This is a genomic window from Ulvibacter sp. 2305UL32-6 (assembly GCF_058148545.1).
The window spans coordinates 1,095,077-1,152,747 of sequence record NZ_JBYVKA010000001.1 but is presented as its reverse complement, the minus strand read 5'-3'; the positions used below and the strand labels follow the sequence as shown (position 1 = coordinate 1,152,747).

Annotated in this window: 49 protein-coding genes (2 of these 49 running past the window's edge); 17 read left to right on the top strand and 32 right to left on the bottom strand. The window is 38.8% G+C overall.

Annotation, left to right across the window (positions count from 1 at the left end; genetic code table 11):
* Positions 1-232: the end of a DUF5689 domain-containing protein gene (locus tag ACY2RU_RS05470; RefSeq protein WP_490137399.1), read on the top strand. 1,199 nt of this gene lie to the left of the window's left edge; only the last 232 of its 1,431 coding nucleotides appear in the window; the start codon falls outside the window, past its left edge; its stop codon occupies positions 230-232.
* Between the two features lie 348 nt (positions 233-580).
* On the opposite strand, the gene ACY2RU_RS05465 is transcribed toward ACY2RU_RS05470, so the two are convergent.
* From ACY2RU_RS05465 to ACY2RU_RS05450, 4 genes are all read right to left on the bottom strand, one after another.
* Positions 581-2,473, bottom strand: a complete 1,893-nt coding sequence (locus tag ACY2RU_RS05465) for an OmpA family protein (RefSeq protein ID WP_490137398.1) — start codon at positions 2,471-2,473, stop codon at positions 581-583.
* Positions 2,474-2,497: 24 nt separating this feature from the next.
* Entirely contained in the window at positions 2,498-3,412 is a 915-nt protein-coding gene (locus ACY2RU_RS05460) for a PorP/SprF family type IX secretion system membrane protein (RefSeq protein WP_490137397.1), read from the bottom strand.
* A 109-nt stretch (positions 3,413-3,521) separates the two neighbouring features.
* A complete protein-coding gene (locus tag ACY2RU_RS05455; protein WP_490137396.1) occupies positions 3,522-6,707 on the bottom strand; it encodes a T9SS type B sorting domain-containing protein in 3,186 nt (1,061 codons plus the stop codon).
* A 116-nt stretch (positions 6,708-6,823) separates the two neighbouring features.
* Positions 6,824-7,810 carry an endonuclease/exonuclease/phosphatase family protein gene (locus ACY2RU_RS05450; protein ID WP_490137395.1) on the bottom strand — a complete coding sequence of 329 codons (987 nt, stop codon included), beginning with the start codon at positions 7,808-7,810 and terminating at the stop codon, positions 6,824-6,826.
* Between the two features lie 78 nt (positions 7,811-7,888).
* Between ACY2RU_RS05450 and hflX the strand changes: the two genes are divergently transcribed.
* Both hflX and ACY2RU_RS05440 read left to right on the top strand, forming a co-directional pair.
* Positions 7,889-9,100 (top strand): GTPase HflX, encoded by a 1,212-nt coding sequence (hflX, locus tag ACY2RU_RS05445; protein WP_490137394.1) that lies wholly within the window; start codon positions 7,889-7,891, stop codon positions 9,098-9,100.
* 33 nt (positions 9,101-9,133) lie between these two features.
* Positions 9,134-9,295: a hypothetical protein gene (locus ACY2RU_RS05440; RefSeq protein ID WP_490137393.1), complete on the top strand. Its 162-nt coding sequence runs from the start codon at positions 9,134-9,136 to the stop codon at positions 9,293-9,295.
* A gap of 59 nt (positions 9,296-9,354) precedes the next feature.
* Here ACY2RU_RS05440 and ACY2RU_RS05435 read toward each other — a convergent pair whose 3' ends face one another.
* From ACY2RU_RS05435 to ACY2RU_RS05350, 18 genes are all read right to left on the bottom strand, one after another.
* Entirely contained in the window at positions 9,355-10,251 is an 897-nt protein-coding gene (locus tag ACY2RU_RS05435) for a DUF3078 domain-containing protein (protein WP_490137392.1), read from the bottom strand.
* Positions 10,252-10,363: 112 nt separating this feature from the next.
* Complete coding sequence (locus ACY2RU_RS05430) at positions 10,364-10,870, bottom strand: DUF2480 family protein (protein WP_490137391.1); 507 nt, start codon at positions 10,868-10,870, stop codon at positions 10,364-10,366.
* A gap of 46 nt (positions 10,871-10,916) precedes the next feature.
* Positions 10,917-11,246, bottom strand: a complete 330-nt coding sequence (locus tag ACY2RU_RS05425; RefSeq protein WP_490137390.1) for a DUF59 domain-containing protein — start codon at positions 11,244-11,246, stop codon at positions 10,917-10,919.
* A gap of 10 nt (positions 11,247-11,256) precedes the next feature.
* A complete protein-coding gene (locus ACY2RU_RS05420) occupies positions 11,257-11,679 on the bottom strand; it encodes a SufE family protein (protein ID WP_490137389.1) in 423 nt (140 codons plus the stop codon).
* Between the two features lie 3 nt (positions 11,680-11,682).
* Positions 11,683-12,123: an META domain-containing protein gene (locus ACY2RU_RS05415; protein WP_490137388.1), complete on the bottom strand. Its 441-nt coding sequence runs from the start codon at positions 12,121-12,123 to the stop codon at positions 11,683-11,685.
* A gap of 10 nt (positions 12,124-12,133) precedes the next feature.
* Positions 12,134-13,351: an aminotransferase class V-fold PLP-dependent enzyme gene (locus tag ACY2RU_RS05410; protein WP_490137387.1), complete on the bottom strand. Its 1,218-nt coding sequence runs from the start codon at positions 13,349-13,351 to the stop codon at positions 12,134-12,136.
* 26 nt (positions 13,352-13,377) lie between these two features.
* Positions 13,378-14,691 carry a Fe-S cluster assembly protein SufD gene (sufD, locus tag ACY2RU_RS05405; protein WP_490137386.1) on the bottom strand — a complete coding sequence of 438 codons (1,314 nt, stop codon included), beginning with the start codon at positions 14,689-14,691 and terminating at the stop codon, positions 13,378-13,380.
* Between the two features lie 41 nt (positions 14,692-14,732).
* The gene (gene sufC / locus ACY2RU_RS05400) at positions 14,733-15,485 is read right to left on the bottom strand and encodes a Fe-S cluster assembly ATPase SufC (RefSeq protein ID WP_490137385.1); all 753 of its coding nucleotides are present in this window, start codon (positions 15,483-15,485) and stop codon (positions 14,733-14,735) included.
* Position 15,486: 1 nt separating this feature from the next.
* On the bottom strand, positions 15,487-15,918 hold the full coding sequence (locus ACY2RU_RS05395) for a hypothetical protein (RefSeq protein WP_490137384.1): 432 nt from the start codon (positions 15,916-15,918) through the stop codon (positions 15,487-15,489).
* 29 nt (positions 15,919-15,947) lie between these two features.
* Positions 15,948-17,396 (bottom strand): Fe-S cluster assembly protein SufB, encoded by a 1,449-nt coding sequence (gene sufB, locus ACY2RU_RS05390; RefSeq protein WP_490137383.1) that lies wholly within the window; start codon positions 17,394-17,396, stop codon positions 15,948-15,950.
* Between the two features lie 61 nt (positions 17,397-17,457).
* A complete protein-coding gene (locus ACY2RU_RS05385) occupies positions 17,458-17,787 on the bottom strand; it encodes a HesB/IscA family protein (protein WP_490137382.1) in 330 nt (109 codons plus the stop codon).
* 159 nt (positions 17,788-17,946) lie between these two features.
* Positions 17,947-19,026, bottom strand: coding sequence for a cytochrome-c peroxidase (locus tag ACY2RU_RS05380; protein WP_490137381.1), 1,080 nt, complete (start codon positions 19,024-19,026; stop codon positions 17,947-17,949).
* A 15-nt stretch (positions 19,027-19,041) separates the two neighbouring features.
* On the bottom strand, positions 19,042-19,827 hold the full coding sequence (locus ACY2RU_RS05375; protein ID WP_490137380.1) for an MbnP family protein: 786 nt from the start codon (positions 19,825-19,827) through the stop codon (positions 19,042-19,044).
* 20 nt (positions 19,828-19,847) lie between these two features.
* Positions 19,848-21,263, bottom strand: a complete 1,416-nt coding sequence (locus tag ACY2RU_RS05370) for a hypothetical protein (protein WP_490137379.1) — start codon at positions 21,261-21,263, stop codon at positions 19,848-19,850.
* Positions 21,264-21,274: 11 nt separating this feature from the next.
* Entirely contained in the window at positions 21,275-22,702 is a 1,428-nt protein-coding gene (locus ACY2RU_RS05365; protein WP_490137378.1) for a choice-of-anchor B family protein, read from the bottom strand.
* 129 nt (positions 22,703-22,831) lie between these two features.
* Positions 22,832-24,250, bottom strand: coding sequence for a choice-of-anchor B family protein (locus tag ACY2RU_RS05360; RefSeq protein ID WP_490137377.1), 1,419 nt, complete (start codon positions 24,248-24,250; stop codon positions 22,832-22,834).
* A gap of 217 nt (positions 24,251-24,467) precedes the next feature.
* Complete coding sequence (locus tag ACY2RU_RS05355; protein WP_490137376.1) at positions 24,468-26,372, bottom strand: choice-of-anchor B family protein; 1,905 nt, start codon at positions 26,370-26,372, stop codon at positions 24,468-24,470.
* A 169-nt stretch (positions 26,373-26,541) separates the two neighbouring features.
* Positions 26,542-27,825, bottom strand: a complete 1,284-nt coding sequence (locus ACY2RU_RS05350; protein ID WP_490137375.1) for a choice-of-anchor B family protein — start codon at positions 27,823-27,825, stop codon at positions 26,542-26,544.
* 175 nt (positions 27,826-28,000) lie between these two features.
* Between ACY2RU_RS05350 and thiL the strand changes: the two genes are divergently transcribed.
* Positions 28,001-29,050, top strand: a complete 1,050-nt coding sequence (gene thiL, locus ACY2RU_RS05345; RefSeq protein ID WP_490137374.1) for a thiamine-phosphate kinase — start codon at positions 28,001-28,003, stop codon at positions 29,048-29,050.
* Positions 29,051-29,054: 4 nt separating this feature from the next.
* On the opposite strand, the gene ACY2RU_RS05340 is transcribed toward thiL, so the two are convergent.
* From ACY2RU_RS05340 to ACY2RU_RS05330, 3 genes are all read right to left on the bottom strand, one after another.
* Positions 29,055-29,258, bottom strand: coding sequence for a hypothetical protein (locus tag ACY2RU_RS05340; RefSeq protein WP_490137373.1), 204 nt, complete (start codon positions 29,256-29,258; stop codon positions 29,055-29,057).
* Between the two features lie 4 nt (positions 29,259-29,262).
* On the bottom strand, positions 29,263-29,523 hold the full coding sequence (locus ACY2RU_RS05335) for a DUF1660 family phage protein (RefSeq protein ID WP_490137372.1): 261 nt from the start codon (positions 29,521-29,523) through the stop codon (positions 29,263-29,265).
* A gap of 65 nt (positions 29,524-29,588) precedes the next feature.
* Positions 29,589-30,359, bottom strand: coding sequence for an alpha/beta fold hydrolase (locus ACY2RU_RS05330; RefSeq protein ID WP_490137371.1), 771 nt, complete (start codon positions 30,357-30,359; stop codon positions 29,589-29,591).
* Between the two features lie 71 nt (positions 30,360-30,430).
* On the opposite strand from ACY2RU_RS05330, the gene brnQ reads away from it, so the two are divergent.
* On the top strand, positions 30,431-31,729 hold the full coding sequence (brnQ, locus tag ACY2RU_RS05325) for a branched-chain amino acid transport system II carrier protein (RefSeq protein WP_490137370.1): 1,299 nt from the start codon (positions 30,431-30,433) through the stop codon (positions 31,727-31,729).
* A gap of 101 nt (positions 31,730-31,830) precedes the next feature.
* Here the strand turns inward: brnQ and ACY2RU_RS05320 are convergent, their stop codons facing one another.
* Positions 31,831-33,123, bottom strand: a complete 1,293-nt coding sequence (locus tag ACY2RU_RS05320) for an aminopeptidase P family protein (RefSeq protein WP_490137369.1) — start codon at positions 33,121-33,123, stop codon at positions 31,831-31,833.
* Positions 33,124-33,195: 72 nt separating this feature from the next.
* A complete protein-coding gene (locus ACY2RU_RS05315; protein ID WP_490137368.1) occupies positions 33,196-33,777 on the bottom strand; it encodes a Crp/Fnr family transcriptional regulator in 582 nt (193 codons plus the stop codon).
* A gap of 111 nt (positions 33,778-33,888) precedes the next feature.
* Here ACY2RU_RS05315 and ACY2RU_RS05310 point away from each other — a divergent pair, with 111 nt between their 5' ends.
* Positions 33,889-36,735 (top strand): WD40/YVTN/BNR-like repeat-containing protein, encoded by a 2,847-nt coding sequence (locus ACY2RU_RS05310; RefSeq protein ID WP_490137367.1) that lies wholly within the window; start codon positions 33,889-33,891, stop codon positions 36,733-36,735.
* A gap of 34 nt (positions 36,736-36,769) precedes the next feature.
* Here ACY2RU_RS05310 and ACY2RU_RS05305 read toward each other — a convergent pair whose 3' ends face one another.
* Positions 36,770-37,267, bottom strand: coding sequence for a hypothetical protein (locus ACY2RU_RS05305; RefSeq protein WP_490137366.1), 498 nt, complete (start codon positions 37,265-37,267; stop codon positions 36,770-36,772).
* 303 nt (positions 37,268-37,570) lie between these two features.
* Here ACY2RU_RS05305 and ACY2RU_RS05300 point away from each other — a divergent pair, with 303 nt between their 5' ends.
* From ACY2RU_RS05300 to ACY2RU_RS05290, 3 genes are read left to right on the top strand one after another with little or no spacing between them, the layout of a single operon-like run.
* On the top strand, positions 37,571-38,236 hold the full coding sequence (locus tag ACY2RU_RS05300) for a succinate dehydrogenase cytochrome b subunit (protein ID WP_490137365.1): 666 nt from the start codon (positions 37,571-37,573) through the stop codon (positions 38,234-38,236).
* Positions 38,237-38,246: 10 nt separating this feature from the next.
* On the top strand, positions 38,247-40,262 hold the full coding sequence (locus ACY2RU_RS05295; RefSeq protein WP_490137364.1) for a fumarate reductase/succinate dehydrogenase flavoprotein subunit: 2,016 nt from the start codon (positions 38,247-38,249) through the stop codon (positions 40,260-40,262).
* Between the two features lie 48 nt (positions 40,263-40,310).
* The gene (locus ACY2RU_RS05290) at positions 40,311-41,057 is read left to right on the top strand and encodes a succinate dehydrogenase/fumarate reductase iron-sulfur subunit (protein WP_490137363.1); all 747 of its coding nucleotides are present in this window, start codon (positions 40,311-40,313) and stop codon (positions 41,055-41,057) included.
* Positions 41,058-41,144: 87 nt separating this feature from the next.
* On the opposite strand, the gene ACY2RU_RS05285 is transcribed toward ACY2RU_RS05290, so the two are convergent.
* Positions 41,145-43,391 (bottom strand): response regulator, encoded by a 2,247-nt coding sequence (locus ACY2RU_RS05285; protein WP_490137362.1) that lies wholly within the window; start codon positions 43,389-43,391, stop codon positions 41,145-41,147.
* Positions 43,392-43,515: 124 nt separating this feature from the next.
* Here ACY2RU_RS05285 and ACY2RU_RS05280 point away from each other — a divergent pair, with 124 nt between their 5' ends.
* The 4 genes from ACY2RU_RS05280 (at position 43,516) to ACY2RU_RS05265 (ending at position 48,419) form a co-directional block, all read left to right on the top strand.
* Entirely contained in the window at positions 43,516-44,658 is a 1,143-nt protein-coding gene (locus tag ACY2RU_RS05280; RefSeq protein WP_490137361.1) for a methionine aminotransferase, read from the top strand.
* Positions 44,659-44,806: 148 nt separating this feature from the next.
* On the top strand, positions 44,807-47,029 hold the full coding sequence (gene katG, locus ACY2RU_RS05275) for a catalase/peroxidase HPI (protein ID WP_490137360.1): 2,223 nt from the start codon (positions 44,807-44,809) through the stop codon (positions 47,027-47,029).
* 103 nt (positions 47,030-47,132) lie between these two features.
* The gene (locus ACY2RU_RS05270; RefSeq protein ID WP_490137359.1) at positions 47,133-47,612 is read left to right on the top strand and encodes an ankyrin repeat domain-containing protein; all 480 of its coding nucleotides are present in this window, start codon (positions 47,133-47,135) and stop codon (positions 47,610-47,612) included.
* Between the two features lie 27 nt (positions 47,613-47,639).
* The gene (locus ACY2RU_RS05265; protein WP_490137358.1) at positions 47,640-48,419 is read left to right on the top strand and encodes an amidohydrolase; all 780 of its coding nucleotides are present in this window, start codon (positions 47,640-47,642) and stop codon (positions 48,417-48,419) included.
* On the opposite strand, the gene ACY2RU_RS05260 is transcribed toward ACY2RU_RS05265, so the two are convergent.
* Together ACY2RU_RS05260 and ACY2RU_RS05255 are read right to left on the bottom strand one after the other, a co-directional pair.
* Complete coding sequence (locus ACY2RU_RS05260; protein WP_490137357.1) at positions 48,406-50,088, bottom strand: Ig-like domain-containing domain; 1,683 nt, start codon at positions 50,086-50,088, stop codon at positions 48,406-48,408. The genes ACY2RU_RS05265 and ACY2RU_RS05260 overlap by 14 nt on opposite strands.
* Before the next feature lie 52 nt (positions 50,089-50,140).
* Entirely contained in the window at positions 50,141-50,806 is a 666-nt protein-coding gene (locus ACY2RU_RS05255) for a ComF family protein (protein WP_490137356.1), read from the bottom strand.
* A gap of 88 nt (positions 50,807-50,894) precedes the next feature.
* On the opposite strand from ACY2RU_RS05255, the gene ACY2RU_RS05250 reads away from it, so the two are divergent.
* Both ACY2RU_RS05250 and ACY2RU_RS05245 read left to right on the top strand, forming a co-directional pair.
* A complete protein-coding gene (locus ACY2RU_RS05250; RefSeq protein ID WP_490137355.1) occupies positions 50,895-51,776 on the top strand; it encodes a DUF8428 domain-containing protein in 882 nt (293 codons plus the stop codon).
* Positions 51,777-51,844: 68 nt separating this feature from the next.
* A complete protein-coding gene (locus tag ACY2RU_RS05245; protein WP_490137354.1) occupies positions 51,845-53,380 on the top strand; it encodes a glycine--tRNA ligase in 1,536 nt (511 codons plus the stop codon).
* A 60-nt stretch (positions 53,381-53,440) separates the two neighbouring features.
* Here the strand turns inward: ACY2RU_RS05245 and ACY2RU_RS05240 are convergent, their stop codons facing one another.
* Positions 53,441-53,821: a hypothetical protein gene (locus ACY2RU_RS05240; protein WP_490137353.1), complete on the bottom strand. Its 381-nt coding sequence runs from the start codon at positions 53,819-53,821 to the stop codon at positions 53,441-53,443.
* 264 nt (positions 53,822-54,085) lie between these two features.
* Between ACY2RU_RS05240 and ACY2RU_RS05235 the strand changes: the two genes are divergently transcribed.
* Together ACY2RU_RS05235 and ACY2RU_RS05230 are read left to right on the top strand one after the other, a co-directional pair.
* Positions 54,086-56,722: a GEVED domain-containing protein gene (locus tag ACY2RU_RS05235; protein ID WP_490137352.1), complete on the top strand. Its 2,637-nt coding sequence runs from the start codon at positions 54,086-54,088 to the stop codon at positions 56,720-56,722.
* Positions 56,723-56,990: 268 nt separating this feature from the next.
* Positions 56,991-57,671 carry the 5' portion of a GEVED domain-containing protein gene (locus ACY2RU_RS05230; RefSeq protein WP_490137351.1) on the top strand. The gene runs 2,235 nt beyond the window's last position, so only the first 681 of its 2,916 coding nucleotides appear in the window; it begins with the start codon at positions 56,991-56,993; the stop codon falls past the right edge of the window.

Sequence of the window (57,671 nt, the reverse complement as noted above, 5' to 3'; positions counted from 1 at the left end):
AACAGACTGGGATGGCAATGAGGCTAACATCGCTTCAGCTACATGGAATTTGCTACCTGCGGCTTATATTGTAATGGATGATGATTACTTCGGAGATTGGCTTGATAGTGGTAACGTAGACCTTTCTTGTGTAAACGGAAGTGGTTATATTGCATGGAAATACGCTGGAAGTGGTGATGAAGCAACTGACGGAACATACGAACTAGATGAGATCGTGATCAACGCGAACTAATCATATGTTTTATATATTAAGAAGGGCGGCTGTCAAGAGCCGCCCTTTTTTATTGCAGTTTTTCACAACCTTATGGTAAAATACATTTATTCATTTTTATAAGAAATATAATTTTCCCATTCAGCTGGAGTATAAATATCACTCATTGTAACTTTTAATAATTCTTCAAAAATACGTCCTCCATTGTCGCTATTGGTCATGTATAGGCTTGTGTTTAGTGTTGTTGTGAGAAAGCATGTTCTTCTACTTTTCTTCGGAAGAAGCGCACATTTATTTCCGTAGAAAATAGCATAAAAAAATGCCTGCTACGAAGTAACAGGCATCTTAAAATAAATTAGTTAGTTGAAACTATCGTTTAACGATCGTAAATTCAGATCGTCTATTTTTTTGATGTTGCGCTTCCGTACATGAACCACCACAAGATACAGCGGGTTGTCTTTCGCCATACCCTTTTCCAGTGATACGAGCGCGGTCAATACCTTTTGAAATTACGTATTGAACGGTTGATTGTGCACGTCTTTCAGATAAAGCATCATTATAAGCATCGGTTGCGCGATTATCAGTATGGCTTCCAACAGCGATCTCCATATTCGGATATTTCTGCATGATAGCAACCAATTTATCTAATTCAAAGGCAGCTTGAGGCTTGATGTTATGCTTATCGAAGTCAAAGTAAATAGGGTTTAATACAACCTTGTCATCCACAATGATCTCATCAATTGGTCTAAGCTCAATGGTGCCAGTGATTTTTTCATCATTTGCTGCATCTAGCGTAATTGCATTGCTTTCGTAATTTTTAGCAACAGCTTGTACTTCGTGAGAAATATCACATGCAGCCTTAAAGTTTGCGTCTCCCTTGTTACCGGATGTTTTAGTTCCTAATTTGTTTTCCATTGTATCGTACAAATCAACACGGGCGCCAGGAATAGGTTGTTTTGTGTTTGCGTCAACAACTAGGATATCCATATCAACTTCACAAGGAATTTCAAGTTGCTTGATCTGGTAAATGTCATCACGTCCTTTACCCCCTTTACGATTGGATGATACAAAGCCGGTTTGTGTGCTTGGGTTGAATTTAAAAGCAAAATCGTCTTGGTCACTGTTAATTCCTAGTCCTAAATTTTTAGGCGCTTTAAATGAGCTCCCAGAAGCTTCTGCAGCAAAAACATCTAATAAACCAAGACCCATATGGCCTTCGCTTGAAAAGTATAAAGTTCCGTTGCTATCCATATAAGGAAATGCTTCTTTTCCTTCCGTATTGATGTTGGAACCTAGATTTATAGGTGTTCCTAAACTTCCGTCTTTTGAAACAGAAACCTTATAAATATCACTTCCACCTTGTCCGCCAGGCATATCGCTAGCAAAATAAAGTGTGTTTCCGTCAGGACTTAAGGCAGGATGACCTACTGAATATTCACTGCTGTTAAAAGGAACAGACTGAATACCTTTCCATTGGCCGTCAATATTTTCGGCGTAAAAAAGATTGATCTGGTTGATGCCTTCTTCACTTTTTTCGTATTTTCCTTTATAATAGTCGTTGCTGTCAAAATACATACGTTTTCCGTCGGCCGTCATCGCAATATTTCCTTCGTGATATTTGCTATTAATTTCTCCACCTAAAAGTTCTGGATTCTTAATAGTGCCACCAACATCAGATGCTTTGTAAATATCAAGAAACGGCTGCTCATCCCATTGATAGGTCTTTCGGCTTGTATTTCTTGCGGAAGAAAAGTAAAAGTCTTTTCCAACCATCGTTCCACCAAATTCAGAGTATTTGGTATTGATGTCTTTCATGTTTTTTGCTTCGTAACGTTGTACCTTTTCCATAAGCATCGGTACATAGTTTGGATTTTTCATGAACTCAACGGCTCTAGAATCGTTAGGCTTCATTCCGGCAAACATTTTCATAGTTTCGTTATAATCACTAAACTTTCCGTTTGCTTTCAACACTTGGGCGTAGTTGTAGACGGTTTCTGGCTTTACATTTTTACCCTTTACCACACGTTTGTAAAAAGGCTCTGCTTTTTTAGTGTCATTTAAGAAGTAGTATGAATTTCCAAGTTGTTCGTAAACATAGCGATCTGCTTTCCCCCGCTTTGCAAGCTTTTGGTAGGCTTCAGCTGCATCTACATAAGCTAATTTATTGTAGAATTGATCTGCTTTTTTTGTGTCTTTATTTTGTCCGGTTACCACTATAGAACTAACCGCGATAAGAAACAAGAATGTGTATATTTTTTTCATTTGTAATGAAATTTAGTTAGTTAATTAGAAGTATCGTGGAGAGCGTAATGCACGTTTGTTAAATACTAAATCGAAGGTTAAGATAATTTCGTGCGACGAATCTGCCACCGTTTTAATATCTGAAGTAACACGATCATAAGCATATCCTATACGTAAGAAATCTGTGGCTTGAAAACCTACCAGACCACTAAAGGAATCATCCAATCTGTATGAACCACCAATTTCAAATTTATCATAGAACAGCGCGTTTAAATTCCCGTCATATGATATAGGGGCGTCGAATGCCGACTTAACCATAACCGATGGTTTTAGTTTAAAGTTTTCTGAAACTTGGAACACATAACCTGCGGTTGCAAAAAAGTGATTCGTTTCTGAACCAATTTTCAGGTCGTTTTCATCTAGGTGAACCGAATTCAAAAAGTTAGGTACAGACAATCCCAAATAGAAGTTTTCTGTATATAAAAAAGCTCCCGCTCCTACATTTGGATATGTATTATTGATGTTTTCAGAAAAGAAAGGATCATTAGGATCCTGTAGATCAAGGTCTGTAAGACCCACGTCGTGAAACGTAGCTCCTGCTTTAAGTCCTAAGGCCAAATTTAGGCTTGAACTCATCTGCAAGGTATAAGAGAAGTCTACATAGACATTGGTCTCACTTACTGGTCCGAGTTCATCTTTAATTGCTGAAAGACCAAGTCCTATTTTATCGCTTATCGGCGAATGTCCAGAAAAAGTAATGGTTTCTGGAGCGCCCTGAAAACCTGACCATTGCTTACGATATAAAGCTGTGAGCGATAGCGCATCTTTCGAGCCTGCATATGCAGGGTTCACCACGTTCATATTGTACATATATTGGGTATACTGAGGATCCTGCTGTGCTGTAGCATAATCGGTACACAGTATACTAACTAAGAGTACTAATAGCGATAGTTTTTTCATTATTATTGGTTGTTTGTTAATGCTTTAATTTTTTCAGTCTTTCTTAAGACCTATTTTTCTAATCATGAGATCACACTTTCTTCGGAAGGAATTCTCAAATAAACGTATCTTAATTGGCTTCTTGATTCAAATAAATGTAACCAGTTGCCTGCAGACCGTATAAAGGATCTTCATTTTCGAAATCAATGACATAGAAATATGTCCCAGTAGGTAATGCGTTACCGTCATCAGCCTGACCAGACCATTCGTTCACATAATTTGTTTTTGAAAATACTAATGTTCCCAGTCTGTTAAAGATCTGTACTTTGACGATTCCACTTCGATCTGAAAGGAATTCTAAATCAAGACTGTCATTGAAACCTACTGAGCCATTTGGTGAAAGCCCTTCAGATATAATACATTGTCCGATGTCATAAAGAGTAATGGTAATATCATCGGTTCCTTCACAGTCGCCATCGCGAACAATAACAGCGTAGTCTTGCGAGGTTCCATTGGCTGGATCGAGCATGATTTCTAATGTGCTAGCGGTTTCACCTGAAATAATGTTTCCATTTAGGTACCACTCATAGGTCAAATTATCGCCAGTTTCAACAGTTGCTGTGATTGTTTGTAGTTCATTCGGACAAGTTTTAAAGTCGGCGCCCAATTCAACTACAGGATTTTCTCTGAAATCTAAATCTATACTGTCTGTTACAACACATGGTCCCACTGTGATTTCAAGTGTATATGTGCCGGTTTCATCAACGGTGATCGTAGGTGAAGTGTCTCCGGTGCTCCATAGGTATGTAATGCCTGTTATGTCTCCTGTAATAGTAGGAATAATTTCAAAAGCATCGCCATCACAGAAACTTTGATCAGGACCTAGGTCTAAAGTTGGTTTTTCATTGATCTGAACTTCAACAGTTATTGTTGTTTCGCTACAAGGAGCGATTGCAATTACTACTGTATAGATTCCAGATGCAGTAGGTGTGTAGATGGCGTCTGTTGAAACCACATCACCTGCGGCGTTTTTCCATTCATAGGTTACCAAACTTAGGTCAATTCCTTGATTAGTGGGTGTTGCATCAAACGGAGGAATAACTTCGTCGTCACAAAGTACAATTACTTCGGAAGGCAGATCTGTTGTAAAAACGATCACCTCTCCTAATTCTAGATCGAATTGAACATTGCTATAACATGTTTCTTCCATAACGCGCTCTACTCGAACGTAAATCGTTTCAGGGTTTGCAGTGTTGTCATACGCATTTGGCGTTACAATTGGATTTTGGTCAGACATCGCATCAAAATCAGTTGTATGGAAAGTGATATTATAATCTGCTGGATCGAGTCCGTCAAGAATGGTTGTTATCTGGCTTTCTAAATCGAATGTTTCTACACCGTCATTACTAATATCGCACGCAAACAAGTTTGGAGGCGTAACGATAACTGGAGTGTCATTATTTCGTGTAATAGTGATATCATCAATTACAAAGTCATTTCCGCAGACTCCACCAATATTATCTGTAAAAACCAATTGTACTTCGGTTTCAGTTCCTGTGTTAAAGTTTACAAAGAATTCTAACCATTGTAAATTGGCACCATTTGGGATATCGCCTGTCATTGTTTCAGCAATAAGCGTTCCTGCCATATCTTCAATACGAATGGTAATATTGGAAGGAATTGAGTTTCCACCGCAAATCCCGGTATCGGTATCATAGGCTGTAGCTATAAAAGTACTTAGAGCATAGTCTTCTCCTGCCATTAGTGATATAGTTCTTCGGTAGAATTCACCAGAGGAAAGTGTAGCGGCATTTACGAACATCATCCGACCGTTAACATCACCTGGGGTGTGATCTTCGATTCCTTGATGCCATCCTGAGTTTAAGTTGTCAGAAATATTTGTAACGGTGTATTCACCACCTTCAAGCTGGGAAACGGTGTTACAGGTATAGGTTGTAGTTGCTCCGTTAAGGTCACAAAAACGTCCTTCCTCAGCCCCAAAATCATCTACAAAATCTATTGAATTACAAATAGGGTCAATGTTACAAGGGAGATCGAAAAAGGTAACCATAACACTGTCTGTAAGATCACAGCCGCTCTTACTTACAGTTACACTATAGGTGTCTGAAGTAGTAACAGTAATTGTTTGTGTGGTTTCACCACCTGGACTCCATAAGAAGGTAGCGCCAGTTATATCACCTGTAAATTCAGGAACGATCTCATATGAAGGCACATCACAAAATGCTTTGTCTTCTCCGAGTTCAACAGTAAATTCACCATCAACGGTCACTTCAACGTCGTCTGTAATTACTACAGTATCGCCATTACAATTAGTATAAGTAACCTCTGCGGTATAAATAGTGTCTTCAGTAGGGCAAACCTCTGTAGTAACTGAGTTCGAAATAACGATACCCGACGGATCCAACCATGCAAAATCAACAATACTAGGGCCAGCAGGAATAAAACGCCATGCTTCGTTAGTAGCGGTCCATGGAGAATCTGATGTGTTTCTTCCTGGTGGTACAAAAGCAACAGTACCAGCATTGTTTTGAATACCTAAGGTAGCAACCCCACCTTGCCATGTAGTACAAACAGGTTTGTCTTGAATATAAATGTCAATAACGTTGGTCGTTTCGTAAAGCACCACCATCTGAGTGGCTAATAAGTTATTACACTGTGCTTGAAACATTGGAACTTCAAAATAAGCAACCACAAGAACGCGGTTAGGTGCAGTACCTAAAACTTCATATCCAATTTCTTCTGTTGTTGACTGTACAGGATCGATATCATGTCCTGGTGTAAAAATGTTTGCTTCGCCCAATGTTGGGTTTGAGTTGTTTGGTAAGTCTTCAGAGAATGACCACCCATTACTACCTGAACCAGTATCTGAAGGATCAACCTCAAATCGAATTACTCCATTCGAGCCAACTTGAAATTGAGTGATCACATCACCAAAATAGCAAAAGTCGAAAGGTAGATCCTCAACATCCGACCAAGCGTCATCAATATTAGGGTTTAGTGAGTTTGCGAGTCCGTCAAAAGGAAACGGAGGCATATAAGGAATGGGAGTTATAGTATACGTGTCTGTTTCTCCAATTCCTAAGAAGGTGGCCTGAATGTCTGTACATCCACCGGTTCCACAGGCAATGTTTTGGTCTGGGCCGGCATCCACAAATGGCGTTCCTGGCGCTTGGGAAAATGCCGTAAGTGACGCTGAAAACAGGATAAATGTGACGGTTCCTCTTAAAATAGAGCGTGTTCTTTTTTTAGAAGCAGCTGCAAGATATGATAGTTTGGCTGGTAGCATTTTAATCATGTGTGTTTTGTTAAATGGATGATAAAAATATAGAAAATACCCTAGCAAAAAATGGTTCTAAATTTTTTTAGATTAAATGCAAGAAAATTCCGATTAATAACATGTTAAAGGATGTATTAGCTCGGGTCGATGGAAAAGATTCCATAGATCGGGAAATGATCACTAGTTCCACCTAGGTACTTTCTTCCGGCGTAGGTTCTAAAGGGGGTACCCTTATTTCTTCCCTTGTAAGCGCGCAGCACTTCTGGGTTAAAAATGTGGGCTTCTTGAAAGCGGAATTTGTTTCCGTGGAGTTGCATAAAATCATGGGAAACAAGGAGTTGATCAAACAAATTCCAGGTGCCTTTATAGCTTAAACTGCCTTCTGCGTGTGTCAATAAAAGCTCCATAGGATTGTAAAAATCGGTATGAGCCAAGTGTTGCATACTAGCGCTCTTTGGATCGTCGTTGAAATCTCCCATAATTAAGATACGTGCCAATGGGTCTTCTTGGCGTATCTGGTCTATTACAGATCTGTTTTGTGCAGCGACAAGCAAGCGTTTTGGCTCTGTTTCTTCTACTCCCGCGCGTCGCGAAGGAAAGTGATTAACCAAAACGTGAAATGTTTCTTCCATTAGTGTTGCTGTTACATGTAATATGTCTCTCGTATAATCTTGGCGATTACCTACATTTTCAAGATCAACCCGATGTGCTTGAGATTGCTTGATGGTTATATAATCTTTTCGATACAGAAGGGCGGTGTCAATGCCTCGTTCGTCGGGGGAATCAAAATGAACAATTCCATAGTTTTTCTTTTTAAGAAATTTACTCTCCACTAGTTTATCGAGTACAAACTTATTCTCTACCTCTGCAAGGCCAATTAAGACAGGAGGGTGTTCTATATCGGTAAGTCCAATACTGGAGATCACACGGCCTATTTTTTTTACTTTCTTTTTAAAGCGGTCTTCGTTCCAACGTCTATGAGCCTTTTCAGTAAAATCATCATCCATCGTATGGGGATCATCTTCTATGTCGAACAAATTTTCTACATTGTAGAAAGCCATTGAGAATTTTTTAGTTGCTGAAATAGTTGCATCGGAAGCGGCATGAGAAAGTTCGTCCATTGAGTGTTTGTTAATTGCTTCTAAATTACAAAAAAAGGTATGAAGCGGTTTCGTATCTTTATAGTATAAATAGCATATATGTTAGAAAACACCGAAACTAATTACGAAAAAACCATACTTATAGGGTTGATCACCCAAAACCAGGACGCCGAAAAATCTGAAGAATATTTAGATGAACTTGAGTTCCTTGCATATACGGCCGGTGGCGAAGTGCTAAAGCGCTTTGTTCAAAAAATGGACACCCCCAACCCAAAGACTTTTATCGGTACGGGAAAACTTGAAGATGTAAAGGAGTATGTAGATGCCCATGATATTGGCACCGTTATTTTTGATGATGAACTGACACCGGGTCAACAGAAAAATATTGAAAAGGTTCTGGAATGTAAAATAATTGATCGTACATATCTTATACTCGATATTTTTGCGCAACGGGCAAAAACAAGCTACGCGCGAACTCAGGTAGAGCTGGCACAGTATGAATACTTACTACCAAGACTTACGGGACTTTGGACACACCTTGAAAGACAGCGTGGAGGTATTGGAATGCGTGGTCCAGGGGAAACCGAAATAGAAACAGATAGACGAATTGTTCGGGATCGGATTGCCTTATTAAAAAAGAAAATTTCTAGAATTGATCGCCAGATGGAGGTCCAACGTGGAAATCGCGGAGCTTTGGTACGTGTTGCTTTGGTTGGATATACCAACGTAGGGAAGTCTACGCTTATGAACGCTATTAGTAAGAGCGATGTTTTTGCAGAAAATAAATTGTTTGCAACCTTAGATACAACAGTGCGCAAGGTGGTTATTGGAAATCTTCCGTTTTTATTGAGTGATACCGTTGGTTTTATTCGGAAGTTGCCCACACAGTTGGTAGACTCCTTTAAAAGTACGTTGGATGAAGTTCGGGAAGCCGATCTTCTATTGCATGTAGTTGATATTTCACATCCTTCTTTTGAGGATCATATCAATTCGGTGAATCAGATCTTAGACGAAATTGACAGTGCAGATAAGCCCATGTTTATGGTCTTTAATAAGATCGATGCGTATAAACCTGAAACTATTGATGATGATGATCTGGTTACTGAAAAGACGAAAGCACATTATACGCTTGCGGAATGGAAGAAGACTTGGATGAGCAAAATGAACGGGGATGCAATTTTTATTTCGGCTTTGGAAAAGCAGAATTTTGAACTTTTCCGAAAGATGGTATATGACAAAGTACGTGAAATTCATATAACGCGCTTCCCGTATAACAATTTTCTATATCCTGAAGAGTATGTTGAAAGTTGATTTTTCTTCGGAAGGATCTCTTTATCTAAACTTTTGAAAAGAATTTTCGATACTCTGATGGATCTAGTTAAGGACATTTCCGAAGTAAAAGGTATGCGCTACTCGTCACCATTTAAAATTTCCGAAGATCTATTTAATAAGAAAGCCGCCCCCGATGGGAGCGGCCTGTATCTGAACGTATCGAATACTAACTAACCAAGTTTATGAAAAAATTTCGGTTACGTTCAGGGTATTCACTCAGTAGAGTGAAGTTCTTATAATCCGTATGTTACGCCAATACCAATGGCTTGTCTAATTTGTGTTGCCTGTACCGCGTTATCATCATAGATGGCTTGAAACGCTGCATTGGCAGTTATAAAACTGTTAACCTTTAACATTAGGTTTAACGTATAATCGATATCTACATTTTGTGGATCTTCGAGATAATTTGAATATAAATTCAAAACATTTTCGATTGTCACATTTTCAATAAGCTCTACTTTGTAATAACCATTCACTGCAGCACCAAATTCGAAACGTGTGGTTTCTCCTGGCTCTACACCGAAATAAGCAGCTCCTTCAGGAAGGTCTTTAGTAAAGACATCATCCACAAAGATAAGTCTTGCTGTCGCAGGCGCAATATTGACCTTCAAGTTATCACTTTTTTTCCAAAGCATACCAGGTCCAGCTTGTAAATATCCTGGAGAAAGAAATTTTGTTGTTTCGAAACGCACTTCTTTCCCAGTTACTTCATCATCAGCGAACTCGTACCCTGAAGTAAATTGCGATCTAAAGTTTAAAAAGAACGAGTAGTACCAATTACTTTCATCTTTAACCTGGTGACCTACAATAGAGTTTAATTCTAAACGGTCATTTGTTTTACGAGCAAAGTCCTGATCTTTTAATTTTGTAATACCATAATCTGCCATGATACGGTTATCCCATGTCAATTTACCCATGCGGTAATTCATATCATACGATCCTGTTAAATTGGCTGCAATATTTGAAGTTCCGCCACCGGTCCATTCATCACTAAAAGATGCCTGACTAAAGAGTAAGGAAAGATTTCCTCCCTTGCTCCAACCTTCTTTGGGTGGTTCGGGTGTTTCGTCTTGAGCGAAAAGTAATACTGGTAAAGCAAGCAATACCAATGTTAAGCGTAATTTATTCATGTTTATCAGGTTTTGAAAGCACAAAAGTACTTCAAACTTTCCGAACCTTTTCATAAAGAATTGTTACAGGATGATGGTTTTCGATTAAAAACGACCAAAATCGGCTAAAAGTCTATTTTTTCCGATATAAAGGAACCGCAGAACAGGCTTCTCCATACATTATCTTCTGGGAAATGGGTTGTAACCGACTTGCCAGCATGATATAAGCGTTTTCAGGAATGGCCTTTTCGGCACAGCCTTTAATGATAACCGTTTTGTCTAGGTAGATAGACAGATCTAAATTGTTGAGTATTTCTGAAAAGAGAATAGTTTCTAATAAGTTAGTGTTTCCTACCACCACTTTTTTGGCGAAAGGAGACAAATGAACAGTTAATAAGAGATATGCCCATCCAGGAATAATAGCATCGGTTGAACAATGGAGAGCAACAAAAGAATCTTTGTACTGCGACCAGTTATGTGCTTCAACCGACTTTCGAAAATCGGTTTCTTTTAAAACGATGCCTTCCATCAACCAAGGTGCAATATCAAAAGCCACCCGCTCACCTTTTGGATAGAGATCCTCAAGATCAATAGTGATCAATTTGCTATTCGCTACGCGGTTTATGATTTCTTCTGGCATTTTTCGAACTGTAGTCAATATATTGTAATCCTCGGGCTTATATTATTTATAACATCCCTAACTCTAGTTTCGCTTCTTCGCTCATTAAGTCTTGTGTCCAAGGGGGATCGAAGGTGATCTCCACTTCAGCATCTTTTACCATTTTAAGTGACTTCACCTTGTCTTCTACCTCTACAGGTAATGTTTCGGCTACGGGACAATTGGGTGTTGTAAGTGTCATTAGGATCTTAACCTCCAAGTCTTCATTTACAAATACGTCGTAAATAAGTCCGAGTTCATAAATATCCACAGGAATCTCAGGGTCAAAAATGGTCTTTAGAACTTTAACGATTTTTTCGCCAAGTTCAGCAGTATCAATATCAGTGGGTGTTGTCATGGTGTCTAATCTAATTAAGTTGTGCCTGAAAGGCAACCGCATATAATTTTAATTGTTTGATCATTGAAACCAAACCATTCGCTCGTGTGGGAGACAAATGTTCTTTAAGGCCAATTTCATCAATAAAGCCAGTGTCTGCAGCGAGAATGGCTTCTGGTGTTTGATTCGAAAATGCACGGATCAAAATAGCAATGATCCCTTTGGTAATGATCGCGTCGCTATCTGCCGTAAATGCCACTTGGCCATTTTTCATTTCGGCGTTGAGCCATACTTTCGACTGGCACCCTTTAATGAGTTTATCGTCTGCTTTTTCCGAAGGATCGATTAAAGGAAGTGACTTTCCTAGATCGATCATATATTCGTACTTCTGCATCCAGTCGTCAAACAGTGCAAATTCTTCAATGATCTCTTCTTGTATTTCTGAAATGGTCATATTTTAATTTCCGTCTGTTGAATCTTTTTTAGCTGTAAGAAGAACACTACGATCTGTTTTAGAATACAAGGTTAATACACCTTTATCATATGTATAAGAACCAGTATTCCGAAGTACTTCTAAAAAGTTTTGCTCACGCGAATGAATTGGCTCTTCACAAGCCATTTCGGTTACAGCAATATCATTAAACGATAAAGCGTACAAGTCGTTGTTATATTTTCCGAAGAAAGTATTACAACCCGTATTTCCGCGAATCGATTTATCTAAGGCAGCAAATGAGATGTTGATATTAGTCACACCCGTATCTACTCCTTTGATCGAGTTCACGGTGTACATGCCCGAAAGTTGAACACTTCCTGCGGTATCAATTACTTTTTTGGTTTCGTCACATCCCATAACTAAGAGGCTTAACATAAATACTGTTACTAAGGTCAATTGTTTCATTTGTTTTGTTTTAAGTGAGCATTTGTTGTGCCTTTTTGACGGCAGCGACAAGGCTATCGACTTCGGCCATGGTATTGTAAAAAGCGAACGATGCCCGCACCGTTCCTGGTATTTTAAAATAATCCATAATAGGCTGTGCACAATGATGTCCGGTTCGCACGGCTATACCTAGTTTATCAACAATGGTGCCTATATCGTATGGATGAATATCACCTACGTTAAAAGAAATAACCGAGGTCTTCTCCTTTCCTGTTCCGTAGATCTTGAGACCGTCAATGGTCAACAACTGTTCGGTTGCGTATGTTAAAAGCTTTGTTTCATAGGCTTCAATAGCTTCAAATCCAATTGAGTTAAGATAATCAATTGCTGCGCCAAAAGCAATTCCTCCTGCAATATTAGGCGTTCCTGCTTCAAATTTATGCGGCATTCCGGCGTAGGTAGTTTTTTCAAAAGTAACCTGATCGATCATCTCGCCGCCACCTTGATACGGAGGGAGTTTTTCACCCCAGACTTCATTGATATAAAGCATTCCAATTCCGGTTGGACCACACATTTTATGCGCTGAGGTCACGTAGAAATCGGCTCCCAATGCTTGTAAATCGGGTTTGATATGCGAGCAGGATTGTGCTCCGTCAATTAAGACAGCGGCCTTAACTTTTTTTGCTTCGGAAATGATCTCGGCAATGGGATTGATAGTTCCAAGGGCGTTTGATACATGATTAACAAATACAAGTTTTGTTTTTTCTGAAAGCAATTTTTTGTAAGCAACCATGTCTAGTTCACCATGTTGATTCATAGGAATGACCAACAGCTTGGCTCCTGTGCGCTCGCAAAGCATTTGCCATGGAACTATATTTGAATGGTGTTCTAATGCCGAAACAATGATCTCATCTCCTGGAGTTAGCAAAGAGGTAAAGCCACTTGCAACGAGATTAATTCCGTGTGTGGTTCCCGAAGTAAAAATAACTTCGTGAGATTTTTCAATATTGAAATGCGTTTGGATCGTTTTTCTAGCTGCTTCGTAAGCATCAGTAGCTTCTTGGGACAAGGTATGTACGCCGCGATGAATATTTGCATTATAGTTGCTGTAATAGTCAACGATACAATCAATCACCTGTTGCGGTTTTTGTGATGTAGCTGCATTGTCAAGATATACTAAAGGATATCCATTCACTTGGCGTTTTAAGATGGGAAAATCGGCTCTTATTTTTTGAACGTCCAAAGGCATAATTTATTGAAATGCTAGGCGATTGCCTATAGGTTAAACCCTAAACTAACTCCAAGTTTATTGGCGATCAATTTATTAATGCGGGTTTTGATCTCGGGTACTTTTACACTTTCCAATACGTTGTTTGCAAAAGCATACATCAATAAAGCGCGGGCTTCATTTTTTGCAATTCCGCGTGAGCGCAAGTAAAATAAAGCATCTTCATTTAATTGCCCAATAGTACAACCGTGAGAACATTTTACGTCATCAGCAAAGATCTCTAATTGTGGTTTTGCGTTAATGGTTGCTTTATCGTCGATCAAAATGTTGTTATTCTGTTGGAAAGCATCAATTTTTTGAGCTTCCTTTTCAACCACGATCTTTCCATTGAACACACCTGTTGAGCTATCGGCAAAGATCCCTTTGTAGTCTTGGTGGCTCTCACAGTTTGGTGCGATATGATGCACCAGTGTGTTGTGATCTACGTGCTGCTTATCTTTTAAGATAGTGATTCCTTTTAAGGTTGAATCACAATGTTCGCCGTTCTGGAAGAAGTTTAAGTTATTCCGAATTAGCTTTCCGCCAAAAGCAAAAGTGTGAACGCTGGCATTACTCTCTCGCTCTTGTGCAATATAGGTGTTGTCTATCAGGGATGCTTCAGAAGCATCATTTTGAATTTTATAATAGTCGACCATCGCTCTTTTTTCAGCAAAGATCTCAGTAACACTATTGGTGAATACTGCATTTTGCGACAAGCTTTGATGGCGCTCAATAATTTGTACATGTGCGTTTTCCCCAACAATAATGAGGTTTCTCGGCTGTAAAAATGTAGCAGCTTCGTTTCCGGTGGCAAAATTGATGATCTCAATGGGTTTTTCAACTTCCTTGTGCTTCGGAATACGAATATAAGCGCCTTCTTTCGCAAAAGCGGTATTGAGCGAGGTTAGACTGTCTTGTTTTACGGCTTTGTTAAAATACGCTTCGATAACAGGCTTGTATTTTGGCTTGCTTAAGGCAGAAGACAGTAAACAAACATCTAGGCCGTCATGAGAAGTTTCAGAAAGAAATGAGCTATAAACACCATCAATAAATACAATTTTGTAAGTGTCGATATCGTGTAAGAAGTACTTCTTAACGTTTTTAAATTCTATGTTATTTTCGCGTTTCGGAAAAATGCTATAGTCCTGTTTTAACAAGGAATTTAGCGACGTATATTTCCAGGCTTCATCCTTTTTTGTAGGAAAACCGATAGTTTCAAAGGTCTTTATTGCTTCATTACGAAGGTCATGCAAAGGTGAATCATCTTCAAGATGATCTTCAAAAGCAATATAAGAGGAAAGTAATTTATCTTTTAAGCTCATACTTCAAATTCAAAATTCAAAATTCAGTTTTATATCTTGAATTATTTTACCAATTCTTCCTTGATCCAGTCGTATCCTTTTGCTTCCAGATCGTAAGCGAGTTCTTTGGTACCCGATTTTACAATTTTTCCATCGATCAAAACATGTACAAAATCTGGAACGATATAATCTAACAGACGTTGGTAGTGAGTAATGACTACAACTGCATTGTCTTTGGTTCTTAACTTGTTTACACCATTAGCAACCACCTTTAGGGCATCAATGTCTAAGCCTGAATCGGTTTCATCTAAGATGGCTAGTTTAGGTTCTAGCATAGCGAGTTGGAAGATCTCATTTCGTTTTTTCTCACCCCCTGAAAATCCTTCATTAAGGGAGCGAGATAAGAATTTTCGGTCGATTTCTAAAAGATCTGCTTTTGCTTTGATCTTTTTTAGCATTTCAGCGGCTGGCATATCTGCAAGACCTTTTGCTTTACGGGTTTCATTAATTGCTGTTTTAATAAAATTGGTCACAGAAACGCCTGGGATCTCAACAGGATATTGAAACGACAAGAAAATCCCTTTATGAGCGCGCTCTTCAGGGTCAAGGTCTTCAATATCTTCTCCTTCAAATAAGATCTCTCCTTTTGTGATCTCAAATTCTTCTTTTCCAGCAATTACCGAAGAAAGTGTACTCTTTCCAGAACCGTTAGGCCCCATGATAGCGTGTACTTCACCTGCTTTTACCTCAAGGTTAATTCCTTTTAGAATGTCTTTGTCCGATACACCGGCATGTAAATCAATTATTTTTAGCATGTTATTGTTTTTCTTGAATTTTAACGTCTGCTTCAGAAGGCTCTGATGCTACGTAAACGATTTCTTTAATTGTAATTTTTTCATCCCAGCCTTCGGAGCCTGCTTCTTTTTTAGTAACCACACCTTTCACAGCAACTTTTACCATGTCAAATTCGTCTCTTTTTACTGGCTTTACACGTTCGGCTAATTCCATGGCTAGGGTGTCTAAGACTACTCCGTAGATATAGTCAGATCCTTTTAAAACAGCAGCATCTCCAACGTAAACAAACTCACCGCGAATAATAGGCATCGTGGCTCCTGCAGCGGCCATATTTGGATTAACCATTTTGGCAGGTCCGTATTTTTCAATATCCGTTTTGTCTGATTTTTCTTCGGTATTATTACAAGAAAAAATAATGAGAGAGAGGGTAAGGAGTAAGAAAAGCTTTTTCATTTTAAAAATAATTTATTTAAACATTCTAGTTATCCAACAGAGCCTTCAAGGCTTATTTCTAATAATTTTTGCGCTTCCACGGCAAATTCCATAGGAAGTTTATTCAGCACTTCTTTACTGAAACCATTTACAATAAGTGCGATGGCCTTTTCAGTGTTAATGCCACGTTGATTGCAATAAAAGATCTGGTCTTCACCAATCTTACTCGTTGTAGCTTCATGCTCGATCTGTGCCGTCTTATTTTTTACTTCAATATATGGGAATGTATGTGCCCCACATTTGTTTCCCATCAACAGCGAATCACATTGAGAAAAATTACGAGCGTTATCTGCATTCGGACTTATTTTTACAAGGCCACGGTAACTATTTTGTGATCTTCCTGCTGAAATACCTTTCGAGATAATGGTGCTTCGGGTGTTTTTACCCAAATGAATCATTTTTGTACCGGTATCTGCTTGTTGATAGTTGTTAGTAACTGCGATAGAATAAAATTCACCTACTGCGTTATCACCCTTTAAAATACAGCTAGGGTATTTCCAAGTAACAGCGCTTCCTGTTTCCACTTGCGTCCAGGAGATCTTTGCGTTCTTTTCGCAAATCCCACGTTTGGTCACAAAGTTAAAAACACCGCCTTTACCCTCTTTATTTCCAGGATACCAATTTTGTACGGTTGAATATTTTATTTCAGCATCATCTAAGGCGATAAGTTCAACAACGGCTGCATGCAACTGATTTTCATCTCTGCTTGGTGCTGTACAGCCTTCTAGGTAACTTACATAACTCCCTTCGTCTGCAATGACAAGTGTGCGTTCAAACTGCCCTGTACCTGCTTGATTAATTCTAAAATAGGTTGAAAGCTCCATAGGGCAACGAACGCCTTTTGGGATGTAACAAAAGGAACCATCACTAAAAACTGCGCTGTTTAAGGCAGCATAGAAATTATCTTTTTGTGGTACAACACTTCCAATATATTTTTGAACTAATTCTGAGTGTTCTTTGATCGCTTCGGAAATAGAACAGAAAATAATACCTTTTTCGGCTAAAGTCTTTTTAAACGTAGTTGCTACCGAAACGGAATCCATTACGATATCAACGGCTACCCCAGCTAATTTTTTTTGTTCATCTAACGAAATACCTAGACGCTTAAAAGTATCTAGAAGTTCTGGATCAACTTCGTCAAGGCTATCGTATTTTGGTTTTTTGTTTGGCGCCGAATAGTACGAAATGTTTTGAAAGTTTGGCTTTTCATAGGTTACATTAGCCCATTCAGGCTCTTCCATCTTTTGCCAAGCTCTAAAAGCTTCGATACGCCAATCGGTCATCCAAGACGGTTCTTCTTTCTTTTTAGAAATAGCACGAACAATGTCTTCGTTCAGTCCCACCGGAAAGGTGTCTGAATCTATATCGGTATAGAAACCATATTCGTATTCTTTGGTTTCTAATTCTTTTTTTAAATCGTCTTCAGTATATTTTGACATACTATTTGTTCAAAAATTTTATTATCTATTCGATCGTGAGATTTAGAGGGAGCAATGCGTTTTATAGCGAAAAACTCTCACCACATCCACATGTTCTATTGGCATTCGGATTATTAAATACAAATCCTTTACCATTTAGGCCTCCACTGTATTCTAAGGTGGTTCCTACGAGATATAAAAAACTCTTTTTATCAATGGCAATTTTAACTGCCTGATCTTCGAATAATTTATCGTTGTCACCAAGAGCACTATCGAATTTTAATTCATACGATAGACCTGAGCACCCTCCACTTTTCACTCCTACACGCACATAGTCATTGGCAATGTTAAAGCCTTCTTCAGACATCAACTGCGCAATTTTTATTTTCGCGGTTTCACTTACTTGAATCATAACGTAGATTAATTCTAAATTAGACTGCAAATATACGGTATTTGCTAGTTTAAACCATGCCTCTAAAATAATTTATAGGCATGCCACAATAGTTTTCTGTGATGGTAGTAAGGGTTTCATTTCTTCCGAAGAAAGAAAGAATAAAGAAACAGGAGTTCCTTAGTTTTCGGGTAGAAAATCAGGGTTGTTTATAAAGGAGGGGTCTGAAAGACTCAATAAAAAAGCTTTAAGATCTGCTTTGTCTTGAGCTGAAAGTCCGACGCCGCCATCGGCAACCTTTTTCATTAGTGGATCAATAGTTTCTGAATAGACCAAACCTTCGCTATAGTGGTCTATGACTTCGTCAAGCGTTTCAAATCGGCCATCATGCATGTAAGGAGCCGTATAGGCTAAATTCCGAAGCGATCCAGACTTAAATAGTCCGAAGTCGCGAGGATCACCAGTAAAGCCTCCAAGGCCTCGATCGGTGATGGTTTCATCTAAACCATTATTGTGGAAAGTATTGTCTACCCATAGTGGATTGTTTGGATTTCCATGACAGTGAAAACAGTCACCACGACCTTCATCCATAAAAATAGCAAGGCCGTTTTCTTCGGAAGGAGTTAAGGTTGCTTCTCCCATTAGATATTGGTCGAATTTAGAGTTTGCTGAAATCAAGGTACGAACAAATTGCGCTATCGCTTTTGTTGTGAGTTCTTTAGAAATGGTTTGTGTTCCGAAAGCACGTTCAAATAATTCTGGATAAAGTGCATCCTCTTGTAATTCGGAAACAGCATTAGCCCAAGTATTGTGCATTTCAATAGGGTCGGTTACAGGTTGTAGCGCTTGGTCTTCTAATGAACTTGCGCGACCATCCCAGAAAAATTTTTCATTGTAATTGAAGGCCAAATTAAATAATGGCATCGAATTTCGGGTTCCTGAGATACCATCAATACCTACGCTAAATTGGCGCGGATCTGTAAAAGCATTTTGCGGACTATGGCAGCCTGCACAGGCCAAGGTGTTGTCTGCCGAAAGGATAGGATCATAAAATAATTTTTTCCCCAAGGCTACACCTTCAACGGTTTGCGGATTATCTTCTGGTATTACAGGAGGAAGAATACGGTCTAGAAAGACCTGCGGCACTTCAATAGGTGCTGGTGTAGGCGTATACCCGGTTGCGTTGTCGTCCAAATCATCCGAACATGAAATCATTGAAAAACAAAGCAACACAGATATACTTATTAAGCCTAACTTCATTGTAATTCTTGTTTTTTAGTTTTCAACCGTAACGGCACCCTTAGAAAAAACGGTTTGTCCGTTTGCATTCATCATAATTTGTGCTTCATAATTAGGCATCAATACTTGATAAAGTTCATTTAAGTTCCAAAGGTTGGGGTTTTTAAACCATTCCGATGCATTCATTTTTACCTCAATAGTTGTTCCTTGCTCAATAGTGATCTGTCCAAGATCAACTGGAATGGAAGTATCGGTAGTCACTAATGGATCTGTGCCAGGTTGTGCTGCACGAATGTTGTGGAATTGAAAAGCGGTTATTTCTGAAGCTTCATTGGTATAGAAACCTTCCATACGCATAAAGTGATAACCACCACCTAACATAGCAGGCACGCTCCATGATCCATCTGAACTATTAAGATCTAGATAAATACCATCTGTGTTATCTTCATCGTCAAAACCATAGGTAAGTGAAACATCGTAAGTACCTTCTGGGATTTCAATATTTGGTGTAAATGTAAGTCCGGTGCCATTTCTAACATCAATTAAATTATAATCTCCGGCGTCATAAACAGTTCCGTCTGCTGCTGTAAATGTAATGTCAGAAATTAAATAAACTAGCTTTGATAAGGTAAGTACTTCTCCATGTTCGTTAGTATATACAGTAGATTCGAAATCGGAATTAGTGATCTCTGTGCCATCCCAATTTTGAGTGAATTGAAATGCTACAGAAACATCTTCTGCTTGAGGTGTTCCCGATTCATCGTCGCTTTTACACGACACAATAGCTAACGCCATTGCTACCAAAAAGGTGATTTTTTTCATTATAATAATTAGATTTAGGGTTATTTGAATTTGATAAATAAAAAGTCTTTGATTCCACGATTTAGAGGGATATCACCATTGTTATTGCTTTCGGTATTTCCAACCATATAGATCTTACCGTCACTGGCTTGTAAGGCCTCATTTCCGAAGTCCAAAAGGTTTCCGCCCACGGTATTTTGAGAAACAAGCGCTCCACTTGCATCAATGATCATAGCCCAAACATCATTTTGGCCTTTATTGACGGTAACATCTATATCATTACTTCGCGTAGATCCACCCAACAAAAAGCCGCCGGTGCTCAAAGGAACAACGCTTCGGGCAGAATCAAATTGTGTTCCACCATAACTATGTTGCCAGATAAGATCTCCAGAATCGTTAAATTTTACTACCCAAACATCAGCATTGCCAATGGGGCTTGTTACATCTTTATCTGAACTTCGTGAATCACCAACCATTATGTAATTTCCATCTGGGGTTTTGCTTAGGGCATATCCCAGATCAATTTCAGAGCCACCAAAAGATTTGGTCCAAATTTTTGTTCCATCGGCAGTTAGGCGCACGGCCCACATGTCATAGCTTCCTTTGTCATCGATAATATCGAAATCGTTACTTTCAGACTGACCAACCATAAGGAAACCACCATCATTAGTTTGAAGCGCACCATAGCTTCTGTCGTTGTTGCTTCCACCAAAATAACGTCTCCATTGCTTGTTACCAGTAGCATCCAGTTTAATTCCCCAAAATTCACCTACGCCGTGTTGGCCAGCTCTTGAAGAATCGTCATTTCCGTTATTACCTGTCGCATCATTTCCGTCACCACCACTAGCAGAAACGTCAAAAAAGCCTGTTACAAAATAACCGCCGTCTGATGTTTGGAATGCTTCAAAAGCTTGATCACTTCCGGAGAAGCCAAAATTTTTGTTCCACTGTAAATTTCCTTCAGCATCTAATTTTAAAATCCAGTAGTCGTGAAAACCGTTGTTACCTGAAACATCTCCATCACTACTTCTACTGTGGCCAGCAACGATATAACCACCGTCACTTGTTTTATTGATTTTTGATGCTTTGTCGTCTTCAGTACCACCATAGGTTTTGCTCCAGATCTTTTCGCCAGTTGGCGAAACCTTTAGCAACCAAAAATCGGAGTCGTCACCGGTGCGTCCTGTGAGGTCGCCATCTGTACTACGGGTGCTTCCCAGAATGACAAAGTTTCCATCATTTGTTTGTAAGAATCCGGTAGCATCATCTTCACCACTTCCGCCGTAGGTCTTTACAAAATCGAGTTCTGCAAGGAGTCCGGTAGGTGGGATTATTATCTGGTCGTCATCGGTTGGTACGTCATCTGAGGCTGGGTCATCTTTTCCGCAGGAGAAAACAAGAGCAACGCAAGAAAGTACTAGTAGGTGTTTTACTATTCTTTTGTTAATGTGTAACATAGGGTATTGGGTTAATTTACGATCAATCTTTTAACAGTATTGTCGTTAATCTTTACTAAATAAAGGCCAGCATTTAAACTTTCAATGTTTAGTTTTTCTGAAATGCTATCGGCGAAGTTAAAATCTAACACACGTTGTCCTAGAACGTTATAAAACGCAACACTCCTAATAGGATCGGATGTTGACATGATGGTTACATTGTCTTTTGTTGGGTTTGGATAAAGACCAAAGTCACCTAAGGTAATATCATTAATCCCTAAAATTTCTTCACTTTTAACCAACAGGAAACCTTGACTTTGATCTGAAATAATAATATTTCCGCTAGCAAAGTAAGGATAAACATTCCAGGCGCCATTGTTCGTATTTACGGCATCACTAGGTGGATGCGAGTCAAAATATCCAACTTCAGTCATGGTTTGACCGTCAATATCACTAATATCGAATACGCGCATTCCGGCTCTGTAGCTGGCCATATAATAATAATTGCCATTTACATAACCATTATGGTCTGATGAAGGGTTATTTCCCGAGTGTTCGAAATGTAATTGTGGGTTGTCTAGGTCTGTAAAATCAAATATGATGGTCCGTGTAGGAAATCCAAAACCGATCTCATCAGTTTCATCACCAACAATAAAATACTTTTGATCATTGGTAAACCATCCTTGGTGAGTATAGCCAACGTTTGAATACGAAATAGTTGCAATTTCGTCTGGGTTGTTTTTGTCTGTAATATCTACAATTACTAATTCATCGGTATTACTTCCTATAAGAATTTCTGCTCCTGTCCAATCACTGTCGGGACCGTTATAAGTAACAACTTGCGCATCGTGGGTATAGTTTCCTTGTGAGTATCCGCCTGCTGCAACGGGATTGGTTGGGTCTTGAATATTTACGAAGTGCGGACCACCGCTATACGTTTGTGTTCCTACACCATAAGCATATCCGCTATCTTCATTGATCACTATGTTGTGAGCACTTCCGAAGCCATTATAGTGAGCGTCTTCAGTAAAATCTTCAGGAGGATTTGTTACTGTTCGCAGTCGAGTTAGATCAAAAACCTGCATTCCGTGATTGTTAATTTCACTTACAATAAATGCATGATTTTGGTAAACTTTAATATCTCTCCAAATTTGTCCGCCATCCAACATACCATTATGTGTTTCCAGTTTGCCCATAAGTACAGGGTTGATAGGATCTGAGATATCTACGAAAGCAGTACCGTTGTTCACGCCAATAAGTGCATATTCTATACCAGTATCAGGATCTGTCCAACCCCAAGAATCGTTACAAAAACTTGCGTCTAAGTCGTTGAGGTCTAATTGCGATTGTAAGTCGAATTTATCACATGGGAATCCAGCCGCAGAGCCACTATTACAAGGTGATTGTGCGAAGGTTGTTGCTGTAAACACCAGCATTAATACTGGTAAGAATTTTTTCATTTTTTTCTTTTTTTGGATTAGCAGGGATAAAGTTAACGTTATAATGCTACACTACAACGGGCTCCTTCATAAAATAGTGTTAAGTACGCTGTAAAATCAGTCGAGAACTTGTTGTAATAATTACATTTTTTATTTCTTAATTACCTTTTTAACAAGGGTATTATTGATCTTGACAAAGTAGATTCCGGTTGAAAAACTATTTATATCAATTACTTGAGTTGTTAGGTTGGTATTTTCTTCGGAAAAGAGCACTTTTCCAGCAACATCTACTATTTCAGTTGAGTTGATGATGGTGTTGGTTGAAGAAATTGTTAGCTTATCGGTTGCGGGATTTGGGTAAGCGGAAATTTCCGAAGAAGAAAAATCTTGAACACCTAAGATATCTGTTGATTTTACAACAAAAAATCCTTCGCTGCGGTCGTTTATAGTAACAACTCCACTTGGAAAATACGGATAAACATTCCAAACACCGTTATAACTTGCATTGTTGTCTGCAACATAGGTGTCAAAATAAGCCACTTGATTCATATTGCTATTTGCGATATCACTAATGTCAATTACACGAAGACCGGCCGCATAATTTGCCAGATAGTAATAATTGCCAAGTACATAGCCATTGTGATCAATGGCGGTAGTTTCTCCAAAAAATTCAAAATCTTCAATAGGATTGTCTAGATCGGCAAGATCAAAAACAACAGTACGTGTATTAAAACCTACATCGCCCTCGTCAAATTCATCTCCAAGTAAAAAGAAGCGGTGATCTTCAGTAAACCAGCCTTGGTGGGTGTAGCCCACGTTCTGATATCCAATAGTGGCAATTCCTTGCGGATTTGCTTTGTCTGTTACATCAACGATGGCAACCGCTTGATCATTACCAGTGCTGCTTACTAAAATCTCTCTTCCTTGATATTGCGTGTCTGGGCCATTATAGATTATAACCTGAGCGTCATGACTATAGCCATCGGCACCATAACCACCAGCGGCAACAGGATTTAAAGGGTCTTGAATGTTTACGAAATGAATTCCTCCGTTATATGTATTGGTTCCCACGCCATATGCAAATCCGGTTTCTTCGTTGATCACGATGTTGTGAGCGTTACTAAAACCACTATAATGAGCATCTTCTGAAAATGTTACTGGTGGGTTTGGAACATTTCTCAATTTTTTTAAATCGAAAATCTGAATTCCATGACCACTTGCTTCACTTACAATAAAAGCGTAGTCATTATAGGTTTTAACGTCTCTCCATGTTGTTGAAGAAGTATGTGTGGGCAACTTACCTAAATAAATAGGGTTTATAGGATCTGTGATGTCAACGAATGCTGTTCCGTCCTCAAGTCCAACTAAAGCATATTCGTCTCCGTTGTCAGGATCTACCCATCCCCATGAGTCATTAGCTCCTGAAGTATTAAAAGTAGATAGTGGAATATGAGAGAAAAGGTCAAATCCATCACAAGGATACCCTCCAGCAGTTCCATTTTCACAGGGTGTTTGTGCGAAGGAAACCGAAAAAGATAAGATGGCGAAAAGCGGGAATAGTTTTTTCATGGGGTGTTTTTAAAATGAAATTTCAACAGCATTACAATAGTACGGAAAATAGTGATAAAAAACGCTGCTTTTGCCTATAAATAAGGGATTTATACAAATTTTCGATTAATTTTAAACCCTAGTAAATTACTAGAATATTGTTTAAAATTTAGTAAAAACAAAAAAAGGGATGTCTTGTAAAACATCCCTTTTTTTTATTGATTTAAGTTGGTCTTGTTTACTTTTTCAAAACCTTAAGTACTGCTGCGTCATTTACATTGACGAAGTAAATTCCTTGTGAGAAAGCAGAAAGATCTATGGTCATTTCTTCAAAAGAGATGTTTTCTTGAGAAATAAGCGTTTTTCCTGAAATATCAACTACATCAATACTTGTAATGGGTAGACTTGTAGAAACAAGATTCAGTATGTTATTTGTTGGATTCGGAAATACAGTTAGGCCTCTTTCAAAAGCTAGATCTGCTGTTGATAGTACTTCAACAACTTCAAGTTCAAAAGTACAAGAGGCAGTGTTGCCATAATCGTCTTCTGTGTCTAGAGTAACAGTATATGTTCCTATTGTAAGTTGAGTTCCTACTACAGGATCTTGGTTCACGGTAAAACTTGTGGTACAATTATCAGTTAAAACAGGGTCAAAGGTTTCCATTGTGTAAAAAGAAGAGCCACTGTCATAAGCTTTCATCGAGTTTGCAGGGCAATCCATTTGTGGGCCTAGTTCGTCAAGCACGGTAACCACGGCGGTACAATAATCTTTATTTCCGAAGTCATCATAAACTTCAAGTTCAACATTATTTGTACCTAGATCATCACATGTAAAAGTGTCTTTGCATAAAATAAAATATACAGTCCCACTATCATCCGTTGAGCCATTATCAAGTTCAGAGGCTGAGATGGTGGCTTCTCCGTTCACATCTAGGGATACTGTAAGATCCATACAGTTTGCTACAGGAGGTGTAAGGTCTATTGTTGATGCTTTTACAAGTAAGAAACCTCGGTTAATATCGCTGATGACAATATTTCCACTAGCAAAATATGGATAAACGCTCCATGCACCACTAAAGTTAGCACTGTTACTACCTGGATAAGTGTCAAAATATCCTTCTTGACTTACAGAACCTGCCTCAATATTAGTTAGGTCATATACTCGTAATCCAGCACGATAGTTGGCCATATAGTATTTTGTTCCACGCGTGTAACCATTGTGGTCAATAGCTGCAGTTTCACCTTCATGTTCGAAATGAAATTGTGGATTGTCAAGATCTTCGAAATCGAAGAAAATGGTTCTAGTGTTAAAACCGACACCTTGCTCATCTAATTCATCTCCAAGTATAAAGTAGCGTTGGTCTTCAGTAAACCATCCTTGGTGTGTATATTCTACATTAGAATAGGCGATTGATGAAATATTAACTGGATTTCCTTTGTCTGTAATATCGACAATTACAACTTCATTTTCATTACTACCAATCATGATCTCACGGCCTGTGTAATCTTGATCTGGACCGCAATAAGTTACCATTTGGGCATCGTGGCTATACGCATCCGACGAATATCCGCCTGCTGCAATAGGGTTTAGAGGATCTTGAATATTGACAAAATGCGGTCCGCCGTTAAAAGTTTGCGTCCCAACAGCGTAAGCGTATCCTGTGTCTTCGTTGATTACTACGTTATGCGCACTTCCGAAGCCATCGTAATGAGCGTCTTCCGTAAAGGTTGCGGGTGGGGTTGGTACATTGCGCAGTCTTGTTAGGTCAAAAACCTGCATTCCGTGACCATTAGCCTCGCTCACAACAAAAGCGTGATTGTTATATACTTTTATATCTCTCCAGGTGCTACTTGACGTATGCGTTGGAAGTTTTCCTAGGTATACTGGGTTCGTAGGATTAGTAATGTCAATAAATGCAGTACCGTTGCTAAGACCAATAAGCGCGTATTCATCACCATTGGTAGGGTCAGTCCATCCCCAAGAGTCATTTCCTGCGTTAGCATTTAAAGTGTTGAGGTCGATAGCCGATTGAAGATCGTATCCATCACAAGAATAAGGTCCTGCAAATCCACCAACACATGGGGTTTGAGCTTGCATTGCTGTAAAGCAGGTAAATAAAAGGGGAAGTAATAGTTTTTTCATGGTGAGAATGATTGTATTAAACATAAGTGAGGTGATCCATACAACATGTATGAGCCTACAAAAAAAAGAAAATTATTTAAAGAAAATGCGATTTGACTGTTAAAAGTGTAAGCAAAGCAGGTAAAAACAATGTTTTGTTGAAAGAAATGGATTTTATCTCGAATAATAACTATCCTTTTTTCTTAACAATGAAAAGCCCATCGTTCATGTCACTAATTACAATATGACCACTAGCAAAAAACGGATATACACTCCATGCGCCACGGAAAGCTGCAATATTAATTTGTGCGTTAGTGTCAAAGAAGCCAACTTCGGTTAAGGTGTTGTTTTCAATATTAGCGAGGTCGATTACTCGCATACCGGCAGTGTAATTTGCCAAATAATAAAAGCCATTATTTACGTATCCGTTATGGTCAATCGCTGGTGTGGGTCCATAATAATCAAATTTAAATTCTGGATTATCTAGATCTGTAAGATCTAAAATCATAGTTCTTGAATTAAAGCCATAAGACGATTCGTCTAACTCATCGCCGAACAGGAAAAAACGTTGATCTTCGGTAAACCAGCCTTGATGAGTGTATGCTACTTGGTCATAACTAATACGAGAGAGTTGCTGAGTATTATTTTTATTGGTTATATCAACAATAACCACTTCGTTTTCATTACTTCCAATAAGAATTTCTTTGCCAAGGTGTTCTGAGTCTGGCCCAGTATAGGTTACAACTTGGGCATCGTGGCTATATGAGTCATAACTATAACCTCCCGCTGCAATCGGATTTAAAGGATCTTGAATATTCACAAAATGTGGTCCACCCATGTATGTTGTTGTGCCAACAGCGTATGCATAGCCCGTTTCCTCATTAATAACAAGGTTGTGAGCACTTCCAAAACCAGTATAGACGGCATCAGGGTTAAAACCAACACCTGTATCGGTGATTCCTCTCAATCGAGTAAGGTCAAAAATCTGCATTCCATGACCAGGTGCTTCACTTACAATAAATGCATGATTTTGGTATACTTTAACGTCGCGCCACGGACTAGCACCGGTTTCACTATCTACTTTTCCGACATAATGTATGGCTGTGGGATCGGTAATGTCAACAAAAGCGGTTCCGTTATCTAAGCCCATGATGGCATATTCTCGACCGGTGTCGGGATCGGTCCAGCCCCAACAATCATTTCCGGAATCAGCTCTAAAGGTATCTAGATCAATTCTTAGAACCAGATCATAATCATGACAAGGATAAAAATCATCTATATAGGCATTTTCACAAATACCTTCATACGGTCCATCATCGCGAGACGTATCGTTCGTGTCATCGGAATCTGGAAGGTCATCTGTAGGCGCCTCATCTGTTGGATCATCTGTCTGTTGGAATACAGACTTAGGATCATCGGCAATACATGACCAAAGAAGGGTTGTGCAGAGGATTAATAGAAAGGCTTTTTTCATAATTATTTGAATCCATTAAATATACCAAAATATTTGATGTTACTACATTTCATTTACTAGAATTGCTCTTTCGAACAAAAAATCATCCTTAAATAAAGTATAAATGCAATACTAGTTCATTAGATACATGTATTTTTGCATAGCTATTTTTATTGCAACCCATAAACACAAAACCATGTTTGAAAATAAAGCCGAAGGAGCAACCCCTATAAGCAGTTTAGGAGAATTTGGACTCATAGACCATCTTACAAAGCATGTTAAAATTGGGCAGCCTTCTACTCTTAAAGGGATTGGAGATGATGCAGCGGTAATTGCTTCCGAAGAAAATAAAGCGATAGTGATAACTACCGATATGTTGGTAGAAGGTGTTCACTTTGATCTTAGCTATATGCCTTTAAAACATTTGGGTTATAAAGCAGTTGTGGTGAATTTAAGCGATGTATATGCTATGAATGCCACAGCTACTCAAATTACGGTTTCAATAGCGGTTTCTAACCGTTTTCCAGTAGAAGCTATGGAAGAATTATACGCCGGAATTGTTACGGCTGCAAAGGTCTATGGTGTTGATGTGGTAGGCGGAGATACAACCTCAACTACTACCGGATTGGTCCTTAGTATTACGGCAATCGGGCAGGCGGAAAAAGAAGATATTGTTTACCGAAGCGGAGCAAAAGAGAATGATCTTTTGGTAGTTTCGGGAGATTTGGGTGCAGCCTATCTTGGGTTGCAAGTACTAGAACGTGAAAAGCAAGTGTTTCAGGTAGATCCAAACGCTCAACCCGATTTAGAGCCTTATGCATATCTAGTGGAAAGACAATTGAAGCCTGAGGCGCGCAAAGACATTATTGCCTTATTAGCCGAGTTGAAGGTAAAACCTACTGCTATGATCGATATTAGCGATGGCTTGTCTTCTGAAATTTTACATCTCTGCAAACAGTCTAAAGCTGGTTGTAATGTATATGAAGATAAAATTCCATTAGATCCGCAAGTAATTGCAACTTGCGAAGAATTTGAAATGGATAGTACCACGATCGCACTTAGCGGAGGGGAGGATTATGAGCTTTTATTTACAGTTCCTCAGGAAGATTTTCCGAAAATTAAGGCAAATCCGCATATGAGTATTATTGGCCATATGACCCAAGAACAGGAAGGGGTTCATTTAATCTCTAGAGCAAACACAAAAATTCCTTTGATCGCAAGGGGTTGGAATGCTATAGAAGAGTAAACCGCTATGAAGCAACACGCTGTTGCGCGAAATAATTCTGAAATAATTCGTTATTCTGCTTCCAGAATGCAGTTAATTTGACCATACGGCCATATCCGTCGGTAGTAAATCTTTGCTTGCAATGTGAGCATTCAAATTCTTTGATCTGCACATTTTGCGTTGAGACAGGGACAATAGTATGCCCTTTTCCTTTACATGATTTCTTCATGATACTAGGCTGTTAATCTGCGTTTCGATTTTTTCTGAAAGAATGCGGCAAGGCTTGAATTCTGCATTTTTGTTTTATGTGTAAGAGGCTCAATGGTACCAGTAAATGTGTCTGTTACCTCTTTCCCACAATGTGAACACTTGTATTCATTAATATGGTTGGTTACTTTCCTTGAAACTAAGTAGTTATGACCAAAAGTGTGGCAGATGATTCCAAAAAGCGTATGTGAGGATTTTTGAGGAGTATTCTGGGGAGAATTTTTCATAATGTTGGTTTTGGTTGGGATAAACATAACAAAAAATTCTTAATAAATACGATAAAGTGTAATTTTTATACGATAAAGTGTAAATATTTAACGATTTCATGCCAATTTTCTGCCAAAAGCATATGACCTCCAGTCATTATTTTAAGGTTTGTACGGGTTTTTTCTGAAAGCACTTCGATCGTATCGATAGGTATTAATGGGTCTTCTAAACCCGCAATGAGGTACTTATCTCTATTAAAGGAAGTTAGCACATGTGTTCTGTCTTTTCTATCGCGCATTCCTCGTAAAGCAGCTTGAATCCCTTTCTTCGGAAAAGTAATTGCCTCATTTTTTAACCTTTCTATTTCCGAAGCAGCTTGAAGACGTGTATTTTCTGTAAACAAATTGCCAATGGCCATACGTACGAAGGTTTCTTTATTTTGTTCAACGAGCCGTATTGCTCTATTACGATTTATAATACGCTCGGGAGAGTCTCCTTCCGAAGTACTATTCAGCAAGATTATTTTATGAACGAGAGATTCGTATTTATCGGCAATGGCCAAGGTTACATAGCCTCCCATAGAATGTCCGATAAAGGTCGCGCATTCTATATGATTCGATTCTAACACATGTGAAACCACATCTGCCATGAGTTCCATTGTATGTGTTTCGGCAATACAGCCACTTTGTGCATGTCCGGGTAGATCTAAGGTGATCACCGTATGCGTTTCAGAAAATAAAGGAACGAAAGCCTGCCACATGCTTGAACTTTCTAAAAAACCATGAACAAGTACTAAGGCTGGACCTTTGCCATGAAGCTCGTAATAAATTGGGGTATCATTGTAGTGCAGAATCATTTTTCTATCTTCGACAGCGGTTAAGATACAATAGTACTAATTAATCTTACAGGCTAACACCTCGAATATTCATGAGTTTTAATAAACAGACCTTTATTACGGCATTTGCGCTATTCTCGCTTTTTTTTGGCGCAGGAAATCTTATTTTACCTCCATTCCTAGGGTATAACGCTGGCGAAAGCTGGATCTGGGTAACCCTGGGTTTTGCACTTTCGGCAGTAGTGATTCCGATCATGGCAATTTATGCACATGCGCGTTTACAAGGCACAATTCTTGATTTTGCAAATAAGGTATCTCCCGTTTTTGCGATTGTTTTTGCCGTTCTTATTTACGCTATTGCCATAAGTTTACCTTCCCCACGTACCGCTTCGGTAACCTATGAAATGTCTATTGAACCTTATTTTGAGTTATCGTCGCTTTGGTTGAGTATCATCTATTTTGCCCTTGTGCTGGTATTCGCTTTAAACAGAACGCGGATCATGAGTTTGATAGGAAAGTTTCTAACCCCACTTATCATCATTATATTATTATGTATCATCGCAATAGGTCTCTTTACTGAGGTCGAACCCTTGCGAGCCTCTATTTTCGATAATGCATTTACAAGTGGAATTGTAGAGGGATATCAAACATTTGATGCCATAGGAGGTGTTGTAGTAGGGGCGGTTATTGTGGTTTCCTTGGCTTTACAAGGAACCCTCGATTACGAACAGAAGAAGATCATGATTGCCCGCTCTGGCCTGATGGCAGGATTCGGATTGTTGTTAATTTATGGCGGACTCATAGCCTTAGGAGCTTTCAATAGCGGAAGTCTAACAGTTGAGTCGAGAACAGAATTGCTTACTACACTTAGCACTAATACTTTAGGAAATATTGGCACTACATTTTTGGCTGTTCTTGTCGCTTTAGCCTGCTTCACAACAGCTGTTGGGATCGTTACTGGGACATCAGATTTTGTAAAAAAATTAGCTGGAAATTCTCAGAAGGCATATAACCTCACGGCGATTATAGGTAGTGTCTTAGGGGTGGCTATTGGCCAGTTTAACGTAGGATATATCATTGATGTGGCGCTACCGGTGCTTATGTTTATTTATCCACTTACCATTGTATTGATCTTGTTAAATGTAGTTTCCCAAAAATATGCTTCGCGTTTAGTATTCAAGGGAGTTGTGATAATTACCTTGCTGTTTAGTATTCCAGATTTTTTACAATTCTTTGTTCCCGAAGGTGCGCTGGAAGGTGTAAGAAGCTTTATACCATTAGCAGCTGAAGGCATGGGTTGGGTCTTACCAGCATTGATCGTTTTTATAGCGACTAATTTATTTGCCAAGTCATTTCAAGGAAGGAACGATCGAAAAATCTCATCTGAGTAAACAAGACTTGTCCACTTTTTGAATAAGCTGATTATGTGACCGCTCCTATGGTCACCATGACACTGAGGTTATTTTAACGTAAAGGCCGAACTAACGAATAATTAAGAATTCATCAGATCTTCGATCTCTTCAGCCTCTATAGGAATGTTGCGCATGAGGTTAAAAGGGTCTCCGTTTTCTTGAATAACAATATCGTCTTCCAGACGTATTCCGAAGCCTTCTTCGGGAATATAAATACCTGGCTCCACTGTGAAAACCATATTGGCTTGCATAGGCTCCCAAAGAATTCCGTAGTCATGAGTGTCTAATCCCATATGGTGCGAAGTTCCGTGCATAAAGTATTTTTTATAGGCTGGCCATTCAGGATCTTCATTTTGAACATCGGCTTTATCAAGTAGGCCTAAGCCTAGCAATTCTGAAGTCATTAATTTACCAACTTCTACGTGATATTCTTTCCAAAGGGTTCCAGGAACCAACATTTTGGTCGCGTCGTTTTTAACACGATTTACAGCGTCATACACTTGGCGTTGTCGTTTGGTGAATTTTCCGCTTACAGGAATGGTACGTGACATGTCACTACTATAATTAGCATATTCAGCACCCACATCCATCAAGATAAGATCGCCAGCTTGACATTGTTGGTTGTTTTCAATATAGTGAAGTACATTGGCGTTGTTTCCGCTGGCAACAATAGGTGTATACGCAAATTTCTTAGAACGGTTTCGTAAGAATTCGTGCATATATTCAGCTTCAATATCGAATTCCCAAACACCTGGTTTTACAAAGCCAAGTACGCGACGGAAGCCCTTTTCAGTAATATCACAAGCAGTTTGAATAAGGTCTAATTCAATAGGATCTTTTACCGAACGCAACCGTTGTAAAATTGGATTACTCTTAGCCCAATTATGTGCTGGAAATTTAGCTTTGGTGGTTTTTATAAAACGATCTTCACGTGTTTCAGTTTCTACGTTAGCACGATAATGTTCATTTGTATTAAAGTAAACCGTGTCACACTGCGTCATGATCTCGTAAAAGACCTTGTCGAAATCTTTCAGCCAAATAACCGTTTTGATGCCACTTACCTCAAGGGCACGCTCTTTGGTTAATTTTTCACCTTCCCAAACGGCGATATGCTCGTTGGTTTCCTTTAAAAAGAGGATCTCTTTATGATCTGGGTTAGGAGCGTCTGGAAATAAAACCAAGATGCTTTCCTCTTGATCAACACCACTTAGGTACAAAATATCACGCGCCTGCTCAAAAGGCATGGTGCTATCTGCTCCAATAGGATAGATATCATTACTATTAAAAACAGCAAGACTTTTAGGCTTCATCTTCGCCATAAAGTTTTTACGATTTTTGATGTATAGGGCGCTGTCAATTTGGTGATATTTCATTTGAAAAGTGATTTAAATTAAAGTGACTCAAAAATAACGAATCATTTTTGTCCAATAACCAGCCAAATGGCGCTAAATTATGTTTTTTCGAATTCTACTCATGTGGCGAGAAGATATTCCTAGAAAGGAGGCTAGGTAATGTAAAGGTACTTCTTGCAGCAATGCTGGTTCATTTGCAAGTAGCTTTCGGTAGCGATCCTCTGGTGTTTTAGTAAGTAAATCGATGCGATAGTCATCTATTAAAAATATCTGCTGCTCGATCAAATTATGATAGAAGCTGTAGAACGTGCTATTTTCCTTAAGCAAAAGACTAAATTGTTTTTGATCGATCACCCAAAGGGAGCAATCGCTTAAAGCGCGAATGTTTTTTCGGGAAGGAATCTGATTTTTAAAACTATTCAAAGCCGTGGTCACAGAGTTTTTTAAGCCGAGATATGTTGTTTTTTCTTCTTCGGAAATGGTTAAATAGTGTTGAAGAATCCCTGTTTCAATAAAGCAGAAATATTGACAAACAGCACCTTCTTGCACCAATAATTCGTTTTTTGATAATTTCAAAAGGGTGAATTGTTTGGCGATCTCTACAATATCAAGTCTTGGCGCGTCTTGAGCAAAACGAGCGATATAATCTACCAAAATATCAGGTGTAGTATTCATGGTATAAAGGTACGTAGTCCCTGCGAGAGTAGAAAAAGAATAGGTCCTTGTGAAAGGCTATTGTACGAGCCCAACATTTTCAGTAATTTGTACAATCTTTAAAAGCCAATTATGAAAACAGTCTATCTTTCCTTTTTAACGTTATTTCTCTCCTTCTATACTTTTGCGCAACAACCGGCTACTTCTGCAGCTGATGTAGCGAAAGCACTTCAGCAAAAGGAACAACTCACAAATAATTCTTTAGTAAAGAATATTCCCTTTAAAAACATTGGGCCAACCATTATGAGTGGCCGCGTGGTTGATCTTGCAGTTAACCCTAATAACCCAATTGAATTCTACGTAGGTTACGCCAGCGGAGGTGTGTGGCATACCAAAAACAACGGAACGACCTTTACTCCAATTCTTGATTCGAGTCCGACACAAAACGTGGGGAGTCTCGCAGTAGACTGGAAAAACAACATCATTTGGGTAGGAACAGGCGAAGTGAACGCCTCACGATCAAGCTATGCTGGCATTGGGTTATTGCAATCAACCGATAATGGCAAGAGTTGGAAGGTAATGGGACTTCAAGACTCCCATCATATTAGTAAGATCATTATTAATCCGAATAACTCAAAAGAATTAGTAGTTAGTGCTGTGGGGCATTTGTATTCTCCCAATACCGAGCGCGGAGTTTATAAAACTACCGATGGTGGAATCACTTGGAAGAAGACCTTATTTGTGAGCGATACTTCAGGAATTATTGAAATGGATGCAGATCCAAACAATTTTAATTTGATGTATGCTTCGTCATGGGAAAAGGATCGTAAAGCGTGGAATTTCCGCGGAAGTGGTGCTGGAAGTGCGATCTATAAAAGTACAGATGGCGGAAGTACTTGGACAAATGTTTCGGGTGCTGGCAGCGGTTTTCCAACAGGTGAAGGAGCGGGTCGTATTGGACTCGCCGTTTTTGATGCCAATACAGTGTATGCTGTTCATGATAATCAATTCCGAAGAGAAGATAGCGAAAGTTCAAAAAAAGGTGACGGTTTAAGCAAAGACGAGTTTAAAAGTATGTCGGTTGCCCAATTTTTAGCGCTGGACGATTCAAAACTAAACACCTATTTACGCAACAATGGTTTTCAGGAAAAATACAAAGCAGCTAACGTAAAAAATATGGTGCGTGGTGGTACTGTGCAGCCCGTTGATCTGGCAAAATATCTTGAAGATGCCAATTCTATGTTATTTGATACGCCTGTGATCGGCGCTGAGGTATACAAAAGTACCGATGGCGGTAAAACGTGGAAGAAAACACATGAAGGTTATCTCGATGGAATTTATTACAGTTATGGGTATTACTTCGGAAAAGTACATGTAGATCCTTCTAATAAAGACGGCATCTATATTTACGGCGTTCCTATTTTAAAGTCGAAAGACGGCGGAAAGACCTTTACATCGATCAGTGCAGACAATGTACATGCCGATCACCATGCACTTTGGATCAACCCTAAAATGCCTGGTCATCTTATAAATGGTAATGATGGCGGTGTGAATATTAGTTATGATGATGGTGAAAGCTGGATCAAAAACAATGCGCCTTCTGTAGGTCAGTTTTATGCCATTAATGTGGATAACGAGGAGCCTTATAATGTATACGGCGGACTCCAAGATAACGGTGTTTGGAAAGGTGCTCATACCTATGAAGCCAATCCTGGTTGGATGCAAAATGGTGAGTATCCGTATAAGTTTATTATGGGTGGTGATGGCATGCAGATTCAAATTGACAATCGGAATAGCGATATTGTTTACACCGGATTTCAATTTGGAAATTATTTCAGACTCAATTTAAAAACTGATGAGCAAACCTATATTCAACCAAAACATGAATTGGGTGATGCGCCTTATCGATTCAATTGGCAAACGCCTATTTTGTTAAGTTCTTATAATCAGGATATTTTATATTTAGGTGGAAATAAATTGATGCGTTCTATGAATCAGGGGACAGATTGGCAAGCGATATCAGGGGATCTTACCAATGGTGGAAAACCAGGGAATGTTGCCTACGGAACCTTAACAACCATTTCTGAATCGCCCTTTCAGTTTGGGTTGATCTATACAGGTAGTGATGATGGCTTAGTTTATGTTTCAAGGAGCGGTGGAGAAAATTGGGTCAATATTTCGCAAGGATTGCCAAAAGATCTGTGGGTAAGTAGAGTGATTGCTTCCTCTCATAAAAAAGAGCGTGTTTATGCAACGCTCAATGGGTATCGTTGGGATGATTTCAAGTCGTATATATATAGGAGTGATAACTATGGTGCCACTTGGACCGCCATTACCAATAATTTACCAGCATCGCCAGTAAATGTAATTAAGGAAGATCCTGTGAATGAAGATTTACTGTATTTAGGAACCGATAACGGCGCGTATCTTTCTTTAGATCGGGGGCAAACTTGGGAGCCGTTTTCAGGAGGGTTGCCAAACGTAGCGGTTCATGATATGGTGATTCAAGAAAGGGATAAGGATCTACTGATAGGAACCCATGGTCGTTCTATTTATGTAGCCGATATTTCATTACTTCAGAAGTTGACAAAAAACAGTATGAAGGACTTGATTGTAGCTGAAATACCATCATTGCGTGTGTCAAGACGCTGGGGAAGCAAAGGGTTTAATCAGTATGGCGAATATTTTGAGCCTTCAGTAGCGCTTCAAGTATTTGCGCCCGTGGGCGGAAAAGGCGAAATTTCTATCCTAACAGAAGATGGAAGCACGTTAAAATCTTGGGAAGTGGAAATGTTGAAGGGAGTTAATGTGATAAAGTACGATGCGAGTGTTTCAGAAAAAGGAGTGAAAGCCTTAAAAAAGAAAGACATTAATGTTTCCGAAGCTGCAAATGGCAGTACATACCTTCCGAAGGGAATTTATACGGTGAGTGTAAAATTGGGTGGAAAAGAAACAACCACACCTCTTGAATTGAAATAATAGCCCCATGAAATAATCATAGGGCTAGTTGTATTTAATATTTATAGCATAACTGCTGTGAATGAAGCCAAACACCACAAATTGGAGCTTCGCACTCAGAAGGTCCCATTTTCTGGCAACCGTATTTCGGACATAAAGCATTAGGATCAGCACCATAGTAACAGTATACTGTGAATTCATCGGCTTTGATTTTACTGAAGTCAATATAGGAGTAAGTTTCATTGTCGAAATCCTCCTTTTCTATCTTCAATAATTGCATAGTTTTGGCATTATCTTTAGTGCCGAAAACGATATAATAGTAGCCAACAGAGTCAGAATACTGCGCATCTATACTCGATATTTCATCAAAAAAACGCACAAAGTTTTTTGCTAATTTGGCATTGAGATTATTGTCATCTATGGTCTTCATAAATTCCATTTCATATCGATCTACAGAATGATCTGAAATGTATTCTGGAAACTTATCTTCGGAAGTGAACCCTGATACAATTACAGCAGCAATAAGTACGGACATTAAAATTAATTTTTTCATAATTTTTAAATTTTATGGTTTAACATGATAAAGTAGAAAGTCTTTCAATTGTAACCATTCGAATGAAGCTCTAATTTGATATTAAAAATGACTTCTCACAATACTAATTGTTTATTGGCCAGTGTTCGTTGTATATTAGCCAATGTTTATTTCATAAATGTAATTTTCAAGAGATTTTTACGGTTAAATTCTTTAAGTTTCTAATATAGCTTACTGTGATTGCAATAAAAGAACTCAGATTATTTGGCGAAAGTTTCTTTGAGCCGTATTTTTGTAATACAAAATTTTGAAAACACAACCATAATGGGAATGATATCATCCTCTATTGCCCGTAAAGTAGCTATGGCACTTTCAGGCCTGTTCTTAGTTTTCTTTTTAGGACAACATTTTACAATTAATTTATCAGCCGTCATTGACCCGGAAACCTTTAATAGTTGGTCCCATTTTATGGGAAACAACGGTTTGGTTCAATATGCACTGCAACCCGTTTTGATCTTTGGTGTGGTTTTTCACTTTATCATGGGCTTTATTTTAGAGATAAGGAACCGCAATGCACGTGCTGTAAAGTATGCCTCTTATAAAGGAAGTGCGAATGCGTCATGGGCGTCAAGAAATATGATTATTTCAGGACTCGTGATCTTGGCATTTTTAGGTTTACATTTTTACGATTTTTGGATCCCGGAGATGATTCATAAGTATGTAGAATCACATCCTGAAGATCCAACACGTTATTATGCTGAGACGGTGCATAAATTCGAAAGTCCAGTGCGCGTAGGCTTGTATATCCTAGCATTTATTTTATTGGCTGTTCACTTATGGCACGGCTTCGCTTCGTCATTTCAGAGTGTTGGTTTCAACAATAAATATTCTGTGGCGCTAACCAAATTTGCTAAAGTATATGCGATTTTGATCCCAGTGGGATTTATTTTTATCGCTATCTATTTACATCTAAATCAAATTCCACATTAAAAATAACGCTATGTCTATATTAGATTCAAAAATACCTGAAGGACCCTTAGCAGATAAGTGGACAAATCATAAAAACAAGATCAATCTTGTTAACCCAGCTAACAAACGAAATATTGATATTATCGTTGTGGGTACAGGACTTGCCGGAGGAAGTGCAGCAGCTACGCTCGCTGAGCTCGGTTATAACGTAAAAACATTCTGCTATCAAGATTCACCGCGTCGCGCACACTCTATTGCAGCGCAAGGAGGGATCAATGCCGCCAAAAATTATCAAGGAGATGGTGATAGTAACTACAGATTGTTTTATGACACTATTAAAGGAGGCGATTATCGTTCTCGAGAAGCCAACGTATATCGTTTGGCTGAGGTTTCAGGAAATATCATCGATCAATGTGTAGCACAAGGTGTTCCTTTTGCACGTGAATATGGAGGTCTTTTAGATAACCGTTCTTTTGGAGGTGTGCTAGTTTCCAGAACCTTTTATGCCAAAGGGCAAACAGGACAACAATTACTGTTAGGAGCCTATTCGGCAATGAATCGTCAGATCAATCGCGGAAAGATCCAGCCTTTTAATCGTCATGAAATGCTTGACATTGTAAAGGTAAATGGCAAAGCACGTGGAATTATTGCACGTGATCTTGTAACAGGTGAAATTGAACGTCATTCGGCACATGCTGTAGTAATTGCTACGGGTGGTTACGGAAATGTATTTTACTTGAGTACTAACGCCATGGGAAGTAATGTTACAGCCGCTTGGAAAGTGCACAGACGTGGTGCTTACTTTGCAAACCCATGTTATACACAAATTCACCCAACATGTATTCCTGTGAGTGGAGATCATCAGTCTAAATTGACGTTGATGTCTGAATCACTTCGGAATGATGGACGTATTTGGGTTCCAAAAAACATTGAAGATGTTAAGGCAATTCGAGAAGGCAGAAAGAAACCTACAGAGCTTTCCGAAGAAGAAAGAGATTACTACTTAGAGCGTCGTTATCCGGCCTTCGGAAACTTAGTACCTCGTGATGTTGCATCACGTGCGGCTAAAGAACGTTGTGATGCTGGTTATGGTGTCAACAAAACTGGAGAAGCCGTTTATTTAGATTTTAAATCGGCTATTCATCGCTACGGAAAAGAGCAAGCCTTGATCCATGGAAACCACAATCCAACCGATCAAGAAATTTATGGTCTTGGGAAAGCGGTTATAGAAAATAAATATGGAAACCTCTTTCAGATGTACGAAAAGATCGTGGACGAGAATCCGTATGAAACTCCTATGATGATCTATCCTGCGGTACACTATACGATGGGCGGATTATGGGTAGATTATAATTTACAGACGACCATTGAGGGTTGTTATGCGGCTGGAGAGGCTAATTTCTCTGACCACGGAGCAAACAGGTTAGGTGCTTCAGCATTGATGCAAGGTTTAGCCGACGGTTATTTTGTATTGCCATATACTATTGGAGATTATCTTTCACACGATATCCGTACTGGAAAGATCCCAACAGATACGCCAGAATTTGATCAGGTGGAGAAAGATGTAAAAGATCGTATTCACAAATTGATGAATGCCAGCGGACAACATTCGGTAGATTATTACCACAAGAAGCTTGGAAAGATCATGTGGAATAAATGTGGAATGTCTAGAAACGCACAAGGGTTAACAGAGGCTATTTCAGAGATCGCTGCACTACGCGAGGATTTTTGGAAAAATGTAAAAGTGCCTGGAAGCGAAGATAGTATGAATCCGGAATTAGAGAAGGCAGGCCGTGTGGCCGACTTTCTGGAGTTGGGAGAATTGTTCGCAAAGGACGCTTTAGATAGAAGAGAATCTGCAGGAGGTCACTACCGTGAAGAAAGTGTAGAGCAAAGTGGTGAGCAAAAAGGCGAGGCGCTTCGAGATGATGAGAACTTTAAGTATGTATCGGCTTGGGAATTCAAAGGAGAGCCTAAAGATGCTGTATTGCATAAAGAAGACTTGGTTTTTGAAAATATCGAACTGAAAACGCGTAGTTATAAATAAGATCGATAAGGTGTTAAGCCTTAAGATCGAATAACATAAGACTATATTATGAAACTTACATTAAAAATATGGCGTCAGGCGAATGCAAGCGCAAAAGGAGGCATGGTTACCTATCCAATTGATGGGATAGAAGGTGATATGTCATTTCTCGAAATGCTTGATGTGCTAAATGAAGGTCTTATTAACAAGGGCGAAGAACCTGTAGTTTTTGATCATGATTGTCGCGAGGGTATCTGCGGAAGCTGCTCGTTACAAATCAATGGGGAGCCACATGGTCCAGACCGTTTGGTAACAACTTGTCAACTGCACATGCGAATGTTTAATGATGGAGATACCGTAGTTATCGAACCATTTAGAGCAAAAGCATTTCCAGTGATCAAAGATTTGATGATCGACCGCAGCGCGTTTGATAGAATTCAACAGGCAGGAGGTTATATCTCAGTAAACACCTCGGGTAACACCATTGATGCTAATACCATTCCTATAGAAAAAGAGGATGCAGATGAGTCGTTCTACGCAGCAACCTGTATTGGTTGTGGAGCATGTGTAGCAGCGTGTAAAAATGCCAGTGCTATGCTGTTTACTTCAGCGAAAGTATCACAATACGCTTTGCTACCTCAGGGAGAAATTGAGGCGGCAACACGGGTAATGAACATGGTGGAGCAAATGGATAAAGAAGGCTTCGGAAACTGCACCAATACGGGTGCTTGTGAAGTTGAATGTCCGAAAGGAATTTCTTTAGAAAATATTGCACGTATGAATCGTGAATATCTTTCAGCAACTTTGAAGGGATAAATATTTCAGAGTAATTTCGAAAGAATAAAAAAAAATCCTAGGGTCATTCCTAGGATTTTTTATGCTTTAATACTTGTTCAATATAGATTAAACAGCTCTCAATCGAGTTTCGCTGCGATCCACCGATCTGGTTTCAACAGAAGTGATATTCTTTAGTATTGTTTGTGTAAAGCGCGTTACGTCGTACGGTTTCACAATAATATCGTTCATTCCCGAATCCATTATTTTAAGCCTCATTTCTTCAACTTCGACTGCTGTAAGCGCTACAATTGGAATCGTTTTATTGAAAGTTCTTATCTCTTCAGAAGCTTCCATACCATTCATTATAGGCATGTTGATATCCATTAAAATAAGGTCAAAAAGTTGTTTTCTCGCTAATTCTACTGCTTGCAAACCATTTTCCGCAATGCTACAAACGATCTTATTTTTCTCTAAGATCTTTTTGGTTACAGTTTGATTAATGCGGTTGTCTTCTACGATCAAGATATGTTTGCCGCGCAATAAATTTAGATCTAACAATCCATTCACAACAGTTTTTTGGACCCCCGTTGCAATATCAAAATCAAGAGTAAACGTAAACATAGAACCTTTACCAACTTCACTTTGAAGGTTAATTTCAGAATTAGACAAATTCAGTAATTTCTTTACTATGGGAAGTCCTAATCCAGAACCGCGATATTTACTGTTTGTATTGTGCAATTGAGAGAACTCTTCAAAAATACTGGCTTGCTTTTCCGAAGGAATTCCCATCCCTGTATCACGGATATAAAACTTAACGGAGGTTTTATCACGGGTGTTACGCACAGTTTCTGCAATAACATACACATTGCCATTCTCTGTAAATTTACAAGCATTGCCGATTAAATTCATAAGAATTTGAGATAAGCGAACGGTATTACCATGAATATTTTGTGGTACAGATTCTGAAATATGCACATGGATTTCATTTTTATTCTGAAGACGCATATATTCAAAGGAAGACGTGATCTTCCTGATGAGTTCTTCCAAATTAAAATCGGTATGTTCGTCTTCTAAATTTTTAGAATCGATCTTGTTTAGCTGAAGCACATCGTTAATAAGAGCTAACAAATAATCGGCTGAGAATTTTAACGATTTAAGGTCAGACTCATGTTCCTTTAGAGTGTTGTCTTCGAGTAAAATGGTGCTTAAACCAATAACTCCGTATAAAGGAGTTCTCAATTCATGACTTACAGTAGAAAAGAACTTACTTTTAGTTTTAGAGAGAAGTTCTGCTTCGCGCTTGGCGTTGAGGTATTCTTTATTTCTTTCCTTTAGTTTATCAACGAGCACCTTTCTTTTACTAAGTACGAGGAGTAGCACAAAAAGAAGAATTAGAAAACAGGCTGCAATGATAATTAAAAAGCGATTTAGCTTACTTTTGCTCTCGACCAATTCAGACTTAAAGTTATTCTCGCGTTCTGCCAGTAATACATCTTTGCGATATTCGGCAACCTGAAATTTAGCTGCAAGTGCTGAAATTTCGGCAGAGTTCATGTCATCTCTGTTTTTGTCTTTTAAAGCCTCATAAATAGTAAGTGCTTCGAAAGCGTCATTGAGTTTGTTTTGTTTTTTTAATGATTTGTAATAATAGCCATAAGCATTTTCTAGTTCTATTGTATATCCTTTACTTTCGGCTTCATATATAGATTTTTTAAAATAGTTATTGGCCAATTGATAATTCTCCTTTCTAGAATAATACTCACCCGCTAGATAGTCAAGGGCAATCCCGAAGGCGGTAATTTTGTTTACAGGCTGTAATCTTCGTGCTTTTATAACGGTAGCGTATACTTGGCGTAATTTGCCGTCGTCAAATGCCATTAAAATATCATTATGATACGCCTTGCTCAAACCAATGGTATCATTTATTTTTTTATACAGATCAATAGATTTATTGCTATATTGAAAAGCCTTGTTGTAATTTTTTTGTGCGGTGGCGTAATATTTGGCGAGATCATTATAGCTTAAAGCAAGTGCTGCGGTATTTTTAGATAATTTTGCAAATTTTTTAGACTTTTCGAAGCTTTCACGAGCAAGTAGCGTGTCGTTATTAGACAAGTATTCATTAGCCAATAAATGATAACCTTGATGAATGGCCAGCGGATTTTCGGCTTCAAAGGCATCGTTGAGAATGTCTCGTTTCTCATCAATAGCAATTTGATGTTCAGAGGGTTTAGGTGTCAAATTTCCTAAAGAATCTATATCGGTCTGAATAGTATATTCGAATGCTCTATCATCTTCTGCAACAGCAGAACTTTGTGAAGAAACATTTAAGACACAACAAAAAATCAAAAAGAAGTGTAGGTAAAGCTTCATTGGTTAGTTTGATTTGAGAGGAGGTAATATACTAATAATCTTCTAATTAGGTTGTTTCGTCAGTATATTCATACATTTAATCGACGTTTTAAACACATCATGTAAGGAAATTTTACAAAAAGTTATGAACATACAATCTAAGTTGCCAAATACCGCTAACAGTATTTTTTCGATTATGAGTGCCATGGCTGTTGAAAATCAAGCCATTAATTTGTCTCAAGGGTTTCCTAATTTTCCAAGTGACCCTTTACTAATAGATTATGTTCAAAAAGCGATGCGAGATGGATACAATCAGTACGCTCCTATGGCTGGCGATCATGTTTTACGAGAAATCTTATCTCAAAAAGTGAACAGATTATACGGCAAGAAATACAATCCAGATAGTGAAATAACAATCACTGCAGGAGCAACTCAAGCAATATTTACGGCATTAGCCGCCATGATTCATCCAGGAGATGAAGTTATTGTTTTTACACCTGCTTATGATTGTTATGAACCTGCTATTCGGCTTTTTGGAGGAAAAGTGGTTAAAGTGCAATTATCGGCTCCTTATTATGCACCACCTTGGGAAGAAGTTTCCGACTGCATTTCAGAAAAAACGAGAATGATCATTATCAATTCTCCTCATAATCCTAGTGGGATGGTGTTTTCTGAAGATGATATGTTACAGCTTCAAACTTTAGTCGAAAAACACGACCTTCTGGTACTTAGCGATGAAGTTTATGAGCATATGGTATTTGATGGAGAGCTACATCAGAGTGCTGCTTGCTTCGGAGGTTTGGCGGAGCGAACTTTTATCACAGCATCCTTCGGAAAGACGTTCCATAATACAGGCTGGAAGATGGGTTATTGCTTAGCGCCCGAACCTTTGATGCGTGAATTTCAGAAAGTACACCAGTATAATGTGTTTTGTGTAAATCATCCTATTCAAAAGGCATTGGCGTGGTATATGGAAGACCCAAGTCATTATATGAGCCTTCCTGAATTTTATCAGCAAAAACGAGATTTCTTTCTATCACAACTTCAAGGATCCAGATTCAAAATTCATCCATCTCAGGGAACCTATTTCCAATTGTTGGATTTTTCTGAAATTTCTTCGGAAGGAGACGTTGCTTTTACCGAACGCCTCACCAAACAACATCAAGTAGCGACGATTCCCATTTCAGTGTTTAATGCTGATCGAATAGATTTTAAGCAAATTCGAGTGTGTTTCGCAAAAACCGAAGAAACACTTGGTGCTGCAGCTAATATTTTAAGGCAACTTTGACATACTTTAAAAGTTTTTATCGATCGAAAAACTTATTAACTATAAGTTTTATCAATTAATTAATCATATCTTATGATGACCTTAGCCCTGAGGGATTCATAATATTTGGGTACTTTTAGTCAATCATTAAATTAAAACAATTCAAATTATGGACACTGAGAACAAAGATCACGGCGAAGCCTGGGATATTAACGATAGCGACGCAAGTAAATGCCCCTATTTTGGTGGGATACCACATCAAACCGCGGGAGGTGGAACAAGAAATCAGGACTGGTGGCCTAACAAATTAAAACTAAATATATTACGTCAGCATACTAGCAAGTCAAATCCGATGGAACAGGATTTTGATTATGCTAAAGCCTTTAAGGATCTCGATTACGATGCATTAAAAGCAGATCTAGTAAAATTAATGACCGACTCTCAAGATTGGTGGCCTGCAGATTATGGTCACTATGGCGGTTTTTTTATACGAATGGCATGGCATAGTGCAGGAACTTACCGCGTCACCGATGGCCGAGGCGGTGGAAATACCGGAAATCAGCGTTTTGCACCATTAAATAGTTGGCCCGACAATGGCAATCTTGACAAGGCGCGACTTTTATTGTGGCCCATCAAACAGAAATATGGTAAAAAGATCTCTTGGGCAGATTTGTTGATCTTAGCTGGAAACTGTGCCCTTGAATCTATGGGCTTTAAAACTTTTGGATTTGCAGCTGGAAGAGAAGATATATGGGAGCCAGAACAAGATATTTATTGGGGGTCAGAAACCGAATGGATGGGAAATGATGCACGTTATAAAAATAAAGGAGAATTAGAAAAACCTTTAGGTGCTGCACATATGGGCCTTATTTACGTAAATCCGGAAGGACCTAACGGAGAACCTGACGTACTTGGTTCGGGTCGCGATATTAGAGAAACTTTTGGGCGTATGGCAATGAATGACGAAGAAACAGTTGCTTTAGTTGCTGGGGGTCATACCTTCGGAAAAGCCCACGGAGCTGGTGATGGAGATTTGGTAGGTGTGGAGCCTGAAGGAGGAAAAATTGAAGCACAAGGTTTAGGCTGGTTAAGCACATACAAATCTGGTAAAGGAGATGATACTATTACAAGCGGAATAGAAGGAGCATGGACACCAATCCCCTACCAATGGGATCATGACTATTTTGATGTATTATTAAACTACGATTGGGAATTGACCAAAAGTCCGGCAGGAGCACATCAATGGAAACCAACAGCGGCTTCTCATGCACGAATGGCTCCAATGGCACACGACGCGTCCAAAAAACAGGACCTTATGATGACCACTGCCGATATGGCCTTAAAAATGGATCCTATCTATGCGAAGATCTCAAAGCATTTCCATGAAAATCCAAAAGAATTCGAAGATGCTTTTGCTCGTGCGTGGTACAAACTAACACATAGAGATATGGGACCAGTTTCTCGGTATATGGGTCCAGAAGTTCCACAGGAAGAATTGCTTTGGCAAGATCCAATTCCAGAAAGCAACAGTCAGTTAGACGATGCGGCAGTTACCGAATTAAAGAACAGAATTCTTGCCTCAGGCTTATCTGTTTCACAGTTAGTTACAACGGCTTGGGCTTCAGCGTCGACCTATAGAGGGTCTGATATGCGTGGAGGTGCCAATGGAGCTCGAATTCGCTTAGCCCCAATGAAAGACTGGGAAGTTAATAATCCGAAAGAACTATCGAAAGTTCTTAACGTTCTTGAAGATATTCAAAAGGGATATCAGGGAAGTGTTTCTATGGCAGATCTTATAGTTTTAGGGGGTGCTGCAGCTATTGAAAAGGCAGCCAAAAATGCAGGACATATAATAACAGTTCCTTTTACAGCTGGAAGGGGCGATGCTACTCAAGAGCAAACAGATGTTGATTCTTTTGCACATCTTGAACCGCTTGCCGATGGGTTTAGAAATTATGTAACAAAAGGGCAAGAGATCGCTCCAGAAGAATTGTTGATCGATAAAGCGCAGTTGCTTACACTTACGGTTCCAGAAATGACTGTATTGGTAGGTGGTATGCGCGCATTGAACGCAAACTATGATCAGTCAAGTCACGGGGTCTTTACGGATGCTTCGGAAACATTATCAAACGATTTCTTCGTAAATCTGCTTGATATACGAACTACTTGGAAGGCCGTTTCAGCAGATGAAACCGTTTTTGAAGGTCGTGATCGCGCCACTGATACATTTAAATGGGTTGGGACTCGCGCCGATCTTATTTTTGGTTCAAATTCAGAACTAAGAGCTGTTGCTGAGGTTTATGCTTGTTCAGATTCCAAAGAAAAATTTATTAAAGATTTTGTTGCTGCTTGGACTAAAGTGATGAATCTAGATCGTTTTGATCTGAAATAGTTTTTTGTAGTTAATTATTATCTTAACGAGGATATTTAGAAGGTTCTGGTTGTGTTAAAAACCGCTTCCATACTTTTTAAATATCCTCATTATAAACAAGCCTATGAGTACTGTGTTGTTTGATGCCATTAGGAATGAGGATGTTGCTTTGGTAGCTCATCTATTGAGTGAAAATCCAACTTGGGTACAAGAAAAAGATGCCCGTGGATCAACACCTTTACTCTTAGCAACCTATTACGGACTGGAAGATATTTCAGAAATTATTTTAAACTACAAGCAAGACCTTGATGCGCAAGATGCTTCGGGAAATACCGCTTTGATGGGGGTTTGTTTTAAAGGGTTTGAGGAAATAGCCAGCAGCCTTATTTCACATGGAGCAGCAGTAAATATTACAAACTCTAACGGTGCTACTGCCCTTATTTTTGCCACTACGTTTAATAGGAAATCACTCGTGGCTTTATTGCTTAAAAATGGTGCAGATGCCAATTTGCGGGATGATCGTGGAAATAGAGCACTTGAACACGCAAAAATGCAGGGTCTAAAAGATCTTATTTTGCTATTGGAAGGAGTCTCTTCCAAATAGTACTTTTGTTTTTAGAAGTCAAAAATTATGGAAACCCTTGCAATAACGCTTATACAATCAGAACTTTATTGGGAAAATGCTGAAGCAAATAGAGCCCAATTCTCACAAAAAATACAAAACATTGTCGAGCCAACCGATCTAATAGTGTTGCCTGAAATGTTTACTACGGGTTTTTCAATGAATGCTGATGCGCTTGCTGAAGTACACGAAGGGGAGACCTTGGCATGGATGCAAGAACATGCGGCACTAAAAAATGCTGCCATTACTGGTAGCGTGATCACCAAAGAGAACGGTAAAAATTACAACAGGCTATACTTTGTCTTTCCAGATGGTTCATTTCATTATTACGATAAAAAACATACGTTCACGCTAGCAGGAGAACACAAGATCTATTCCGCAGGAACAGAAAAACTCATTGTTTCATACAAAGGCTGGAGTATCTGCCCACTAATATGTTACGATCTACGCTTTCCGGTTTGGGCACGAAATATTGAAGATTACGACATCCTTATTTATTGTGCCAATTGGCCCGATAAGCGCGTAACGGCTTGGGATGCACTTTTAAAAGCACGAGCCATAGAGAATATGTGCTATTGTATTGGTCTTAATCGAGTTGGCTTAGACGGAAATGGTCATGCCTATTCAGGACATTCGGCAGTTTATGATGCTCTTGGGGAAGAGCAGGAGCATTCAAATAAAATAACAGAGGAATTTGTTCAAACGATCGTATTGGAAAAAGAACATCTCAAGATAAACAGAAAACACTTGCGATTTTTGCAAGATAGAGATCCTTTTACTTTAGAATAAAAGTCTCTTTTAAGCTCCAATTAGGGCGGACTTCGATCTTAGAAGGATAATAGATAATCTTTTCTGGTTGTCTTCGATCGAGAAAACTACCGGTATCCCAAATGCCGTTTTCATTTGTATCTTCAATCACCCGTATATAATAAAAGGCCGGATCAATATTAAAAAATTCGACACGGCCAGGCTCTTTTAAGTAGGTAGTTTCTATTGGCTTAAACTTAGAATCTACCAATTCTACGATCAAAGGATAGGAAGATACATTTTGTAGTGTAAGTGAGATCTGACCATAATCTGAGGCCAGTTTTGTTTTTAGATTATACAATAAGGTGTCGTTGGTTTTTCCTAAAAATGATTGAATTGCTTCAGGAAGAACATCTATTTGGTAACGTTGTTCTTCGGAAGTTGGAAAGGAAATAGAGATAGTATTGTTCTTTTTATTGAGAGAAGCCTTAAATTCTACGGCCAACGAGTCTTTGTCTGTTATTTTGATCTTTTCAGAATTTAGACTTTCCAATGGAATATTTGCAACGAGTTGAAAAGTGTCTGTAGGTTTTACAAAGCCTACCTTTCGAGCTCCAATAACAAGTGAATCGGAATACAACTCACGCATGCGAACCGTCACGGTATCGATAGGCGTTCCACTTAAAGTTGGCGGTAACCAGGCTTCGGTTCTAAAAACCAATGAGTCAACTTCCAAAGCAGGTTTAAACCAATAATAAATGGTGTCTTTTTCTAAATCTTTATAAATACGACTTTTAAAATCATTTGGCACTTCCGAGCGAAGTGTTAGTTGCAAGCTGTCGATCTTACCTGTATAGCCAATAGCGATGCGATTTTTGCTTTCTTGCTTTGGCTTTGCCAAAACATACGCTGCGTTTTCTTTAAACAAGCTAAGGTTGAAAGTGCTGTCGGTTGGAAGTGTCACAAAGCTACTCTCGAATGCAATTTTATCGGTAGACGGCTGAAAGGTATAATCACTATTTTTCTCCTGCAGTGCCATCAATAAATAGGTGCCTTCTTTGACGTTAGAAAGTTCAAAGGTTCTAGTGCTATCACGTGTTGTGGTAATATAAGTGGGTTTTTCCGAAAAGATCAAGGAATCCTTAAAAGCATCATTTACCTCATACAACATAATGGTAGCGGGTTCAGCCGATTTCAGAAGTTTGATATCGCGTACCGTACCGCTTAGCTTAAGACTGTCAATATAGCTTCCTGTAGAAAACACATACTTGAAATATTCATATGGGTTGTTTTCATTATTATCAACAATGCTTTGACCGAAGTTAATTGAATAGGTTGTGTTTTCTTTTAAAGTATCAAGAATTTTTATCTTCAGCGTTTTTGAAGTACTGAGAGGGGTGATGACCGGCGTATATTTTAAAGGAGGCGAAATGATCAAATTCTTCTGGATGTCGTTAAGCTTAATATATTCATCGAAGGTGATACGGATCTCTTTTGCTGAAAAGCGCGTTGTATAATTTTCGGGAACACTCTTTAGAATGACAGGGGGAATAGTGTCTTTAGCCCCGCCAGTAGGCCGTCCTTTTTTTGCGCAATCTGCAAACGAAAGCATAAATAAAAGCGCTATAGGAATATAGAGCAGCCGGTGTTTTATTTGATGAAAAGTTATTCTAGCCATAGTAACGGAAACAAAAGTAGGAAGATTTTTCAAGTAAGGGCTTTTAATTGTTCTAAAGAACGCTGAAACGTTTTTTCTAAAAGAACTACTGCGTGATTGCTATGGTAGCCAAACTGATCTTAGCATTGGTTCCGTTGATAAGTTGAAGCGCACAATTCTCTAGGGTTGCTCCTGTTGTTACAATATCGTCAACCAATAAGATGTGCTTGTCGTTGATGAGGTCTGAATGCTGTACGGTAAAAATTTGCGGTGCGCCAAAACGTGTAAAACGTTGTTTAAAGACTTGCGAACTGGTTTTAGAGATCTTTAATAAGATATTATCCATATAAGGTCTGTTGAGTGCCGCGGCAATTTCTTTTCCAAAACCTGCCACCTGATTATAACCCCGTTTTTTCAGTTTTTGTTTATGCAAAGGAACTGGGATCACAAGATCAATGGTTTGGTATTGTTCTATTTCGGCTAATTCGGCGCCTAACCATTTTCCGAAGAAAACACCAATTTGTTCTTGTCCGCGATATTTTAAATTGTGCATTAGCTCTTGAGTAATGCCTCTTTTTTGAAATTGTAATAGGGCTGTAGCGTTTTCTAGCGGGAATCTTCCGAAGAAAACTTGCTTCATTGCTTGATGGTTGTTTCTATGATGACAAGCTAAGGGAAGGTCGTGAATACACTGGGTGCAGATCACTTTTTCATTTGTAGCTAAGATCTTTTTACAGCCATTACAATGCTTTGGAAATAACAGATTTAACATATTTTATAACTTTTTACCATTTCATAAACGTTTTTGCAATGTAACTGTGTTTACTTTAGCACCTTAGTAACCATCTAATTTATATTTTATGACCACAGAGAATAACAGCACTAAATTTAAGGTTTTAATTGGTGTATTATCTGTTTTACTTATTGCACTGGCCGTTTATACGGTTAAGTTATTTAATGACAGTAAGGATACTGAAACGAATTTGACAGCCGAAAAGGTTAAAATTGAAGGAGAATTGGAAGACCTCATCGCGAACTATGATGAGATCATTCAAGATAACGAACTAAAAGATCAAGATCTTTTGGCGGCACGTGAACGGATCAATGTTTTATTGGATTCTGTTAAAAAATCTGAAGCCAACGTTGGACTTATTGAGCGATATAAAGCTGAAATAGGGCGTCTTAAACGTGAGCGAACCATGCTCTTTAAGAAAGCCGACAGTCTTATTGTGGAAAATCAGCGACTTGCATTGGAGCGCGATAGTACCAACGTGGTGCTTGAATCTACTCGTCAAACGGTCGATTCTGTTAGTTTGAGTAACGTTATGATGTCTGAAACAATCAAAAAAGCTTCAGTAATTAACGCGATCGACCTGCGTGGAGAGGCTGTAATTGTTAGAAACAGCGGTAAGATAGTTGACACAAAACGATCTAGCAGAGCCGATAAGATACGAGCTTGTTTTACATTAGCACCTAATGCTATTGCTCAAAAGGGTGATCGAATATTGTACGTTCAGGTAATTAATCCAAAGAATACGATTCTTGGTGAAAAAGGTATTTTGGAAGTGGACAATGCAGTAGTGAACTACAGTGCATCTTCAAGAGTGTTTTACGAAAATGAAGAGCTGGATGTGTGTGTTCTTGTAAACGCTTTGGAAGCCGATCTTATTGAAGGAAGGTATACAATTACTGTATTTGATGGAGCTGCACAGATCGCCACAACGACCATGATTTTGAAATAATATAGAATACTTTTAAAAAAAACAAATCCGCTGTGATGTTATCATAGCGGATTTTTTATTTTTGCGCTATGGCAAACAACGAAGATCAATTTAAACGCGTAGTATCTCACGCAAAAGAATACGGATACATTTTTGGATCAAGCGAAATTTATGACGGCCTGAGTGCGGTCTATGATTATGCCCAAAATGGTGTAGAGTTGAAAAAGAATATCAGAGAATACTGGTGGCGAAGTATGGTTCATATGCATCAGAATATCGTTGGAATTGACTCTGCAATTCTTATGCATCCTACTATTTGGAAGGCTTCCGGACACGTTGATGCGTTTAATGACCCGTTGATTGATAACAAAGATTCAAAGAAGCGGTATCGCGCCGATGTGTTGATTGAAGATTATGCTGAAAAACTCAACCAAAAGGCAGAAAAGGAGATCGCAAAAGCAGCCAAACGTTTCGGGGAAAGTTTTGACGAAGCCGAATTTGTAGCTACAAACCCAAGAGTAGTTGGGTATTTGACTAAAAAGAAAGAAGTTTTAGAACGCATGGCGCGTTCATTAGATAATGAAGACCTAGCCGATGTAAAGGCTTTGATCGAAGAACTTGAAATTGCAGACCCAGCTACCGGTAGCCGAAATTGGACCGATGTAAAGCAGTTCAACCTAATGTTTGGAACCAAACTTGGTGCTGATGCCGAAAATGCAATGGATCTGTATTTGCGTCCTGAAACAGCACAAGGAATTTTTGTCAATTTCTTAAATGTGCAGAAGTCGGGTAGAATGAAGATTCCCTTCGGAATTGCACAAACGGGGAAGGCGTTTAGAAACGAAATCGTTGCACGACAGTTTATCTTTAGAATGCGCGAGTTTGAACAAATGGAAATGCAATTTTTTGTACGTCCAGGAGAGCAGAAAAAATGGTACGAACACTGGAAAGAAACCCGCTTAAAATGGCATCTTTCTTTAGGCATGGGCGCCGAAAACTATCGTTTTCACGATCATGAAAAGTTGGCGCACTACGCCGATGCTGCCTCCGATATTGAGTTTAATTTTCCTTTCGGATTTAAAGAATTGGAGGGAATTCACTCAAGAACCGATTATGACCTAAGTCAACATGAAAAGTTTACAGGTAAAAAACTTCGCTATTTCGATCCTGAAATTAATGAAAGCTATATTCCTTATGTAGTGGAAACTTCTATAGGACTGGATCGCATGTTTTTAGCTGTCTTGAGTCATTCACTTGAGGAAGAAACCCTTGAAGATGGCAGTACACGTACTGTTTTAAAATTACCGTCCATTTTAGCTCCAACAAAAGCAGCTATCTTTCCGTTGGTTAAAAAAGATGGATTGCCGGAACTAGCCAAACAGATCGTAGACGATCTGCAATGGGATTACAATGTTTTATATGACGAAAAAGATGCTGTAGGAAAGCGCTATCGCCGTCAGGATGCAGCGGGAACCCCTTTCTGTATTACTGTTGATCATCAATCATTAGAGGATCAGACCGTAACTATTCGTCATAGAGATACTATGGAGCAAGAACGAGTTGCCATCAAAGACCTTTCAGAAAAACTAAAAGATAGTATTTCCTTTAAAACATGGTTACAGTAATCTTAAATAAAAATTAGTTGTACTATAAAAATTAGTTGTACTAATTAAGAAGGGAAAGTCCTATTCAATTCTTGTCTGAATATCGCTTAGCTCAACAGGGTTGGCCTTGTCACAGCGGTTCATCATACGCAATGGTCTAAAACTAAACCATACTTTCATACCAGAAACATGAAAGCTTGGGTCTAAATTAATAGGATCTAGTAAAGTTCCCGTTTTATCGGCCATTCTTATGGTAAATGGGCAGTCGTTTTCTACTTCGGAAGCGACAATAGTTCCGCGCATCATACCAGCTTCTATCATTTTGGCAGCAACTTCTTTGCTATTTGAGGCTTCTACAATGTCTTGATTCATCGTTGAAGATTCTTCAGAAGTTTTTTGAGTTCCGCAGCACGAAAAAAGTAAAATTGTAGTCGCGGCAAAAATGGCTTTAGCAAACGTCATAGCGTTAAGTTTTATGGTTATATGATTGCTAAATTACAAATATTGTGCCGTATAGCAGAACATTACTTTAGGGAAAAACCGCAATAAAATAAAAACGCCCAAGTTCATTGGTCCTCTGCAAAAAAGTAACCTACTCATTATCAGACTAGTTATTTTGTAAGTTTTGCTTAAAAATGCATTGTTTTTTCAATAAATCATGTTATTTTTAGGGTTCTAAAAAAAATAACTAAATCTTAATTTGAAATGAAATTTACGTACTACATTATGGCGTTACTATTCCTAGTTACATTAGGGGTATCCGCTCAAGAAAGTTATGGTCCTACTGATGTAGGAATGCTGGAAGGTCCAGTATATGTTCCGAGTATTGCTGAACAACAACGTTCAGGTATGTTGGTTTTAGCCGACAATTCACCAATGCTAGGTCAGCCAAAAAGAAAACATGGGAACAATATTGTTCCTGGAAAGGGCTCTGACGGAAATGATCCGTTGGTAGACATACAGCGTAATGCCACGCAACAACGTGTACAGCCGCCAATTTTAACATTTATTGCTGATATTTCTTCTGCAACACCTTCAGATCCTACGGGTGCTGTAGGTCCTAATCACTACGTTGGCGCATGGAATTCTTCGTTTCGAATTTTCGATAAAAATGGAAATCCATTGACCGCTGAAGCATCTTTAGCGACTTTATTCCCAGGGAATGCAATTGGGGATCCTATTGTATTTTATGATGCTGAAGCAGATCGCTTTGTAATTACAGAGTTTGATAACAGCCCTAATGGCTTTAACATCGCAGTTTGTCAAGGTTCAGACCCTGTAAATGATGGATGGCATGTGTATACATCTGGCTTTTCAACAGGATCGTTCCCAGATTATACAAAATTCTCTGTATTTGGTGACAAATACATGGTAACAGCCAATATTGGTGCTACTAATCGTGTTTTTGCGGTTGAGCGTAATGAAATGTTAAATGGTGATCCTTCACAATTTGTAGCGCTTCCTTTACCAGGAATTGCAACAAGTGGTTTTTATAGCCCACAGGCGTTTCACACAACTGATGATGCATTAGCGCCTAGCACGGCACCCTGTCCTATTGTTTATTTACAAGATGATGCTTGGTCTGGTGTAAGTGATGACCATATTAAATTATGGAACGCAACCATTGATTGGACTAATGCGGCAGGTGCAAGTATGAGTGCTGCGCAAGTGATTACAACAGCAGATTTTGTAAGTGTATTTGATGGAGGTTCTTTCTCTAACCGTCCTCAAGGGGGTGGTGTAGATATTGATATCTTACAAGCGACAATTATGAATCAAGCACAATATCGCAGATTTCCTGGATACAATTCAGCAGTCTTTAATTTTGTAGTAGATGTAGTTGCAGGAGCAGGAGAAAAGGCAGCAATTCGTTGGTATGAATTACGCCAAACAGGTGGTGACAGTGCACCATGGTCTATTTTCCAAGAAGGTACTTACGAAGCTCCAGACGGACGTGATGCTTATTCAGGTTCAATGGTTATGAATGATAACGGAGACATTGCAATGGGATATACTTCTTCCTCTGCAACCGATAGAATTTCTATTCGCTATACAGGCCAATTGGCTGGTGCGCCATTAAATTCAATGAATGTTGCTGAAGAATTGATCGCACAGAGTACTGGTGCAAACCCTTCCAATCGTTTGGCCGATTATGTACACTGTACTTGGGATCCTGTAGATAATACTTTTTGGCATATTGCAGAATACTTCGAGACTTCTCGTCGTGATGTAGTTGCTCATTTCTCATTACAGCCACCAGCTCCAGATGATGTTGGTGTTGTAACTATTGATGAACCTAATAGTGGTCCGTTAACAGCTACGGAAGATGTTACTATTACAATTCGTAACTTTGGTAGTAACGCGATCTCAAACCCAATTGTACAATACACAATTGATGCAGGTGTACCTGTAATTGAAACTTCTACAACGGGTTCTATTCCTGCAGGTGGTACAGCAAGTTATACTTTTATGGCTCAAGCTGATTTATCAGGTGCTGGTCCATTTGTGATCGAAGCAAAAACTAATTTAGTTGGTGATACAAATACAGGAAATGATACCGCCGTAAAAACTGTTATGCAGCAAGTTGGTGGTTATTGTGAGCCTGAAGCCCTAATGGGATGTAATATTGACGGAATCAAGAAATTTGTTCTTAATACAATTGATGCAGACGATGGTGGCGATGGTTGTAATACTGAACCAGCAGGTAGCCCACAAGGGTATGCAGACAGAACAGCACTTTCTACGCAATTATTAAATACAGCAGGTAATAATGTTTACACTTTACAAGCCCAGCAAAACTGGCCAGGTGGTGTTGGTGTTGAGCAATTATCTGTTTGGATCGATTTTGATGATAGTGGTACGTTTGAGGTTTCAGAACGTTTAATTGACGGGGAAACCTTTACTGTTGATAATGCATTACAAGATTTCAACTTAGAAATTCCTATTGGTGCTAACATGGGAGCACACCGTTTACGTGCAAAAGCAATTGATGGATCAGCTGGAGGAGATGTATTAGATCCTTGTACTGATTTTGATTTTGGTGAAGTTCAAGATTATACTGTGATCATCACTGATGTACTTGGAACGAACGAAAATATCTTTAACGAAGGTGATTTTGTAATTTTGAGTAAAGACAATAACCAATATGAGGTTACTTTGACAACTGATAATTTTGATGGTGTTGCTGCGGTATATGTTTACAATCTTGCAGGGCAGGTAGTAGCATTCCAAAACCTTTCTAAGCAAGGTTCTAGTTATGTTTATAACTTAAACATGTCTTATGCTGCTGGTGGAGTATACTTGATCAAAATGGGAGATGAAAGATCTTCATCTTTTGTAACAGGAAAGATCATTGTTAAATAATACGATCTTAATCTGATTGTAAAAATCCCGCCATTTGGCGGGATTTTTTATTTTATAACTTAAATCAAGATGCGCCTAATGTAATTATTGTATTGATAGTCCTTTTACTGTGGCAGCTATTACCCTAGTAAACTACAAGAGTTTTAAAATGTTAACTCGCTAATTATTATTGCTTTAGCTATAAAAATTTTAAAATATCCAATTAGGCTTTTAAATGTGAAGGTTGTATTTTAGAGCTCTTATTTTTTCAAACCTTTAAACTATATTTATGAAATTAAAAATTTCTTTACTTATGTTGTTGTTTGCGGTAAGTTTTACTGCGATCTCTCAACAAAATGACGGTGCCGGCGCTAGTTATGTTGGAACCATTGGATCTATGCAATATGTACCCTCTATTGCATCAAGATCGGAACTGCTTCCAGCTCAGACGGGGCTAAAAGAAGCCAAAGACGGACGCTCTTCAGGTAATAAAGTTATTATCGGAAAAGACAAGCAAACAGAAGATGATTATTTCTTCAGAAATCAAGATCCGCTAACACAAAAGATCCCTGGAAAAGCACCAATTTTAGTATTTGATGCTGCTCAATCTAATTCTCAGCCTACAGATCCATCTTTAGCAGTTGGACCAAATCACGTAGTAGTGGTATTTAATACAGGTTTTATCATTTATGATAAAGCTGGGAATGATCTTACAGGTCAGCTATCTCCAAATCCAACTATTTTTCCAAGTGGCGGATGTTGTGATCTAACTGTATCTTATGATAAGGCTGCAGATAGATGGGTTATGACCTTCTTAGGAAGTGGCGCTCAGATCGCGGTTTCAGATGGGCCAGATCCTATCAACGATGGATGGTACAACTATACCATTTCACAAATAAACGATTATCAAAAACTTTCTGTTTGGAGTGATGGTTATTATATGACTGATAACACAGGTTCTGCCAACCGA

Coding starts and splice junctions, on each gene's coding strand:
- sufC (WP_490137385.1), bottom strand. CDS start 15,485: ATGCTAAAAATAATTGATTTACATGCCGGTGTATCGGACAAAGACATT.
- katG (WP_490137360.1), top strand. CDS start 44,807: ATGGACACTGAGAACAAAGATCACGGCGAAGCCTGGGATATTAACGAT.
- ACY2RU_RS05255 (WP_490137356.1), bottom strand. CDS start 50,806: ATGTTAAATCTGTTATTTCCAAAGCATTGTAATGGCTGTAAAAAGATC.
- ACY2RU_RS05415 (WP_490137388.1), bottom strand. CDS start 12,123: ATGAAACAATTGACCTTAGTAACAGTATTTATGTTAAGCCTCTTAGTT.
- ACY2RU_RS05455 (WP_490137396.1), bottom strand. CDS start 6,707: ATGATTAAAATGCTACCAGCCAAACTATCATATCTTGCAGCTGCTTCT.
- ACY2RU_RS05375 (WP_490137380.1), bottom strand. CDS start 19,827: ATGAAAAAAATCACCTTTTTGGTAGCAATGGCGTTAGCTATTGTGTCG.
- ACY2RU_RS05250 (WP_490137355.1), top strand. CDS start 50,895: ATGACCACAGAGAATAACAGCACTAAATTTAAGGTTTTAATTGGTGTA.
- ACY2RU_RS05335 (WP_490137372.1), bottom strand. CDS start 29,523: ATGAAAAATTCTCCCCAGAATACTCCTCAAAAATCCTCACATACGCTT.
- ACY2RU_RS05435 (WP_490137392.1), bottom strand. CDS start 10,251: ATGAATAAATTACGCTTAACATTGGTATTGCTTGCTTTACCAGTATTA.
- ACY2RU_RS05365 (WP_490137378.1), bottom strand. CDS start 22,702: ATGAAAAAATTCTTACCAGTATTAATGCTGGTGTTTACAGCAACAACC.
- ACY2RU_RS05265 (WP_490137358.1), top strand. CDS start 47,640: ATGGAAACCCTTGCAATAACGCTTATACAATCAGAACTTTATTGGGAA.
- ACY2RU_RS05420 (WP_490137389.1), bottom strand. CDS start 11,679: ATGACCATTTCAGAAATACAAGAAGAGATCATTGAAGAATTTGCACTG.
- ACY2RU_RS05305 (WP_490137366.1), bottom strand. CDS start 37,267: ATGAAAAAATTAATTTTAATGTCCGTACTTATTGCTGCTGTAATTGTA.
- ACY2RU_RS05360 (WP_490137377.1), bottom strand. CDS start 24,250: ATGAAAAAACTATTCCCGCTTTTCGCCATCTTATCTTTTTCGGTTTCC.
- thiL (WP_490137374.1), top strand. CDS start 28,001: ATGTTTGAAAATAAAGCCGAAGGAGCAACCCCTATAAGCAGTTTAGGA.
- ACY2RU_RS05425 (WP_490137390.1), bottom strand. CDS start 11,246: ATGACAACACCCACTGATATTGATACTGCTGAACTTGGCGAAAAAATC.
- sufB (WP_490137383.1), bottom strand. CDS start 17,396: ATGTCAAAATATACTGAAGACGATTTAAAAAAAGAATTAGAAACCAAA.
- ACY2RU_RS05330 (WP_490137371.1), bottom strand. CDS start 30,359: ATGATTCTGCACTACAATGATACCCCAATTTATTACGAGCTTCATGGC.
- sufD (WP_490137386.1), bottom strand. CDS start 14,691: ATGAGCTTAAAAGATAAATTACTTTCCTCTTATATTGCTTTTGAAGAT.
- ACY2RU_RS05295 (WP_490137364.1), top strand. CDS start 38,247: ATGTCTATATTAGATTCAAAAATACCTGAAGGACCCTTAGCAGATAAG.
- ACY2RU_RS05355 (WP_490137376.1), bottom strand. CDS start 26,372: ATGAAAAAACTATTACTTCCCCTTTTATTTACCTGCTTTACAGCAATG.
- ACY2RU_RS05340 (WP_490137373.1), bottom strand. CDS start 29,258: ATGAAGAAATCATGTAAAGGAAAAGGGCATACTATTGTCCCTGTCTCA.
- ACY2RU_RS05290 (WP_490137363.1), top strand. CDS start 40,311: ATGAAACTTACATTAAAAATATGGCGTCAGGCGAATGCAAGCGCAAAA.
- ACY2RU_RS05315 (WP_490137368.1), bottom strand. CDS start 33,777: ATGAATACTACACCTGATATTTTGGTAGATTATATCGCTCGTTTTGCT.
- ACY2RU_RS05270 (WP_490137359.1), top strand. CDS start 47,133: ATGAGTACTGTGTTGTTTGATGCCATTAGGAATGAGGATGTTGCTTTG.
- ACY2RU_RS05465 (WP_490137398.1), bottom strand. CDS start 2,473: ATGAAAAAAATATACACATTCTTGTTTCTTATCGCGGTTAGTTCTATA.
- ACY2RU_RS05350 (WP_490137375.1), bottom strand. CDS start 27,825: ATGAAAAAAGCCTTTCTATTAATCCTCTGCACAACCCTTCTTTGGTCA.
- ACY2RU_RS05410 (WP_490137387.1), bottom strand. CDS start 13,351: ATGCCTTTGGACGTTCAAAAAATAAGAGCCGATTTTCCCATCTTAAAA.
- ACY2RU_RS05460 (WP_490137397.1), bottom strand. CDS start 3,412: ATGAAAAAACTATCGCTATTAGTACTCTTAGTTAGTATACTGTGTACC.
- ACY2RU_RS05280 (WP_490137361.1), top strand. CDS start 43,516: ATGAACATACAATCTAAGTTGCCAAATACCGCTAACAGTATTTTTTCG.
- ACY2RU_RS05240 (WP_490137353.1), bottom strand. CDS start 53,821: ATGACGTTTGCTAAAGCCATTTTTGCCGCGACTACAATTTTACTTTTT.
- ACY2RU_RS05430 (WP_490137391.1), bottom strand. CDS start 10,870: ATGCCAGAAGAAATCATAAACCGCGTAGCGAATAGCAAATTGATCACT.
- ACY2RU_RS05380 (WP_490137381.1), bottom strand. CDS start 19,026: ATGAAGTTAGGCTTAATAAGTATATCTGTGTTGCTTTGTTTTTCAATG.
- ACY2RU_RS05245 (WP_490137354.1), top strand. CDS start 51,845: ATGGCAAACAACGAAGATCAATTTAAACGCGTAGTATCTCACGCAAAA.
- ACY2RU_RS05395 (WP_490137384.1), bottom strand. CDS start 15,918: ATGAAAAAGCTTTTCTTACTCCTTACCCTCTCTCTCATTATTTTTTCT.
- brnQ (WP_490137370.1), top strand. CDS start 30,431: ATGAGTTTTAATAAACAGACCTTTATTACGGCATTTGCGCTATTCTCG.
- ACY2RU_RS05385 (WP_490137382.1), bottom strand. CDS start 17,787: ATGATTCAAGTAAGTGAAACCGCGAAAATAAAAATTGCGCAGTTGATG.
- ACY2RU_RS05300 (WP_490137365.1), top strand. CDS start 37,571: ATGGGAATGATATCATCCTCTATTGCCCGTAAAGTAGCTATGGCACTT.
- ACY2RU_RS05450 (WP_490137395.1), bottom strand. CDS start 7,810: ATGGACGAACTTTCTCATGCCGCTTCCGATGCAACTATTTCAGCAACT.
- ACY2RU_RS05235 (WP_490137352.1), top strand. CDS start 54,086: ATGGCGTTACTATTCCTAGTTACATTAGGGGTATCCGCTCAAGAAAGT.
- ACY2RU_RS05310 (WP_490137367.1), top strand. CDS start 33,889: ATGAAAACAGTCTATCTTTCCTTTTTAACGTTATTTCTCTCCTTCTAT.
- hflX (WP_490137394.1), top strand. CDS start 7,889: ATGTTAGAAAACACCGAAACTAATTACGAAAAAACCATACTTATAGGG.
- ACY2RU_RS05370 (WP_490137379.1), bottom strand. CDS start 21,263: ATGTTACACATTAACAAAAGAATAGTAAAACACCTACTAGTACTTTCT.
- ACY2RU_RS05320 (WP_490137369.1), bottom strand. CDS start 33,123: ATGAAATATCACCAAATTGACAGCGCCCTATACATCAAAAATCGTAAA.
- ACY2RU_RS05285 (WP_490137362.1), bottom strand. CDS start 43,391: ATGAAGCTTTACCTACACTTCTTTTTGATTTTTTGTTGTGTCTTAAAT.